The sequence below is a fragment of the Oryzicola mucosus genome, assembly GCF_014534685.1.
Lineage (GTDB): Bacteria > Pseudomonadota > Alphaproteobacteria > Rhizobiales > Rhizobiaceae > Oryzicola > Oryzicola mucosus.
Map to the genome: position 1 here is coordinate 1 of NZ_JACVVX010000004.1, position 57,671 is coordinate 57,671.

Annotated in this window: 49 protein-coding genes, 2 tRNA genes and 2 pseudogenes (1 of these 53 running past the window's edge); 25 read left to right on the forward strand and 28 right to left on the reverse strand. The window is 61.6% G+C overall.

The window, feature by feature from the left end; all coding sequences use genetic code 11:
- A pseudogene (locus ICI42_RS13305) lies at positions 1-174 on the forward strand (IS630 family transposase); the annotation flags it as partial.
- A gap of 12 nt (positions 175-186) precedes the next feature.
- Here the strand turns inward: ICI42_RS13305 and ICI42_RS13310 are convergent.
- The 3 genes from ICI42_RS13310 to guaB all read right to left on the reverse strand — a co-directional run bounded on the left by ICI42_RS13310 (position 187) and on the right by guaB (position 2,890).
- A complete protein-coding gene (locus ICI42_RS13310) occupies positions 187-606 on the reverse strand; it encodes an MAPEG family protein (RefSeq protein ID WP_188165091.1) in 420 nt (139 codons plus the stop codon).
- Between the two features lie 56 nt (positions 607-662).
- Complete coding sequence (locus tag ICI42_RS13315; RefSeq protein ID WP_188165092.1) at positions 663-1,202, reverse strand: hypothetical protein; 540 nt, start codon at positions 1,200-1,202, stop codon at positions 663-665.
- Positions 1,203-1,387: 185 nt separating this feature from the next.
- The gene (gene guaB / locus ICI42_RS13320; RefSeq protein ID WP_188165093.1) at positions 1,388-2,890 is read right to left on the reverse strand and encodes an IMP dehydrogenase; all 1,503 of its coding nucleotides are present in this window, start codon (positions 2,888-2,890) and stop codon (positions 1,388-1,390) included.
- 221 nt (positions 2,891-3,111) lie between these two features.
- Between guaB and ICI42_RS13325 the strand changes: the two genes are divergently transcribed.
- Together ICI42_RS13325 and ICI42_RS13330 are read left to right on the forward strand one after the other, a co-directional pair.
- On the forward strand, positions 3,112-4,242 hold the full coding sequence (locus ICI42_RS13325; RefSeq protein ID WP_230980347.1) for a YjgN family protein: 1,131 nt from the start codon (positions 3,112-3,114) through the stop codon (positions 4,240-4,242).
- Positions 4,232-5,311: a M48 family metallopeptidase gene (locus tag ICI42_RS13330; RefSeq protein WP_230980348.1), complete on the forward strand. Its 1,080-nt coding sequence runs from the start codon at positions 4,232-4,234 to the stop codon at positions 5,309-5,311. The genes ICI42_RS13325 and ICI42_RS13330 overlap by 11 nt, the downstream gene beginning before the upstream one ends.
- Before the next feature lie 111 nt (positions 5,312-5,422).
- Here the strand turns inward: ICI42_RS13330 and ICI42_RS13335 are convergent, their stop codons facing one another.
- Positions 5,423-6,400 (reverse strand): MBL fold metallo-hydrolase, encoded by a 978-nt coding sequence (locus ICI42_RS13335; protein WP_188165095.1) that lies wholly within the window; start codon positions 6,398-6,400, stop codon positions 5,423-5,425.
- Between the two features lie 214 nt (positions 6,401-6,614).
- Between ICI42_RS13335 and ICI42_RS13340 the strand changes: the two genes are divergently transcribed.
- Entirely contained in the window at positions 6,615-8,021 is a 1,407-nt protein-coding gene (locus ICI42_RS13340; RefSeq protein WP_188165096.1) for an MFS transporter, read from the forward strand.
- Here the strand turns inward: ICI42_RS13340 and ICI42_RS13345 are convergent, their stop codons facing one another.
- Both ICI42_RS13345 and ICI42_RS13350 read right to left on the reverse strand, forming a co-directional pair.
- Positions 8,022-8,774: an RlmE family RNA methyltransferase gene (locus tag ICI42_RS13345; protein WP_188165097.1), complete on the reverse strand. Its 753-nt coding sequence runs from the start codon at positions 8,772-8,774 to the stop codon at positions 8,022-8,024.
- Positions 8,771-10,156: a Ppx/GppA phosphatase family protein gene (locus ICI42_RS13350; protein WP_230980349.1), complete on the reverse strand. Its 1,386-nt coding sequence runs from the start codon at positions 10,154-10,156 to the stop codon at positions 8,771-8,773. The genes ICI42_RS13345 and ICI42_RS13350 overlap by 4 nt, the downstream gene beginning before the upstream one ends.
- A 224-nt stretch (positions 10,157-10,380) precedes the next feature.
- Between ICI42_RS13350 and ICI42_RS13355 the strand changes: the two genes are divergently transcribed.
- The 3 genes from ICI42_RS13355 (at position 10,381) to ICI42_RS13365 (ending at position 12,193) form a co-directional block, all read left to right on the forward strand.
- A complete protein-coding gene (locus ICI42_RS13355; RefSeq protein WP_188165099.1) occupies positions 10,381-11,346 on the forward strand; it encodes a lysylphosphatidylglycerol synthase domain-containing protein in 966 nt (321 codons plus the stop codon).
- A 117-nt stretch (positions 11,347-11,463) separates the two neighbouring features.
- On the forward strand, positions 11,464-11,967 hold the full coding sequence (locus ICI42_RS13360) for a superoxide dismutase family protein (RefSeq protein WP_188165100.1): 504 nt from the start codon (positions 11,464-11,466) through the stop codon (positions 11,965-11,967).
- Positions 11,968-11,980: 13 nt separating this feature from the next.
- Positions 11,981-12,193, forward strand: a complete 213-nt coding sequence (locus tag ICI42_RS13365) for a hypervirulence associated TUDOR domain-containing protein (RefSeq protein WP_188165101.1) — start codon at positions 11,981-11,983, stop codon at positions 12,191-12,193.
- 21 nt (positions 12,194-12,214) lie between these two features.
- On the opposite strand, the gene ICI42_RS13370 is transcribed toward ICI42_RS13365, so the two are convergent.
- Positions 12,215-12,288, reverse strand: a tRNA-Gln gene (locus ICI42_RS13370).
- A gap of 297 nt (positions 12,289-12,585) precedes the next feature.
- Positions 12,586-13,077: a helix-turn-helix transcriptional regulator gene (locus tag ICI42_RS23680; RefSeq protein WP_230980350.1), complete on the reverse strand. Its 492-nt coding sequence runs from the start codon at positions 13,075-13,077 to the stop codon at positions 12,586-12,588.
- Between the two features lie 762 nt (positions 13,078-13,839).
- Between ICI42_RS23680 and ICI42_RS13380 the strand changes: the two genes are divergently transcribed.
- Complete coding sequence (locus ICI42_RS13380) at positions 13,840-15,159, forward strand: polysaccharide biosynthesis/export family protein (RefSeq protein WP_188165102.1); 1,320 nt, start codon at positions 13,840-13,842, stop codon at positions 15,157-15,159.
- A 31-nt stretch (positions 15,160-15,190) separates the two neighbouring features.
- On the forward strand, positions 15,191-16,729 hold the full coding sequence (locus ICI42_RS13385; RefSeq protein WP_188165103.1) for an O-antigen translocase: 1,539 nt from the start codon (positions 15,191-15,193) through the stop codon (positions 16,727-16,729).
- A 192-nt stretch (positions 16,730-16,921) separates the two neighbouring features.
- On the opposite strand, the gene ICI42_RS13390 is transcribed toward ICI42_RS13385, so the two are convergent.
- From ICI42_RS13390 to ICI42_RS13415, 6 genes are read right to left on the reverse strand one after another with little or no spacing between them, the layout of a single operon-like run.
- Positions 16,922-18,115: a DegT/DnrJ/EryC1/StrS family aminotransferase gene (locus ICI42_RS13390; RefSeq protein WP_188165104.1), complete on the reverse strand. Its 1,194-nt coding sequence runs from the start codon at positions 18,113-18,115 to the stop codon at positions 16,922-16,924.
- A complete protein-coding gene (locus ICI42_RS13395) occupies positions 18,112-19,086 on the reverse strand; it encodes an NAD-dependent epimerase/dehydratase family protein (protein ID WP_188165105.1) in 975 nt (324 codons plus the stop codon). The genes ICI42_RS13390 and ICI42_RS13395 overlap by 4 nt, the downstream gene beginning before the upstream one ends.
- Before the next feature lie 13 nt (positions 19,087-19,099).
- Positions 19,100-19,807, reverse strand: coding sequence for an acyltransferase (locus tag ICI42_RS13400; RefSeq protein WP_188165106.1), 708 nt, complete (start codon positions 19,805-19,807; stop codon positions 19,100-19,102).
- On the reverse strand, positions 19,800-20,903 hold the full coding sequence (locus ICI42_RS13405) for a DegT/DnrJ/EryC1/StrS family aminotransferase (protein ID WP_188165107.1): 1,104 nt from the start codon (positions 20,901-20,903) through the stop codon (positions 19,800-19,802). The genes ICI42_RS13400 and ICI42_RS13405 overlap by 8 nt, the downstream gene beginning before the upstream one ends.
- Positions 20,900-21,937, reverse strand: a complete 1,038-nt coding sequence (locus ICI42_RS13410; RefSeq protein WP_188165108.1) for a Gfo/Idh/MocA family protein — start codon at positions 21,935-21,937, stop codon at positions 20,900-20,902. The genes ICI42_RS13405 and ICI42_RS13410 overlap by 4 nt, the downstream gene beginning before the upstream one ends.
- Positions 21,934-22,440 carry an acyltransferase gene (locus ICI42_RS13415; protein ID WP_188165109.1) on the reverse strand — a complete coding sequence of 169 codons (507 nt, stop codon included), beginning with the start codon at positions 22,438-22,440 and terminating at the stop codon, positions 21,934-21,936. The genes ICI42_RS13410 and ICI42_RS13415 overlap by 4 nt, the downstream gene beginning before the upstream one ends.
- Positions 22,441-22,812: 372 nt before the next feature.
- On the opposite strand from ICI42_RS13415, the gene ICI42_RS13420 reads away from it, so the two are divergent.
- Both ICI42_RS13420 and ICI42_RS13425 read left to right on the forward strand, forming a co-directional pair.
- Positions 22,813-24,003 carry a glycosyltransferase family 4 protein gene (locus ICI42_RS13420; RefSeq protein WP_188165110.1) on the forward strand — a complete coding sequence of 397 codons (1,191 nt, stop codon included), beginning with the start codon at positions 22,813-22,815 and terminating at the stop codon, positions 24,001-24,003.
- On the forward strand, positions 24,000-25,040 hold the full coding sequence (locus ICI42_RS13425; protein ID WP_188165111.1) for a glycosyltransferase: 1,041 nt from the start codon (positions 24,000-24,002) through the stop codon (positions 25,038-25,040). The genes ICI42_RS13420 and ICI42_RS13425 overlap by 4 nt, the downstream gene beginning before the upstream one ends.
- 20 nt (positions 25,041-25,060) lie before the next feature.
- Here ICI42_RS13425 and ICI42_RS13430 read toward each other — a convergent pair whose 3' ends face one another.
- Positions 25,061-26,194 carry a glycosyltransferase gene (locus ICI42_RS13430; protein ID WP_230980351.1) on the reverse strand — a complete coding sequence of 378 codons (1,134 nt, stop codon included), beginning with the start codon at positions 26,192-26,194 and terminating at the stop codon, positions 25,061-25,063.
- 192 nt (positions 26,195-26,386) lie between these two features.
- Between ICI42_RS13430 and ICI42_RS13435 the strand changes: the two genes are divergently transcribed.
- From ICI42_RS13435 to ICI42_RS13445, 3 genes are all read left to right on the forward strand, one after another.
- Positions 26,387-27,844 carry an O-antigen ligase family protein gene (locus tag ICI42_RS13435; protein ID WP_188165112.1) on the forward strand — a complete coding sequence of 486 codons (1,458 nt, stop codon included), beginning with the start codon at positions 26,387-26,389 and terminating at the stop codon, positions 27,842-27,844.
- Between the two features lie 95 nt (positions 27,845-27,939).
- A complete protein-coding gene (locus tag ICI42_RS13440) occupies positions 27,940-29,154 on the forward strand; it encodes a GNAT family N-acetyltransferase (RefSeq protein ID WP_188165113.1) in 1,215 nt (404 codons plus the stop codon).
- Complete coding sequence (locus ICI42_RS13445) at positions 29,151-30,347, forward strand: glycosyltransferase family 4 protein (RefSeq protein WP_210317233.1); 1,197 nt, start codon at positions 29,151-29,153, stop codon at positions 30,345-30,347. Before ICI42_RS13440 ends, ICI42_RS13445 begins: the two co-directional genes overlap by 4 nt.
- Here the strand turns inward: ICI42_RS13445 and ICI42_RS13450 are convergent.
- On the reverse strand, positions 30,324-31,325 hold the full coding sequence (locus tag ICI42_RS13450; protein ID WP_330999168.1) for a glycosyltransferase family 2 protein: 1,002 nt from the start codon (positions 31,323-31,325) through the stop codon (positions 30,324-30,326). The two genes, ICI42_RS13445 and ICI42_RS13450, sit on opposite strands and share 24 nt — an antisense overlap.
- A 280-nt stretch (positions 31,326-31,605) precedes the next feature.
- Between ICI42_RS13450 and ICI42_RS13455 the strand changes: the two genes are divergently transcribed.
- The 3 genes from ICI42_RS13455 to wecC are packed head-to-tail and all read left to right on the forward strand — an operon-like array spanning position 31,606 to position 34,942.
- The gene (locus ICI42_RS13455) at positions 31,606-32,829 is read left to right on the forward strand and encodes a hypothetical protein (protein WP_230980352.1); all 1,224 of its coding nucleotides are present in this window, start codon (positions 31,606-31,608) and stop codon (positions 32,827-32,829) included.
- Between the two features lie 19 nt (positions 32,830-32,848).
- Positions 32,849-33,652: a WecB/TagA/CpsF family glycosyltransferase gene (locus ICI42_RS13460; RefSeq protein WP_188165115.1), complete on the forward strand. Its 804-nt coding sequence runs from the start codon at positions 32,849-32,851 to the stop codon at positions 33,650-33,652.
- A gap of 33 nt (positions 33,653-33,685) precedes the next feature.
- Entirely contained in the window at positions 33,686-34,942 is a 1,257-nt protein-coding gene (wecC, locus tag ICI42_RS13465; RefSeq protein WP_188165116.1) for a UDP-N-acetyl-D-mannosamine dehydrogenase, read from the forward strand.
- On the opposite strand, the gene wecB is transcribed toward wecC, so the two are convergent.
- The 5 genes from wecB to ICI42_RS13490 form a co-directional block, all read right to left on the reverse strand.
- Positions 34,898-36,100 carry a non-hydrolyzing UDP-N-acetylglucosamine 2-epimerase gene (gene wecB, locus ICI42_RS13470; RefSeq protein ID WP_188165117.1) on the reverse strand — a complete coding sequence of 401 codons (1,203 nt, stop codon included), beginning with the start codon at positions 36,098-36,100 and terminating at the stop codon, positions 34,898-34,900. The two genes, wecC and wecB, sit on opposite strands and share 45 nt — an antisense overlap.
- Before the next feature lie 93 nt (positions 36,101-36,193).
- Entirely contained in the window at positions 36,194-37,153 is a 960-nt protein-coding gene (locus tag ICI42_RS13475; RefSeq protein WP_210317235.1) for an ExeA family protein, read from the reverse strand.
- Positions 37,150-37,998, reverse strand: a complete 849-nt coding sequence (locus ICI42_RS13480; RefSeq protein ID WP_230980353.1) for a CpsD/CapB family tyrosine-protein kinase — start codon at positions 37,996-37,998, stop codon at positions 37,150-37,152. The genes ICI42_RS13475 and ICI42_RS13480 overlap by 4 nt, the downstream gene beginning before the upstream one ends.
- Positions 37,995-39,542: a GumC family protein gene (locus tag ICI42_RS13485; protein ID WP_188165118.1), complete on the reverse strand. Its 1,548-nt coding sequence runs from the start codon at positions 39,540-39,542 to the stop codon at positions 37,995-37,997. Before ICI42_RS13485 ends, ICI42_RS13480 begins: the two co-directional genes overlap by 4 nt.
- A gap of 189 nt (positions 39,543-39,731) precedes the next feature.
- Complete coding sequence (locus ICI42_RS13490) at positions 39,732-41,378, reverse strand: GMC oxidoreductase (RefSeq protein WP_188165119.1); 1,647 nt, start codon at positions 41,376-41,378, stop codon at positions 39,732-39,734.
- 124 nt (positions 41,379-41,502) lie between these two features.
- Here ICI42_RS13490 and ICI42_RS13495 point away from each other — a divergent pair, with 124 nt between their 5' ends.
- Both ICI42_RS13495 and ICI42_RS13500 read left to right on the forward strand, forming a co-directional pair.
- Positions 41,503-42,423, forward strand: a complete 921-nt coding sequence (locus tag ICI42_RS13495) for a glycosyltransferase (protein ID WP_188165120.1) — start codon at positions 41,503-41,505, stop codon at positions 42,421-42,423.
- Positions 42,424-42,865: 442 nt separating this feature from the next.
- Positions 42,866-43,549 carry a sugar transferase gene (locus ICI42_RS13500; RefSeq protein WP_188165121.1) on the forward strand — a complete coding sequence of 228 codons (684 nt, stop codon included), beginning with the start codon at positions 42,866-42,868 and terminating at the stop codon, positions 43,547-43,549.
- 168 nt (positions 43,550-43,717) lie between these two features.
- Here the strand turns inward: ICI42_RS13500 and ICI42_RS13505 are convergent, their stop codons facing one another.
- Entirely contained in the window at positions 43,718-44,515 is a 798-nt protein-coding gene (locus ICI42_RS13505; protein ID WP_188165122.1) for a response regulator transcription factor, read from the reverse strand.
- A 644-nt stretch (positions 44,516-45,159) separates the two neighbouring features.
- Between ICI42_RS13505 and ICI42_RS13510 the strand changes: the two genes are divergently transcribed.
- Entirely contained in the window at positions 45,160-45,420 is a 261-nt protein-coding gene (locus ICI42_RS13510; protein ID WP_188165123.1) for a hypothetical protein, read from the forward strand.
- 150 nt (positions 45,421-45,570) lie between these two features.
- Positions 45,571-46,257: a Crp/Fnr family transcriptional regulator gene (locus ICI42_RS13515; RefSeq protein WP_210317237.1), complete on the forward strand. Its 687-nt coding sequence runs from the start codon at positions 45,571-45,573 to the stop codon at positions 46,255-46,257.
- Between the two features lie 92 nt (positions 46,258-46,349).
- Here the strand turns inward: ICI42_RS13515 and ICI42_RS13520 are convergent.
- The 5 genes and pseudogenes from ICI42_RS13520 to ICI42_RS13540 form a co-directional block, all read right to left on the reverse strand.
- Positions 46,350-46,426: transfer RNA gene (locus tag ICI42_RS13520), tRNA-Met, on the reverse strand.
- Positions 46,427-46,546: 120 nt separating this feature from the next.
- Positions 46,547-46,937 (reverse strand): annotated as a pseudogene (locus tag ICI42_RS13525) (carboxymuconolactone decarboxylase family protein).
- 12 nt (positions 46,938-46,949) lie between these two features.
- Positions 46,950-48,095, reverse strand: a complete 1,146-nt coding sequence (locus ICI42_RS13530; protein ID WP_188165125.1) for an alpha-hydroxy acid oxidase — start codon at positions 48,093-48,095, stop codon at positions 46,950-46,952.
- Between the two features lie 342 nt (positions 48,096-48,437).
- Complete coding sequence (locus ICI42_RS13535; protein WP_188165126.1) at positions 48,438-49,781, reverse strand: ATP-binding response regulator; 1,344 nt, start codon at positions 49,779-49,781, stop codon at positions 48,438-48,440.
- Positions 49,782-49,785: 4 nt separating this feature from the next.
- Positions 49,786-50,835, reverse strand: coding sequence for an FIST N-terminal domain-containing protein (locus ICI42_RS13540; RefSeq protein WP_330999171.1), 1,050 nt, complete (start codon positions 50,833-50,835; stop codon positions 49,786-49,788).
- A gap of 319 nt (positions 50,836-51,154) precedes the next feature.
- Here ICI42_RS13540 and ICI42_RS13545 point away from each other — a divergent pair, with 319 nt between their 5' ends.
- The 3 genes from ICI42_RS13545 to ICI42_RS13555 all read left to right on the forward strand — a co-directional run bounded on the left by ICI42_RS13545 (position 51,155) and on the right by ICI42_RS13555 (position 55,056).
- Positions 51,155-51,649 (forward strand): (2Fe-2S)-binding protein, encoded by a 495-nt coding sequence (locus tag ICI42_RS13545; protein ID WP_188165127.1) that lies wholly within the window; start codon positions 51,155-51,157, stop codon positions 51,647-51,649.
- A gap of 155 nt (positions 51,650-51,804) precedes the next feature.
- On the forward strand, positions 51,805-54,150 hold the full coding sequence (locus ICI42_RS13550; protein ID WP_188165128.1) for a xanthine dehydrogenase family protein molybdopterin-binding subunit: 2,346 nt from the start codon (positions 51,805-51,807) through the stop codon (positions 54,148-54,150).
- A gap of 108 nt (positions 54,151-54,258) precedes the next feature.
- On the forward strand, positions 54,259-55,056 hold the full coding sequence (locus ICI42_RS13555) for an FAD binding domain-containing protein (RefSeq protein ID WP_188165129.1): 798 nt from the start codon (positions 54,259-54,261) through the stop codon (positions 55,054-55,056).
- Positions 55,057-55,120: 64 nt separating this feature from the next.
- Here the strand turns inward: ICI42_RS13555 and ICI42_RS13560 are convergent, their stop codons facing one another.
- Complete coding sequence (locus tag ICI42_RS13560; protein ID WP_188165130.1) at positions 55,121-55,390, reverse strand: hypothetical protein; 270 nt, start codon at positions 55,388-55,390, stop codon at positions 55,121-55,123.
- 35 nt (positions 55,391-55,425) lie between these two features.
- Between ICI42_RS13560 and ICI42_RS13565 the strand changes: the two genes are divergently transcribed.
- Positions 55,426-57,671, forward strand: the 5' portion of a protein-coding gene (locus ICI42_RS13565) for a putative bifunctional diguanylate cyclase/phosphodiesterase (RefSeq protein WP_230980355.1). 103 nt of this gene lie beyond the right edge of the window; the window shows 2,246 of its 2,349 coding nt (coding positions 1-2,246); the start codon lies at positions 55,426-55,428; its stop codon lies off the right edge, out of view.

A 57,671-nucleotide genomic window follows, 5' to 3' on the forward strand; every position in this document is an offset into this window, starting at 1 on the left:
TCGCCCGACCTGAACCCGATCGAGATGGCGTTCTCGAAGCTCAAGGCGTTGCTGCGCAAGAGGGCCGCGCGAACGTTCGACGCCCTATGCCATGCAATCGGCGATATCTGTGACCTCTTCGACACAACACAATGCCGAAACTTTTTCAAGGCTGCCGGATATGAGGCCGATTAAGTGCGACACGCTTTAGACAACGGCCAGAAGGTGCAGCGCGAACCACAGCCACATCAGTATAACCGCGACGAAGCCGATGATGAAGATTGGCCGCCGGTAAAGCAGGCGATTGCTGGTCATGTGGACGTATGCATGCACATAGCGCGATGCGACGAACAGCCAGGCCAGAAGCAGCGCGACGTAGGATGCGCCGTTCGTGACATAGAGCGACAGGCAGACGACGTAGAACAGCACCGGCAGCTCGAACTGGCTCAAAATGTTGTTGGCAGCCGTCTCGCTGGCCTCCGGCTCGGCGTTTCGACGTTTGAACGTCCGCAAATCAGCCGCTCCGGATTTCACCGCCTGCATGCGGCGGGAATACATGACAAAATAGGCGATGAAGGTCAGCACGGCCTGTGCGATGACCGGCCAAAAGATCGCAGTCTGATTCAAGCGCCCTCTCCTGTGTGAAGCCTACTGCTCATACGCGGAAGACGCGTTCACGGACTTCAACGCTTCGGACGTCGCACTGCTACAAGGCAGCCCAGCACCAATAAGGGCACGGCCAGCAGCGCGTATTTGAGCATTCCCAGCATCGAAGCCAAAGCCAGCGTATCGGCATTGGCGCTGAGCGGATCGGACAGCACGCGGACAACAGCCGCGTTCTGGGCATAGTTGGCAACCGTATAGGGAAGAACCAGCGCAAGAGCCACGGTGGCGCGGCGGTTCGGCGATATCGCTTTGAAGGCTGCGACGTCATGGGCCGCATGCAGCAGAAGGCTGATCAGCGTCAACGACAAGAGCGCCGGAAACAACAGGTCGATGCTGAGATAGTGCCATACGAGAATGGCTTCCGCGCCGCGTGGGCCAAGGGCTGTGAGCCACTCGATACCCTGCTGCGGCGCAAAGCCGAAAGGCCGCCATGCAAGCGACGCGAGACCGCCGCTCAACGATTGAAAATAGAAGAACTCCAACAGGACCATAATGGCCAGGACGGCCAAAGTCGCCACGGTCAAAGGGCCGGCATGGCGCCAAAGCCGCGCAATCATGCCGGTTTGCCCTTGTCGAGGCCGTGCGAACGCACAATGCTCATCTTCTACTCAGCTATCCGAAACCAGCATTTGCCGGCACGGCACGCTGTGCCGTTGCACAGGGTTTACCACCCATCGCTTCCCAAATCCTAAACAGGACGGGCTGGCTGCTTAGCCGCCAACGGCAGCGGTTCTGAGGCGGCTTACATGCCGCCGGGATAATTGGGGCTTTCGCGGGTGATCGTCACGTCGTGCGCATGGCTTTCGCGCAGACCGGCATTGGAGATGCGCACGAAGGTAGCACGCTCGCGGAAATCAGCGAGGTCGCGGCCGCCGACATAGCCCATCGCGGCTTTCAGACCGCCGGCGAGTTGGTGCAGCACGCCCGAGACCGGCCCCTTGTAGGGTACCTGGCCTTCGATGCCCTCGGGCACGAGCTTGAGCGTGTCGCGCACCTCCGCCTGGAAGTAGCGGTCGGCTGAACCCCGCGCCATGGCGCCCACCGAGCCCATGCCGCGATAGGCCTTGAACGAGCGCCCCTGGTGCAAATAGACCTCGCCGGGGCTTTCCTCGGTGCCTGCCAGCAGCGAGCCGATCATCGCCGCACCCGCGCCTGCGGCGAGCGCCTTGGCCAGATCGCCGGAATATTTGATGCCGCCATCGGCAATAACGGTGACATCGGATTTCTGCGCGGCTTCCACCGCCGACATGATGGCGGAAAGCTGCGGCACGCCGACACCGGCGACGATGCGCGTGGTGCAGATCGAGCCCGGTCCGATGCCGACCTTGATGGCGTCCGCCCCCGCATCGATCAGCGCCTGGGCGCCCGCGGCAGTGGCGACGTTGCCGGCCATGATGCGCAGGGAGTTGGACAGCTTCTTCGCCCGGGTTACCGCGTCGAGGACACGCTGCGAATGGCCGTGGGCTGTGTCGATGACCAAAAGATCGACGCCGGCATCGATCAGACGCTCGGCGCGCTCGAACCCGTCATCGCCCACGCTGGTGGCGGCCGCGGCACGCAACCGGCCCTGCGCGTCCTTGGCGGCGTTGGGGTTGAGCTGCGACTTCTCCATGTCCTTGACGGTGATCAGCCCGACGCAGTTGCCGGCATTGTCGACGACCAGCAGCTTTTCGATGCGATGCTTGTGCAGAAGGCGCTTGGCCTCGTTCTGATCGACGTTTTCCTTCACCGTGATCAGGTTTTCCCTGGTCATCAGTTCGTAGACCTTCTGGGACGGATCGGAGGCGAAGCGCACGTCGCGGTTGGTCAGGATGCCGACAAGCTTGCCGTTGCGCTGTCCGCCCTTGCCACCGTTCTCGACGACCGGAATGCCGGAAATGCCATGCGAGCGCATCAAGGCATGCGCATCGGCCAGCGTCGCCTCCGGTCCGATGGTCACCGGATTGACGACCATGCCCGATTCGAACTTCTTGACCTGGCGGACCTGCTCGGCCTGCTCGGCAGGGGTGAAATTGCGGTGGATGACACCGATACCGCCGGCCTGCGCCATCGCAATGGCAAGCCGTGCTTCGGTCACTGTGTCCATAGCAGCCGAGATGATGGGCACGTTGAGTTCGATATCACCGGCGATGCGGGTTCGGATATCGACTTCGCCAGGCATCACTTCGGAATGACCGGGCTGCAAGAGCACGTCGTCAAAGGTGAGCGCCAATGCGCCGGTTACAGTTTCAATGATTTTCGCCATGGCCAGCCTCGAAATGCAAAAAGGGCGCTGCACTTGGGTCACAGCGCCGACTCTTCTTTTCCCTTTCAGGATTGGCGCTGGCTGGTAACACGTCTGACGCCCGTTGAAAAGCGCGGCATGACAGAGAAACTTCAGGTTTCGACTCAGCTTTGCCTCTTGTCAGCGCCTGATTTCTCGGCAAGGTTGCAGCGCAAAGAACCTTCGCCTTTCCGCCGGATTCCATGAACGCAACCTTCCAAGATCAGATGGCGCTCAGCCCAGCCGCGGCGCCCTCGTCGGTCACACGCGAGCCCTTCGCCTTTACCGGCACCGCCAGGGAATATTTCGGTATCTGGATCGTCAACGTGCTTCTGACGATCGTCACGCTCGGCATTTATTCGGCCTGGGCCAAGGTGCGGCGACAGCGCTATTTCTATGGCAATACACATCTGGCCGGCGGCACCTTTGAATATCACGCCAAGCCAATGCGCATCCTTGTCGGGCGTATCATCGTGCTGGTCCTGCTGGTGGCCTATAATGTGATCCTGACCGTCGCCTCGGTCTATGGCATCATCATCATCATCGTCGCGATCTTCGCAGTGCCATGGCTGATTATGCGCGGCCTGCGTTTCAGCGTCAGGGTAACGACCTACCGCAATGTGCGTTTCGACTTCACCGGCGGCTATTGGGGTGCCTTCCGTGCCTACATCCTCGGCGGCGCGCTGATTTATGGTACGCTCGGCTTCCTTGCCCCGCTCGCCTCGCAGTGGATCTGGAACTACATGCTGGGCAATCTGCGCTATGGCGACCGACCGATCAGCTGCGATCCCAGGCTCGAAAAGCTCTACGGGCAATGGTGGCTCCCGGCTATCGTCTTCGTGCTGGGCTCAATTGCCATGGTCGCCCTCGCCATCGCGGCCGCCTATCTTGCCGGCGCCTTCCTGCCCGAAGGAGTGTTGGACCGGCTCGATCCTGACAACGAGAATGGCTTCCCGATCTATGTTCTCGTCGGTCTGATCTATCTCGGCTTCATCCCACTCGCTTTGATGTACATGCTGAGCGCCCTGCTCTACCGCGCCGGCACACGAAACGTCGCCCTCAGCGAGACGGTGATCGACGGTCGCCATGCGCTTTCCTCACAGATCCATCGCGGGCGATTTGCGTGGATCTGGTTCTCCAACCTGTTCGTCACTGTAATGACACTGGGTCTTGCACGGCCATGGGCGGCGATCCGTATGGCGCGCTATCTTTCCGTCGTCACCTGGCTCGACACCACAGGCTCGCTCGACAGCTATGTCAGCGGCCTGCGCGCGGAAGGTGGGGCGACCGGTTCGGAGTTCCTCGACGTCGAAGGGTTCGACCTTGGCTTCTGAGACGCCGGCGCTGACCGGCCTGTGGCGCGAGGCCGGCCAGGCTCGGGCCAAGGAAGCGAGGCTGGAGGTCGACGAAGCCTTCATCGCAGCCGTACTCGACGCCGAAGCTCATACGCTTGCAACCGCTCCCTTGCGTGACGCGGATGTCTCGGCCCGCATCGGGTCGATTGCCCGCCGCGTCACCTTTCCCGACGGCTCGGTATTCGAAACCAAGGACAATGATGGCATCGACAGGCTGCTTCGAGGCGCAGGCAGCCGCACCGCCGGCGTAGTCAGTGGGCTCGAGCAGTTCCGACCCCGGCTCATTGCGTTCGTGCTATTAACCATCGTCTTCTGCGTGGCGATCTACCGCTACGCCGTGCCGGCACTGGTCGAGGTTGCGATTTGGGCGACGCCGCCGGCGGTGACAACAGCGATCAGCCAGAGCGTGATGGTCTCTCTCGACAATTCGGTCTTTGCCGAAAGCACCCTGCCGGAGGCGCGGCGGAAGGCTTTGTCCGACGGCTTTTCCCAGCTGAGCGCTCTGACGCCGCGTGGGGAGACGCAAACACCCGGGAGTCCCGCCTATACGCTCAATTTTCGACGTGGCGGTTCGATCGGCCCGAATGCCTTCGCCCTACCTGACGGCACGGTGGTACTGACCGACGAACTGGTCGAACTTGCCGGCAGCGACGACGAGATAGTGCTGGGCGTGCTCGCCCATGAAATCGGACATGTCGACCACGAGCACAGCCTTCGCCAACTCTACGAGGCCGCAGGCACCGCCGGGCTGATCATGCTGATCGGCGGCGACATCGGCGCTGGCACCGAGGATCTGCTGACGCAAGGCGCCGCCCTTGTGGCGCTGTCCCATTCGCGCGGCGCGGAGCGCGAAGCCGACCGCTTTAGTGTCGAATTGATGCACAAGGCCGGGCGCGACCCGGCGGCGGTGGCGCGGTTCTTCGAATTGCTGCAGAAAAAACTCGGCGATACCGGCAGCGATGACTTTCTGTCGACTCATCCCGCGACGCCGGAACGCATCGCTGAAACGCGGCGCTATGCAAAGGAAATTGAAGCGGCGGGGAAGTAGAAGACGGCTCCCTCAGCGGTTTCTAAAGGTTAGGCTTTGCTGTGGCGCGCCTGGGATGTGAAACGGCCATCTCCCCGGAGAGGGAAAATGGCCGCATCTTGTCCAGTTGTCTCAAATATCGAACTGGTAGCTCGCCGGCGTGTAGAAAAAGCCACCGTCGCGTTCGGTTACAAAGCCAACCGAAGGGAACGGCATGTGGTAGCCGATGAAGGGCACTTTGTCGGCGGCGATCATGCCAAAAACCTTGCGGCGCGTGGCGGCCGCAGCTTCCTTGTCCATGTCGAACCGCACCTGCCAATCGGGCTTCTGCAGCGAGACGACATAGTGGTTGGCGGTGTCGGCCGTGAGCACGAGCCGCTTGCCTGCCGACTCGACGTTGAAGACCATATGTCCGGGCGTATGGCCGGGTGCTGCGATGCCGGTGATGCCGCTGACGACGCTGCCATTGTCGCCGATGAAGGTGGCTTTCTCTGCCAGCGGCTTGATGTTGGCCGCAACCGCCTTGGCATTGCCTTCGGTCGGACCGGAGAGGCGGTCCGGGGCGGTCCAGAAATCATATTCGGTCTGGCCCATGACATAGCGGGCATTGGCGAAGGCCGGCGCACCATTCTCCATCAGGCCACCGATATGATCGCCATGCATGTGGGTGATGACGACGATGCTGACGTCCTCGGGCTTGTAGCCCGCCGCCTGCATGCGGCTCTTGAGCTTGCCAAGGCCATTGGCCTGGCCGGCGGCGCCGAAGCCTGTATCGAACAGCACGAGGTCATCGCCCGCCTTGATGAGAACGGGGGTGAACCCGTTGGCAAATTTGTCGGACGGCAGCATATTGGCTTCGAGCAGAGCCGCCACTTCAGCCGCCTCTTGATCCGAGCCGAAAGTAGGGTGCGGACCGTCGGCGACGCGAATACCGTCCTGAATGCTGATGACCTCGAAATCTCCGAGCTTGAACCGGTAAAAGCCCGGGTTCTCCTCAGTCGACGCTGCTGCCTGCGCATGAGATGTGCCGATTTTGATCTGTGACATCGCCACGCCCGCGGCACCCGCGAGCCCAAGCTTGAACGCACTGCGCCTATCCACCGTAACCATCGCCAATCCTTCTTGTTTTCCCAACTCGCAACTAATGTCGGGCAGCACAGCGAAAGGGCAAACACCAGCCGGTTCAAATATTGTTGAACGGGTGGAACCCGGTCCTCCTCGACACCTTAGTCGGCATCAACGATGTCTTGCGCACCATAGGACCGCCGGTGATTCCGTGATAACAAACGGCGCGCCTTGCCGTAGACTCATCAGCCGAAGTTTCGTGAACCGCACTATCCCTCTCATCCTCGCCGTCGCCCTGTTCATGGAGAACATGGATTCGACCGTGATCGCGACGTCGCTGCCGGCGATTGCTGCCGATATCGGCACGAGCCCGATTGCGCTTAAGCTGGCGCTGACCGCCTATCTCGTGTCGCTGGCAATCTTCATTCCGATCAGCGCCTGGATGGCCGACCGCTTCGGCGCCAAACGGGTGTTTCGCGGCGCGATCCTGGTCTTCATGGTCGGCTCGGTGCTGTGCGCGCTATCGGACTCGCTGCTGCAGTTCGTCGGAAGTCGATTCCTGCAGGGCGTCGGCGGCTCGATGATGACACCGATTGCTCGGCTGGTGCTGGTCCGCGCGACGGAACGGAGCCAGCTCGTTTCGGCGCTGGCCTGGCTGACGATCCCCGGCCTGATCGGTCCTTTGGCCGGCCCGCCGGTCGGCGGTTTCATCACCACCTATTTCTCCTGGCACTGGATCTTTCTCATCAATGTGCCCATTGGCTTTGCCGGCATCGTCCTGTCCGGCATCTTCCTGCCCCACATTCCCTCGGAGGGCGCCAACAAGCTCGACGTCAAGGGCCTGTTCCTGTCGGGCATCGCGGCGTCTGGCATCGTCTTCGGCCTCTCAGTGATCAGTCTGCCGGCCCTGCCGCCCATTGTCGGCATCCTCACGCTGGCATTGGGCGTCACAAGCGCAGCACTCTACGTCCGGCATGCCAAACGCACGCAATACCCGCTTCTGGAGCTAAAGCTGCTGCGCCGGCAAGTGTTTCGCGCTGCGATCGTCGGCGGCAATGTCTACCGGATCGGCGCAGGGGCCATTCCCTTCCTTCTGCCACTGATGCTGCAGCTTGGATTCGGCATGACACCGTTCCAGTCTGGCATGATCACCTTCGCGTCGGCAGGCGGCGCGCTCGCCATGAAGTTCATCGCACCACAGTTGCTGCGGTGGTTCGGTTTCCGCACCGTGCTGGCGAGCGCATCGGTGGTCAGCGCGTTCCTGATCGCGTTGAACGGGTTCTTTACCCCCGAAACACCCTATACGGTGATGATCGGCATCCTGTTTTGCGCCGGATTCCTGCGCTCGCTGTTCTTCACCTCCACCAATGCGCTGGTGTTTTCCGACATCGACACCAAGGAGACCGGCCAAGCGACCGCCATGGCTGCGGTGGCGCAGCAAACCTCGGTGGCTATCGGTGTCGCAGTGGGCGGCGGCGCGCTGGAGATGTTCGGGCTTTTGACCGGCCAAGGCATCAGCATGATCGCCTTCACCTATTCGTTCCTGACAATCGCGGCCATCACCGGGCTCTCGGTGTTCTGGTTCCTGTTTTTGCCGTCGGATGCCGGCAATACGATTTCCGGACACCGGTTGGCCGACCGCGCCGAGGAAGCGCCGGCGGAGTAACTACTCCCCGTCCTGTTCCCGATCCGTCTCGGGCTCGACATCGGCGTCTTCGATGCCCGGCTGCCTGCCCTTGAAATGTTTCGCCAGGAGATAGAGCTCGACCGATTCGTCGCGTGAGGCCGGCGGCTTGACGTGCTGCACGGTGCGGAAATGGCGCTTGAGCTGGCCCAAAAGCTCGTTTTCGGTTCCGCCCTGGAAGGTCTTGGTGAGGAAATGCCCACCCGGTTTGAGCACCGAAATTGCGAAATCGACCGCGACTTCGCACAAATGCATGGTGCGCAGATGGTCGGTGCGGCGGTGGCCGGTGGTTGGTGCGGCCATGTCCGACATGACGAAATCGGGCGGGCCGCCGAGCGCTTCGGCCAGTTTCGCGGGCGCCTCGTCGTCGAGAAAATCCATCGTCAGAATGACTGCGCCTGGCACGGCATCCATTTCGAGATAGTCGATGCCGACGACACGCGGCGCTTCCGCCGTCGACTTCACGCGAGCGACGGCGACCTGGCACCAGCCGCCGGGCGCGGCACCCAGATCGATGATCTTCATGCCGGGCTTGAGCAGCTTGTGCTTGTCGTCGATCTCGGTGAGCTTGTAGGCCGCGCGCGAGCGGTAGCCGTCGGCCTTGGACCGCTGGACATAGGGGTCGTTCATATGGCGTTCGAGCCAGCGGCGCGAGGATTCCTTGAGACCGCTCTTCTTCTTGATCTTGGTGCGCAGTACACGCGCCCCGCTGGTTGGCTTTTCCGGCTTCTTCATGTCTGAACCCTTTGACGGTCACGCCGCCAGACGCCGTCATCGGCCATCAATTCGCTCAAAATGCCCTCGCGCAAGCCACGGTCGGCCACGCGCAGCCGCGTTGACGGCCAGGTGACGCGAATGGCCTCGAGAATGGCGCAGCCCGCAAGCACCAGGTCGGCGCGGTCGGCGCCGATGCAGGGGCTTGCGACGCGCTCGTCGAAATTCCAGCCGCACAGCTTTGCCACCATCTTGTCGACATTGTCGCGGTCCATCCACAAACCGTCGACACGTCGACGGTCGTAGCGCTCAAGATCGAGATGCACGCCCGCCAGCGTCGTCACCGTTCCGGAGGTGCCGAGCAGGTGGAAATCCGGACCCGACACGAGATGCGAAAGCTTATCACGCCCCTCGAAAGCCTGCAGCCTTTGGGCGACATCGTCCACCATGGCGGCGAAAACTTCCGGCGTGACATCGCGGCCGCCATAGCGCTCGGCGAGCGAGACGACGCCGACCGGCAGGGAGGTCCACGAAACGATGTGATTGGCCAGACGCGGCGAACGCTGCAACGAGACGTCTATCAGCGCGATTTCGGAAGAACCGCCGCCAATGTCGAACAGCACGACCCCTTTGGTGCCGCGATCGACCAGCGAGCCGCAGCCGGAGACAGCCAAGCGGGCTTCGGTGCGGCGGTCGATGATTTCCAGGCGCAGGCCGGCTTCGCGCTCGACGCGGTCGATGAACTCGGCGCCGTTTTCAGCCGAGCGGCAAGCCTCGGTGGCGACCAGTCGGGCCTTGCGGATCTTGCGATTGCGCAGTTTTTCGCCGCATATCTTGAGCGCCTCGACGGCACGGTCCATCGCCGGCTGGCTGAGCCGGCCGCTGGCCGAAAGCCCTTCGCCCAGCCGGACGATTCGCGAGAAAGCATCGATGACGCGAAACTGGCCAGGCCGGCTCGGTACCGCTACCAACAGCCGGCAATTGTTGGTGCCAAGGTCGAGCGCAGCGAAAACCGGCAGTTCGAAACGGTCATCAGAATAAGCGGGCTTGATTTCCGGCCTTGCATCTCGCGACACCGCCGAGCGTTCAACCGCCGCGACAGGCGCGGCAGCAGCGGAGGGGGACAGGCGCTCGGATGCTGCACCATTGGCGAAGACCTTTCGGCCGCGCCTACGCTTGCGCCGCTTCTTCTGCTTCAGCGGGTCTGTGACGGCTTGAGCCGGTGCCGGAGCACCGGGCTGAGACGCGGACTTTCTTCTGCGGCGCTGGCGAGAGCCGACGCGCGGCGGCGCCTGCTCTGCAGCCGTAACGCCCGCACCCGGCGCGCTGGCGCCGGACTTGCGGTGTCTCACCTTCTTATTCCTTCCGACGCCGCGCGAACCTTTCGGACGCCGCAGGCGCATTATCGTTCCATGTTGAGGACAGAGTAGCAGCGGCAGCGGAAATCACCAAGACCCGAGTCGGACCCAATCGAAATTCCTGCGGGTCTATGCGCACGGAAGTTTTCACATTGTAACAGGCCGGGTTGAACCGAACGCCGCGATGGGGCATTTCTACTGCGGGGACAATGCGTCGGGAGATGAACTCCCGCCGGAAACAGGTTTGGGAACGGACACTTCACGAGCGCATGAAGATAAAGGATTATATCTGGCCGGTGATCGGCCTGGGAGCAGTCGCACTTTCGGTCTGGCTGCTCTATCACGAGTGGCGCGGGCTTTCGCTCGATGACGTCTGGGACAGCTTAACCTCCATTCCGCTGCACGCCTGGCTGCTTTCGGCCCTCGCCTCCATTGCCGCCTATGCAGCCCTGGCCGGCTACGACCACATCGCGCTGCTGCATCTGGGCCGGCGAATCTCCTGGGTCTTCGTTACGATCTGCTCATTCACGACCTACGCGCTGGCTCACAATATCGGCGGCTCGGTCCTGTCCGGGGCCGTGATCCGCTATCGCGCCTATGGCAGCAAGGGCCTGACCGGACAGGAAGTCGGCGTTCTGGTAGCGTTGTGCTCGCTGACTTTCCTGATTTCGACGATCCTCGTCTCGGCGGTGGTGCTGCTGCTGGTCCCCGACATGCTCAGCCGCTTCATCGAAGGCACGCATGCGATGATGTCGGTCGGGCTCGGCCTTCTGGGTTTGACCCTTGTCGGACTCTACGTCCTGGGCAGCTGGATCGGCCTGAGACCGCTCAACATAGGCAGCTTCCGCCTGCAATACCCTGCCCTGCCGATCGTTGCGCGCCAGTTGATCGTCGGGCCGCTGGAGCTTCTGGCGGCAGGCGCGATCATCTATTTCGCGCTGCCGGCGGAAAACAACCCCGGCTACATCATGGTGCTCGGCATCTTCCTGGTTTCGTTTTCGGCAGCATTGATATCGCATGCACCGGGCGGTCTCGGCGTCTTGGAAATCGTGTTTCTGCTCGGCCTTTCCGACATGGATCCCAATGCCGTGATCGCCGCGCTGCTCGTCTTCCGGCTGTTTTATCTGATCGTGCCGTTCATTCTGGGACTCATCGCCGTGATCGGCTTCGAGCGGTCGCAATGGTGGCGGCGCGGCAAATCGCCTGAACCGGTGCCGTTGGACAAGGCACTCTGAAATCGCGAAAATCTCTTTCCGGCACGCGTGGATAGCGATCACATAACCGTGCCTGGAACTATACGCCGTGTCGCTGGTTCGGATGAGAGTATCAATCGTCCGAATCGGAGAAACCTCATGTCCTTCAAGAGCCTGACTGCTTGCCTGCTGCTCGCCCTGCCCGCGCCCGCGCTTGCGCAGGAAACCGCCAAGGCCAATTTCATCAACATGTCGGGCGAGAAAAACGGTGAGGCGACGCTGACGCAAACGCCGGGCGGTGTCCTGATCGAATTGTCCATAAGTGGTCTCCCTGCGGGACAGTGGGTTGCTTTCCACGTCCATCAAACCGGGGTCTGCGACCACACGACTGCCCATGATTCGGCGGGCGGGCACTTCAACCCGACCAATGCCGAGCACGGCTATCTCGCCGCCAACGGTCCACATGCTGGCGATATGCCCAACCAGCACGTCGGAGCGGACGGCAAGCTTGAGGCGCAGGTGTTCAACCCCATGGTGACGCTGGACGACGGCGACAACGCCATTCGCGGCAAGGCGCTGATGATCCATGGCGGCAAGGACGACTACAAGACCCAGCCGACCGGCGACGCCGGCAACCGGCAGGCCTGCGCGGTGATCGAATAAGAGGAAGGACGCCGTGCCGAAATCATTCGACAAGGGCGACAAGGTGGCCTGGGACACGAGCCAGGGCGAGACGAAGGGCAAGGTTGTGCGCAAGCAGACCTCGCGCACCAGCATCAAGGGTCATACGGTCGCGGCATCGACAGACGATCCGCAATATATTGTGGAGAGTGAGAAGTCCGGAAAGCGCGCGGCGCACAAGCCGGACGAGCTGCGCAAAGCAAAATAGAAAAAGCTCAATGAAATCAAGTGGCTGGGGAACCTGGATTCGAACCAGGACTAACGGAGTCAGAGTCCGTGGGTCTACCGTTAACCTATTCCCCAAAAGCCTTTAAGAACAAGACTTTGACGGTAGTGCAAAAGTGCTTACGCGTCTTCTGCCAATGGAGCCAAAGCCCCGTCTCGTTTCGGAGGCCGTCATACCAGATTGCCCGACAGGCGCAAGACCAATCGTGGCGGGTTTTGCATTTTCCTGTCTGAGAGAGCCGGACAAAGGTGCCGGCTTCGCATCTCCGGTTCGAAACCGCATACTGTGCCCAGCCTTCTTCGAGCTCATCCACGGAGCGGCGCAGCCGGCCAAAGCGCCGCGTTGCGCGGTGAGAGAATACAGTGACCGTCCGCTCAATCGGCGGCGGCCTTATAGTCGCGGAAGCGCGCGGCTGCCTCCGTCCGGTTGCTGGTCCCGAGTTTGCTGATGATGTTATGGAGATGGATCTTTACGGTGTGTTCGGACAGGCTGAACTGCGTTGCGATCATCTTGTTCTGCATGCCGCGCGAAACGAGTTCGAGGATTTCGAGCTCCCGTCGCGTGAGGTCGCTGACCTGCATGGGCCGCGAGAAGGCGCTCTCCCCAAACTGGCGATCCTGCATGCCCTCGGAACTGCCCAACGCCGCCTTTTTGACGTAGTAGCGCAGGAGCTTCGAGGAGAAATACTCCCCGCCCGACAGCATGAAGCGAACGATGGAAATCATGATCCCTGCCTTGAGATTGGCGGGAAGCACGCTGCGCACCAAGCGCGATGCGAACACTTTCGGCACGAAGCTGTCAGGCGACTGATCCCTCGGTTCCAGCAGCGCGACCATCGCATCGGGATGAAAGCTGGACAACCTCAAGGAGGCCGTCTCGGCTGCCCTGAGCAACTTGAAATCTATAATGATCAGTCCGACGGGAAACTCGAATGCCCGGCAAGCCGCCCCAAGGTCGTTGATCTTGAGAACGACTACCCCTGGGATGGAGGCTGCGAGCAAGGATGCTATGCCATCTATATCTGTCCCCGAACTGGTTAATATGAGTATCGTGCGAACAAGCTGTTGCGGTATGCTCTCGTCGCCGACCGGTCTCGATCTAGTCTCTGCCAAGGTCAAATCAACCTCCGTGATTTGGCGCACGGACGACTGGTACAGCACTCGCCGAAGCATGCGCATCATAGGTGCCGCCGCGCCGCGCTTGCGACTGCGCAATGGTGGTATCGACGACTCTTTAGGGCGAATTTTCTGCACACCGGGGAGCGAGGTGCCTATCCAAACGGCGTGCCAGCCTATTCCATAGACTGAATGCGCCCGCTTGCGACTGCTGCACACGGATTCCGGAAGCCCGGCGCAGGCATTGGCTGCGATTCTTTGAACCTGCGTCAGACGTGCGGTGCGTAAGCTGCGAGGCACGGAGGCACACAATCGCTGCCCATTTCGGCGGTGGGGATGGTGGCCGCATACATCGTTTGAATGAAGCATTCTGCCAGGTCGTCATCTTATCAAGCATCCGGCAAAGCGGCACATTGCAATCGGGCGGCTATCTAGCTCTTGCCGGTTCTCGCCCACGCGATCACCACTGCCGGCGGTGCAACCGCCCATGCAACAGCTCGAACGGAGCCATCGATGACACGGTATCGCCTCACCACGACGGAAAGACTCGCGCGGCTGCTTCTCGTGGGCGCTGTCGTTGCAGGCAGTGTCTGTATGGCAGGTCCGGCACTGAGCGCCTCTGACCGGATAGCGCCACAGACACGGTTGCGCGTGACCGTGCTGCAATGGATGCCGATCAAGGGCGCCTATGAACAGTGGGCCGCATTGGGCGGAGAGTTCACCGTGTCGGACGCCGGCACGCTGGTGCTGCCCGTGGTCGGGCCTATCGACGTCGGTACGTTCGACAGCAGCGGACTCGCAAACGAGATCGCCGCACGCCTGCAGAAAAAGACGGGACTCGTCACCAGGCCGGATACAACGGTGGAAATCGTCGAGTATCCGCCGATCTACATCGTCGGCGACGTTACGGCACCCGGCGAATACCGCTACCGCACCGGGCTGACCGTCCTGAAGGCGGTGGCGCTGGGCGGTGGCGAACTGCGCGGCTCCGAACAGCGCTCGAAGGACGAAATCCAGCTCGTAGGCGAGCTCCAGGGCATCGAGATCGACCTGCTCCGAACCAAGGTGCGCCTCGCGCGTCTCGAAGCGGAGCGCAGTGGCGCGCAACAGATCGACTTTCCCCCTTCGCTGACCGGCACGGCGCCGGCCGACAAGGTCAACCAGATCACGGCGCAGGAACGGATCATCTTTTCGTCGCGAGCCAATGAGATCGAGCGCCAGACCAAGTCGCTCGCCGAGCTGCGCGACCTGTTAAACGCCGAGATCGGCGTGCTGGAAGAAAAGATCAAGGCCGCGGAAGTCAGCATCAAGACGGCGGAGGCCGACCTCGGCAACATCAAGACCTTGGTCGAAAAAGGTATCGCGCTGGCTTCGCGGCAGTCCGATCTGGAACGCAGCCTGGCGAGCTACCGCGCCGAACGGCTCGACCAGATCACGGCCATCATGCGGGCGCGGCAGAACATCAGCGAAGCGACCCGTAATCTCGAGGGTCTGCGCGATCGGCAGCAAACCGAGATCGCCGCACAGATGCAGGCCGAACAAGCCAACCTGGAAAAGCTGAACCTGAACAGGGAGGTCACGCAGAAGCTCCTGCTCGACCTTTTGGCCTCCAGCCGCAAAACGGCGGCAAATGACGAAGAGGCCCAGACCACCTATACGATCACACGCCCGCAGGGCCCGGCGCAAAGCGTGTTCGACGCCTCCGATTCCACGGTTTTGCTGCCCGGCGACGTGGTCAAGGTGGTGTCGAGCCTGCCGCCGGAAGCGCTGATGTCGTCAGGTGCGGCGAAGCCGGAGCAGCGGCCGGCGTCTGCGAATACCGTCACGCAATGACCGGCAACGGCAAGAACGGGGCTTTCGCGTCATGACGGTCCAGCCGGTGGATGATGGTCGCGATATTCCGGCAAGGGCCTCGCGCGGCAGCCAGTCCTACACGCAGATCCTGAAATCCACCGCCGTGATCGGCGGGTCGTCGGTCATCACCATCGGCTTCGCCATTCTGCGCAACAAAGCTATGGCGCTGCTCCTGGGGCCGGAAGGCGTCGGCCTGATCGGGCTTTACACCTCGATCGCCGATTTCGCGCAGACGCTTGCAAGCATGGGCATCCAGGCAAGCGGCGTACGCCAGATCGCCGAAGCCGCCGGCACTGAGGACGAAGCGCGTATCGCGAAGACCGCAACCACCTTGCGGCGCGTGTCCTTCATCCTCGGCTTGGTAGGCGCACTCCTGCTCGCGCTGTTCGCGTTTCCCATTGCCACTCTCACCTTTGGCAACCACACGCACGCCGCAGGCGTCGTGCTGTTGTCGGCGGCCGTTTTCTTTCGCGTGGTCTCTGCCGGCCAGACGGCGCTGATCCAGGGGATGCGGCGCATTTCAGACCTCGCGTCACTGAACATATTGGCTGCGCTGTTCAGCACCGTCGTGGGGATTCCGCTGATCTATCTTTTCGGGGCGGAAGGCATCGTGCCATCGCTGGTGCTGATGGCGGTGATTTCGACCGGTACGAGTTGGTGGTATGCCCGGAAGGTCAGGCTTGCCCCCTCCCCGGTCGGCGCACGAGAAACGGTCTCCGAAGCCAACGCGCTTCTGAAGATGGGCGTCGTCTTCATGGCGAGCGGTCTGCTGACGGTGGGAGCCGCCTATGCGATCCGGATCATCGTTTTGCAGCAGGAGGGATTTGCCGCGGCAGGTCTCTATCAAGCCGCCTGGGCGCTGGGCGGGCTTTACGCCGGCTTCATCCTGCAGGCGATGGGTACGGATTTCTATCCGAGGCTGACGGCGGCGGCCCATGACGATGCCGAGTGCAACCGCCTGGTCAACGAGCAGATCCAGGTCAGCATCCTTCTCGCCGGGCCTGGCGTGGTCGGTACGTTGACTTTGGCGCCACTGGTGATGACGGCTTTCTACTCCTCCGCGTTCCAACCTGCGGTCGACCTTCTGCGCTGGATCTGCCTTGGCATGATGCTGCGCGCCGTGGCCTGGCCGATGGGCTTCATCGTGCTCGCCAAGGGCGCGCGGCAGATCTTCTTCTGGACGGAGGTTGCGGCGGCGGCCGTTCATGTCGGCCTGGTTTGGCTGCTCATTGGCCCCTTCGGCCTTCCGGGGGCGGCAATGGCCTTTTTCGGCCTCTATATCTGGCACGGCACGGTGATCTATCTTCTAGTACGCAGGCTGAGCGGCTTCCGCTGGTCTCGGTTCAACCTGCGCCTCGCACTCATCTTCGTGCCGGCCGCAAGCATGGTGTTCGGCGGATTCATGGTCTTGCCATTCTGGAGCGCGACCGCCCTGGGTCTCGCCCTGAGCACGGCGACGGGATTGTATGCTCTGAGGGAACTTGCGCGGTTGCTTCCGCCCGATACGTTTCCCGCGGCAATCAGGCCATGGATGGCGCGATTGATGTGAGGCTGGCTGAGCGGATCGCCTCGGAAGGCTGCGCTTTCGACGATTGACCCCCACCCCTGATCCCTCCCCACAGGGGGGGGGGAAACGCCTGCACCAACGTTTGTTTTAAGGTTCTGCCGTTGCGCGTCATGCTGCGCAAAAGTCCCCCTCCCACTTGTGGGGAGGAGGTAGGAGTGGGGTATATTCGATGTGCTACTGCGCGGCGGCGTGCATGACCGGGGTGCTGCCGAGGCATGCGTGCAGCGCGTCGACGACCTGGGAAATATCGTCCTCGGCCATCTGGGTAAAAAGAGGCAGGATGATCGAGCCGCACTGGGCGTGCTCACTGCGTACGAGGCTTGACCCCTGCCTGAAGGATGTCGGGTCGCCATAGGCGGCTTCGAGATGGCTGTTCATAATGCCGCGCCGGGTGGAAACGCCCCGGTCGAGCAAATCCTGCATGACCTGGCGCTGGTCGCAATCGGCCGGAAGCGTGAGGCAGTAGCTCTGCCAGTTGCTGCGCGCCCAGTCCGGCTCGGCCGGGGTTTCGACACCAGGGATTTCCTGGAGCCTTGCGGTGTATTCGGCTGCGATCTGCCGTCGGCGGGCGATGATGGCGGGCAGCTTCTGCAACTGCTCTCGGCCGATGGCGGCCTGGAGATCGGTCAGGCGATAGTTGTAGCCGATTTCCGGATAGCTTTCGTAGATGACCTTGGCGGAGCTGTGGCGCACTGTGTCGGCCACGCTCATGCCATGCTGGCGCCAGAGCCTGAACTCGCGGTCGTATTCAGGATTTGCGGTGGTCAGCATGCCGCCATCGCCGGTGGTGACCACCTTACGCGGGTGAAAGGAGAAGCATGCAATGTCGCCATGCGGCTTGCCGATCTTTTCCCAGCGTCCATCCCAGAGGATTTCACTGCCGATAGCGCAGGCCGCGTCCTCGATGACCGGAATTGAATGGCGCCTGCCGATTTCGACGATGGTCTTGAGATCGCAGGGCATGCCGAGTTGGTGGACGCAGAGGATGGCCTTGGTCTTCGTCGTGATCGCTTGCTCGACCAAGGCCGGATCGATGTTGAAACCCTGGGCTTCGATGTCGACGAAGACAGGCGTAGCGGCGCAATAGCGGATGGCGTTGGCCGTGGCGATAAAGGAATGGCTGGCGGTGATGACCTCGTCGCCGGGGCTGACGCCCAGCGCCAACAGCGCCAGGTGCAGCGCCGTGGTACAGTTCGAAACCGCGCAGGCGTAGGGCGCGCCGACAAGGTCGGCGAACTCGGACTCGAAGGCGGCTACCTCCGGCCCTTGCGTGACCCAGCCTGACAGGACGACGCGGCTGACGGCGGAGACCTCGCGTCCATCGAGGACGGGCCTGGCGACGGGTACGGTTTTCAACGAAGTGCTCATTCTGCCGCCGCCTGAACCGGCGCGCGTTCGCGGCGCCACCAGTTGACGAGATCGCGAAGGCCATCCTCTAGCCGGATCCTGGCCTCGAAGCCCAGCATCACTCTGGCTTTGCGCGTGTCGGCCAGGCGTCGCGTGACGCCATTGACGGCCCGCGCCGGTAGGAAGACGGGCTCCATGGGTGTGCCCATGACCTTGCCCAGCATGAAAGCAAGATCGCGCAGGCTGGTTTCGGTTCCGCTGGCGACATTGAAGACCTCGTCGGTAACGTCCGATTTGGCCGCCAGGACATTGGCGCGGGCGATGTCGTGGACATGGACGAAATCCATCGTCTGCAGTCCGTCGCCATAGATGATCGGCGCTTCGCCGACGGCAAGACGCTCCATCCAACGGATCAGCACTTCCGTGTAGACGCCATGGATATCCATGCGTGGGCCGTAGACATTGAAATAGCGCAGCGCGACATAGTTCAGGCCGTACATATCGGCGAAGGAGCGCAACAGCCCTTCGTTGAAGGTCTTGGCCGCACCATAGATGGTGCGGTTGTGATAGGGATGGTGCTCTTCGGTCGTGGGGAAGGTGTCGGCCAACCCGAGTACCGAGGCCGACGAAGCGGCCACGACCTTGGAGACCTTGGCGTTCACCGCCGCCTCAAGAACGTCGAATGTGCCGCCGACCAGCACGTCGAAAGCCAGGCGGGGGTCTTCCGCGCATTGGGTGATGCGAATGGCGGCCTGATGGAAAACGGTGTCAACGCCGGCAAACAGGCGCGCCAGCAAGGCCCGGTCACGGATGTCTCCCTCGACGACCGTCAGCGGGAACTTGTCCATGGCGTCACGCAGGTTTTCGCGGCGGCCACGGACGAAATTGTCGAGAATGATGATCTGACGCGGCCGCTCCCCGGCGACCAGTTCGGCGATTTGCGATCCGATGAGGCCCGCGCCGCCAGTGATCAGAATGCGCTTGTCTTGCATGAAATTGCCCTCCTCATGACGGGGTCATCCGCGTCACATCAGCATCCGTTCGCCAGCGCAGGAATCTTGCTGGCACACCCGCCACGATCGAAAACGGCGCGACATCTTCCGTGACCACCGCACCTGCGCCAATAATGGCGCCCTTGCCGACCGTGACTCCGGGAAGAATGGTGGCGTTGGTGCCGATGTCAGCCCATGCCTCGATCCGCACCGGCTTGATTTCGAGATCCGTGCGCACGATCGGCACGTCGACGGGACTGCCGCTGTGGGCCGACCCAAGGATCTTGGCGCCCGGGCCCCAGCCGACGAAGTCCTCCATGACCAGGTCGCGGGCATCGAGAAATGCCTGCGGTCCGATCCAGACATTGTTGCCGATGACGCAGGTGCCGTCGTACCGGCCCTGGATGTAGGCCTGCGCGCCGATGAAGACGCGGTTGCCGATATCGAACGTTTCGGGATGCTTGAACCCGGCAGCACCTGCCACCTGAAGCCCCGCGCCGCAGCGTCTCGCAAGCGCGCGCCAGATAGCCCGGCGCATCATGGTATCGAGCGGCCCGTCGCCGGCAGCGAAACGTGCGTGCAACTCGACAAGCCCGCCGATGCCATAGGTGGCTCTGAGCATTTCGGATAGCCCGAGCTCATAGTCGGGATCCTCAGCCAACCCGGCGCGCCCGTGGACGGCGGCGACGATGCGGGTTTTGCCGTTGGTGCTGCTAAGCATAGGCTTTTTGCTCCACAGCGGCGGCAACGCTCTCGACCTGGCGCGGCGTCATTTCCGGGTAGATCGGCAGCGACAGCACCTCGCTGGCGGCCGCTTCCGAAACCGGGAAATCGCCCCGCTTGTAGCCAAGGTCGATATGTGCTGCCTGGAGATGCACCGGAATGGGGTAATGCAGGTTGGTCTGCACGCCGCCTTCCTGCAACGTCCGCTGCAGGCTGTCGCGGTCCGGCGTTCGAACCGCATAGACGTGATAGACGTGCCTGCGCCCTGTGACTTCAGCCGGCACGGTGACGCGGCGCGAGTGGCCAAGAAGCCGCGTATAGTGCCCGCCATGTTCGCGCCGGGCTTCCGTCCAGCTTTCGAGATGGCGCAGCTTCACCCGCAACACCGCGCCCTGGATGGCATCCATGCGGTAGTTGAAGCCTTTCAGGAGATGGTGGTAACGCCGTTCCTGGCCCCAATCGCGCAGCATGCGGATTTTTTCCATCTGGCGGTCGTCATTGGTGACGGCGATGCCGCCCTCCCCGCAGGCGCCGAGATTCTTGCCCGGATAAAAGCTGAAACAGCCGCTGGCGCCCATGCTGCCGGCGCGTTTGCCGCGATACTCAGCGCCATGTGCCTGGCAAGCATCTTCGATGACACGAATGCCGTGCCGCGCGGCTATTTCGAGAATCGGATCCATGTCGGCCATCTGGCCATAGAGGTGAACGGGCATGATCGCCCGCGTCCTGGGCGTGATCGCCGCTTCGAGCTGGGCGGGGTCCATGGTCATGGTGACCGGCTCGATATCGACGAAAACCGGCGTCGCACCGGTATAGCAGATGGCGGACACGGTGGCGACGAAGGTGAAGGGCACGGTGATGACCTCGTCGCCTGGGCCGACGCCTGCGGCAAGCAGGGCGAGATGCAGGGCGCTGGTGCCGGTGTTGAGGGCTATCGCATGCTTGACGCCGCAATAGGCCGCGAATTCGCGCTCGAAGGCTTCGACCTCCGGTCCCAGCACGTAATGCGCCGAGGCAAGCACGTTCAGCACCGCCGCGTCGACCTCGGCCTTGATGCCGGCATATTGCGCCTTGAGATCGAGAAAGGGGATCATGCCACGCGCCTCATCTGTTCGAGTTCGACCAGCCGCCCGCGCTGGGACAGCGACAGGCTGGCGGCTTCCAGAATGCGAACGACACGCAAGCCGGCCTGGCCGTCGGCGATCGGCGTCTCGTTGTGTTCGATGCATTTGACGAATTCGCGCAATTCCAGCCCGAGGGCTTCGGCAACATCGAGATGCGGCGCCCACATGTCGCCTGTGCGGTAGCCGACAAGCGCCTGATAGACCTTGTCGCCCTTGGCGGTTGCAGAGTCTCCGAGGGTGATGCCCTTGTCGTAGACCTTGATCTTTTCGCTGGGCTCGAGATCGTCATAGACGATCATCTTCCGGCTGCCGCCGATCAATGTTCGCCGCACCTTGACCGGCGCGAGCCAGTTGACGTGGATGTGGGCGATCATGTTGTTGTCGAAGAGCAGGTTGAGATAGGCGATGTTTTCGGGCTCGCCCGGCACATGGCTCATGCCGGTGGCCGACACTGCGACGGGGCGCGACGGCAGCACGAAATCCATGATCGACAGGTCGTGCACCGCCAGATCCCAGATGACGCTGATGTCGTGCTGGAACAGGCCGAGATTCACCCGCACCGAGTCGTAGTAGTAGATTTCGCCGAGCCCGCCAGTGACGAGTTCGCGCATCTTCCGCACGGCGCCGGTGTGAACGAAAGTATGGTCGACGGCCAGCACCAAACGGCGCTTGGCCGCCTCGTCAACCAGGCGCTCAGCTTCCTCGGCGGAGGCTGCTATCGGCTTTTCGACAAAGACATGCTTGCCGGCCATGAGGGCGCTCATCGCGATGCGGAAATGGCTGCTGACCGGGGTGGCGATGGCGATGGCGTCAATGGCTGGATTGCGCAGCACCTCGTCGAGGTCGTCGGTGATCGACACGCCGGGATAACGCGCCTGCACGGTCTTGAGTTTGTCGCGGTCGAGGTCGCAGACAGTGACAAGGCGCGCGCCGGGCACCTCGGCGAAGTTGCGGACGAGGTTGGGGCCCCAATAACCATAGCCGACAACGGCGATTCCGATCATCGTACGCTCTCCAGGACGTGGATTTTGTGAGGTGCGTCTTTTGCCCGGCCGACGATGACGGCAGGTACGCCGCTGACCACTGCGTAATCCGGGACGCTCCGGGTGACCACCGCCCCGGCGCCGACGAGGGCGCCCTCGCCGATGGTGATGCCCGGCATGATGGTGGCATTGCTGCCAATGGAGGCGCGGTCGCCGACGATCGTCGGGATAACCGCCCAGTCGTCGTCGGTCTGCAACTGCCCATCGGCGGTGACTGCGCGCGGGTGGCGGTCGTTGGTGAACATGACGCCATGGCCGACGAACACGCCGTCGCCCAGCGTCACGCCCTCGCAAATGAAGGAATGGCTGGACACCTTGCAGTTCCTGCCGATGAAGGCATTCTTCTGGACCTCAACGAAGGTGCCGATCCGGGTGCCCGGGCCGATGCTGCATCCGTAGAGGTTGACCAGATCCGGATGGTGGACGACCACGCCCTCACCCAGGACGACATTCGAGGCAATCATTCCGCAAACCCCCAATCGGCCCCGGCATTGCCTTCTACACGTCGGCGCTGACGCCGTTGCATGGTGGACTTGAAGCCGGGAGTTGACGGCAAGCTGAGAGCTTTTCCCGTGCCGAGTAAAGCAAAGCAAACGCGGTAAGCCGCCCGCCGAAAGGCTTAGACATGGGAGGCCTTAGGGATAGATCGGACGATATAGATCGTGCCCCTGCGGAGGCGGCATCACCCAAAAAATACGGTCTGCCTGCTGCCCCTACCCCGGGCCAACCTCTTAAGCCTAAAGTTCGGAGCGCGGCGCATTGGTCTATGACTTTCTCGAACACAATCGATGCACTGCCGGAGCCCGAGCCCGGCGAAGTCCCGGAGCAGGCCGACGATGAACGTGATGCCGCGCGCCGTAAGGCAGCCCAAACTGATGATTGCGACCCGTGTCTTCGGCGCGGCCGGCCAACCCTGGATGTGGCGGCAGGTCGTGGGCTTTCAGGGCTTTCGCAAGGAGATCGTCTATTGGGAACGACAGAACGCCGACACCCAGCCGACACCCGACGTGCGCGAGCATCTCATACCGGGAAAGCTTGCGCCCTATCACAATGACGGCCGCTGGCTTTACCGCTCACGCGCGATCTTCAACGGCAGCTTCTATGCCGCCATCGGCGACGAGCGGATGCGGCTGCGGGAGCTGTTCCGGCGTGACCGGCCGGATGTGATGCTGTGCAATTTCGGCGACATCGCCATGCGGCTTCTGCCCACCGCTGGTGAAGCCGGCATTCCTGTGGTTGCCTATTTCCACGGCGATTTTTCCTTCATCGCGAATCGCTGGTATCGCTGGAGCCTTTACCGCTGCATCGACGACTTCGCCGCCGTGGTGGTGGTCACTCATGCGGAGAGGGACTGGCTCATTCAGCACGGCATGCCAGCCGACAAAATCCATTACATTCCCTGCGGCGCGCCGACCGATATCTTTCAGCCCATCCCCGAAAAACCCGACGACCTCCTGCGTTTCGTGATGGTTTCGCGGCTTTCGGAGGAGAAGGGCTGCGACGTTTCCATCACTGCCTTTGCGCGGGTCGCAGCAAAGCACCCAAAGGCGCGGCTGAGCATCTTCGGCGACGGGGTGGAACGCGACGCCCTGAAGGCCTTGGTCGACAAGCTCGGCATAAGGGGCAGAGTGACCTTCCACGGCTTCATCGACGAAGCCAGGCTTGCCGAACAGCTTCCCAAACACGACGTGTTCATCCAGCACTCGCGGATCAAAGAGGGATCGCCCGTGTCGATCATCGAGGCGATGGCTTGCGGCCTGCCAGTCGTGGCGACGCGGATCGGCGGCATAGCCGATCAGGTCGTTCCCGGCGAAACAGGCTTCCTGCTTAGCCCCGGCGACCTGGACGGCATGGCAACCTCGATGCAACGGCTGGCCTCGGATGCTTCGTTGCGCCGGTCGATGGGTGGCGCAGCCAGAAACCGCGCCGTCACCCATCACGATGCAGCCACCCAGACGCAAAAGCTCGGACGCCTTTTGATGGAGGTCGCCCTTGCCGAAAAGGCCCGGCCCGGAGTGCCGGCATGAAGAGCACCGTTCAGGTCGTCATTCCCTGCTACAATTACGGCCGGTATCTGCGCCAATGTGTTGGCAGCGCTCTATCGCAGGAGGGCGTTGACGTGCGCGTGCTGGTGATTGACGACCAGTCGTCGGACGATACGCCCGAGGTTTGCCGCGAGCTGGCGGAACGGGATGCGCGAGTCACATTCATCCGCCATATCCAGAACAAGGGGCATATCGCTACCTACAATGAGGGTATCGAGCAGGCCGAAGGCGACTATTTCGTGCTGCTCTCGGCAGACGACCTGCTGACGCCCGGCTGCCTTTCGCGCGCCACGGCGCTGATGAACTTCCATCCCTCGGTCGGCCTGACCTATGGCTATGCGATGCCGGTCTATGGCGACGATCTTCCCCCTGCCCGCACCGAGGATACCGGCTGGAGCCTCTGGCGAGGCCAGGACTGGATCGCAAGCACATGCAGCGCGGGGCGAAATTTCATCCTCTGCCCCGAGGTGGTGATGCGCATGGGCATCCAGCAACGGCTTGGCGGCTACAAGGCGTCTCTGCCGCATTCCGCCGATATGGAACTGTGGCTGCGGGTAGCCGCCATTTCCGACATCGGGCGCGTCAATGGCTCCGACCAGGCCTATTACCGGGTCCATGCCCAGAACATGCACCGAACCGTTTATTCCGGTTTCCTGTTCGACCTGAAGGCGCGGCGTGACGCGTTTGTCTCCGCCTTTTCAGCCGAGGCCGGCGAGGTTCCCGGCGCAGCCTATCTTCTCGAAACCGCGCAGCGAAGCCTGGCAATGACGGCGCTGCGCCACGCCTGCCAGTTGATCGACACCGGCAAGGCTACCCCCGACGGGGTAGGCGAGTACGGTGACTTTGCCCGCGAGCTCTATCCCGATATTGTATCGAGCCGGGCATGGCGTCGGCTGGATAGCCTCGCCGGCGAGAAACGCGGCGCGCTTTCCACCCTGCTCGGGCATGGCCATGCCCAGATCCGGCGCCAGCAGGATCGGTTGGCCTGGCGCAAATGGTGTCGCACCGGGGTCTGCTGAGACCATGATACTGCTTAAAATCAGGAAGCCGAAGCGTAGACCGCCTGCTCATGTGCGGTCGTCAGACCGAGCATTTCGGCATAGAGGCCGGTGACATCCTCGCGCTCACGCTTAGGTGCATATTCGGCATGGATAAACTCTGACGCCTTGCGTCCACGATCCCTGCACCACATCGCATCTTCGTGGTCGTGCACGACCGCCGCCTCGATCTCGTGGACGAAACCGAGCACGTCTCCGGCCGCCACGGTGGCGCTGAAGTCAGGCTTGAAGAACTCCCGCCCGCCAAAGCCATGGTGACCGATAACGTAATTGCCGCAAGCCATCGCTTCGGCGGCGGGCAGGCCGAACCCCTCCTGATAGGTGAAGGCCAGGAAGATGCGCGTTTCGCGCAGTCTTTCGGCGACGGCGGCATGGCTGAGCCGGTCGAGCGCGCAAAGCTCCCAACCGTCGAGCGCGCCGCGCCCGTTCAGCATCTCAAACACCTGCCGGGCATCGTCGCGGCCGCGACGCGGCATATAGGCGATGCGCCGAGGCGCAGGATCTATTCCACGCCTGAAAACAAGCGGATCGATGCTCAAGTGAATGCGATGAATCAAGCAGCCCGGAAACAGGCAACGCAGCATGTCGCGGTTGTGATCGGAGACGGTGACGACGCCGACCAAATCAGGATTGTAACCGTGCGAAGACGGAAACGGCGTGGTTGCCCGCTGCCAGGTGAGATGGCTGTTCTGGTTGAAAATGACATGCCGCGTGCCGGAAGGCAGCCGCTTCAGCAGCTCCGCTTCGAGTTCGGAGACGACCAACAGGTCGCCTTCCGAAATTGTGGCATGGCCCACATCGACGATCTTGGTTTCATGCTCGAACCAGGTACAGCGGAAGCCGGGCTTCTGGTGCAGCACCCGGGCGTTTATGCCTGCTGCGTTGAGAATGTCGACATGCCGGTAAATCACACGAATGCCGCCGGCGGGACTGTCGAAGTCCGGCGTCAGGAAATAGACGGTTGGCGTCGAGCTCCGCGAACCATGAACGATACTGGCGACAAGCCTGCCGCGCTGGCGATGTTCGGCATTGTCCGACAGCTTTCGATACAGCGCGCGCATGCGCCGGGCGGCGGCAGCGAGACTGATGGGTTCATGCCCTGAGATGGAAGCCATAGCGGTGCCGAGCGTTCGAGGTGCCGGAGTCCCAAGTCGTTGTCGGCAAGAGCGTCCCATGACCACCGGGGGGGTCGCAAGGGGTAGGAACCTCCCACAAAATGAGGACAGGCATGGCCCAACGGTCAGGTTCATTCGTGCGGCCCGAGCGATGATGGTCGGCTGCGGCAGAACCGCCAAGGAGATCAGAGAATGCGCGCGCGGGCGATACAGCCGGCAGGGACGGCAGGCTTCAACGAACGCGCGATGCGCCGCGCGCGGCTGGTCGACCAACGCCCGTCCGACGCCGACGCGACCGCTCAGTCCGGAGGCCCCATCCGCCGCATGGCGGGGCGGACCGCGGCGACCGTCACCAACGCCCGGCATCTGCACTGGGCGGCGGTGTTGTTTATCATATCGCTACCGGTGCCTTGGATCATCGCAATCGGCCCAGTGCGCATGTCGGTCTACCGCTTCGTGCTTCTCGCCACGCTTGTGCCCTCGCTGGTCGGCTGGTTGCGGGGCAAGGCCGGGCCGATCCGGTTGGCAGACCTGCTGCTCGTTTGCTACTGCCTATGGTGTTTCATCGCCATCATCGCCATTCACGGCTTCGCCTTCGCGATCCAACCCGCCGGCATCATCTTCATGGAGACGATGGGCGCCTATCTTTTGGCGCGTTGCTGCATCCGCAGCGCCGACGATTTCGAAGCCATGGTGCGCCTGCTGTTCAAGGTCGTGCTCGTCCTGCTGCCCTTCGCCATTCTGGAGAGCGTTTCGGGCCAAAACAGCTTGATGGAGGTGCTGTCGAAGATCTTGCCGACACCACCGCCGGTGGACATGGAACCGCGCTGGGGCTTGCGGCGCGTGCAGAGCGTCTTCGAGCATCCTATCCTGTTCGGCGTCGGCTGCGGCTGCATCCTGGCGATGACCCATATCGTGCTGGGCTATCAGAAAAGCCTCCTGCGCCGCTGGACGCCCACCGGTCTTGTCGGTCTCGCGGCATTTCTGTCGTTGTCGGCAGGACCGATTACCGCGCTTGCGGCGCAGATCATGCTGATGGGCTGGAACTGGGTGATGCGCAGCATCGCAGCGCGCTGGAAGATCCTGATTTTCTTCGTCGCTCTGGCCGCTGTTTCGGCCGAACTGCTGTCGAACCGGTCGGTGCCGGTCATCTTCATCTCCTACTTCTCCTTCGACGAATCGTCGGCCTGGCTTCGCGTCGCGATCTGGCGGTTCGGGTCCGAGTCGGTGATGAACAACCCGCTCTTCGGCGTCGGCTTCAACGAATGGGAGCGGCCGGACTGGATGTCGTTCAGCATCGACATGTTCTGGATCGTCGATGCGGTCCGACATGGCTTTCTGGCAGGCTTTTTCATGATGTCGGGCTTCTTCGCCATGTTTATCACGGTAGCGATGAAGAAGGGGCTGGACGATCGGGCATCCGCCTATCGGATGGCGTTTTTGATCTCGATGACCGGCTTCTTCATGGTCGGCTGGACGGTCTATTTCTGGAACTCCGCCTATGTGCTGTTCCTGTTTCTGCTTGGCAGCGGCGGCTGGATCCTCGACGTCAAGGACAGTGTTCCGGCGGCGCTTAAAACGCGCAAGGCGATGCGCGCGGGCGACAGCGTCGAAGCGGATTTAAGCGGCGGGAGACGGGCGTACCGCTAATTGCCGATCCGGCTACGTCCGCGACCACCATTCGCAGCGGTGTTCGCCCGCTCGCCGCTAGCGTAGTTTTCAGGGAAGCCTCGCGGGGAAACCAGATGCTCGAGCGTGTTCCAAGTCATGGGGAGTTCAACACCGCGCGGCCCGTGCGGCAGCAGTTGATCGTCGCTAAGACAGTTGAAGACGTGGAAGCGCTGCGCGACATATGGGAGGCGACGGGCGCCACCGAAGTCGACTCCCAGCTCGACTATTTCCTCACCGTCGTCCGATATGCCGATCAGGTCATCCGTCCGCATGTGGTGTGCTTGAAGCGCGAGGGCTTGCCCAGCCTCATGGCCATAACGCGGCTGGAGAACCTGCCCGTCCCCTTCCGCCTGGGCTATCGCACGCTGTGGCGGCCTCGTCTGCGCGCCCTTGTGGCAACGTTCGGGGGTATTCTCGGTGCCGAAAACCGCGCCGACGAAGAGCTGATTCTGTCGCATCTGTTTCAGTCGCTCGACCGTGGCGACGCCGACCTTCTTCTGATGCGCAACGTCGATTCCCATGGGACGCTGCACCGTGCCGCGCTTGTGGCGGTACCGTGGATGCGAAAGGCGCACCATTTGCCGAAGTCGGTGCACTGGACATCCAACATCCCCGAGTCCTTGGAGATCTTTCTTGAAGGCCGTTCCAACAAGACGCGCGCGACCTGGCGAAAGCAGGACAGGCTGCTCACGGAGAAATATGGCGACGCCGTTCGCATTCGACATTTTCGCGAGCCGGCAGAGGCCGAAGAGCTCTTTCGGGACATGGAGACGGTCGCGTCCAAGTCCTATCAGCGGCGGCTCGGCGTCGGCTTCATGAACACGCCGATGAACCGCGCCTTGATAGAACTCGGCCTTCGTAAGGGGTGGCATCATTGCTGGATGCTCTATATCGGTGACAGGCCCATCTCGTTCTGGAACGGCACCGCTTATGCCGGCACGTTCTTCATCGGCACGCCAGGTTTCGATCCAGACTTCGGCAAAGACTCCGTCGGCCGCATCACCATGTTCCGGATGCTGCAGGATATCTGCGCCGACCCGGCGATTTTCTGCCTGGATTACGGACAAGGCGACGCCGAATACAAATCGTCCTTCGGCCATCGGACCCGCACCGAACAGGAAATTCTCATCGCAGCCCCGCGCCCATGGCCGGTCTGCGTCGTCATGGCCGCGTCGGCACTCTCCTACATCAACATCAAGGCGAAGCATTTCCTCGAAAAATCCGACTGGGGGCAGCGGCTCAAGGCAAGCTGGCGTCGCGGCAAATCCAAGGCTTCGACCGTATCATGAAACTCCTGCTGATCGCGCCGACCTGCAATGGCGAGGATGTCGGCGAGGCCTGGGTCGCCCACCAATGGGCTGAGCGCCTGTCAGCGAGGCACGATGTCACCTTGCTGACCTATCACAAGCGCGGCGCCCGTCCGGCCCGAGAGCAGCTCGACGGGATGCGGATCATCGAATGGACCGAACCGCGGCTGCTTGGCCGCGCCGAACGCTTCAACAGCATGCTCAAGCCCGGCTATGTGCCGTTTTATTTCCGCGCCCGAAAATGGATCAAGCAAGCGCTTGCGCGCGGCGAACGCTTCGATCTGGTGCATCAGCCTGTGCCTGTCGCCATGCGCTACCCCTCGCCCGCAAGCGGCCTGGGCATACCCTTTTTGATGGGGCCTGTCGGCGGCGGGCTGTCGTCTCCGGCCGGTTTTACCGGCGAGGATACGAGCCGGCGCTGGTATGTGGCGCTGCGCGGACTGGACGGCTATCGTCTGCGTTGGGACCCGATGCTGCGCTCTACCTACAGCAACGCCGCCTGTGTTCTGGGCATCGCCGACTATGTGCAACGTCAGCTCGCGGAGGTGCCGCTGCGCCGCTTCGAGATCATGAGCGAGACGGGTCTCGACGACATTCCGCCGCCCATCGACAGATCGGGCCGAACCGGGCCGGTTCGCCTGCTTTATGTCGGACGGCTGGTCCGCACCAAGGGCGTGCGCGATCTCGTCCGCGCCATGGGCCTGATCAAGGACGTCGATGTCGTACTCGATGTCGTCGGCGAAGGTCCGGAACGAGGCGAATGCGAAAATCTCGCTAGGTCTCTGGGCATTTCCGACCGCGTCTTCTTCCATGGCTGGAAATCGAAGCCGGAAGTGCGCGACTTCTATCGTCAGGCCGACATCTTTACCTTCCCGAGTTATCGCGAGCCCGGCGGCAATGTGGCGCTGGAAGCCATGGGATTTTCCTTGCCGCTGATCGTCGTCGACCGCGGCGGCCCTGGAAGCGCGACCTCGGACCGGTGCGCGATCAAACTTGCGGTGTCGACGCCGGAGGCGCTTGCGAGCGATCTGGCCAGTGCCATCCGCAGGCTGGCGGCTGACCGCAAGTTGCGCTGCGACATGGGCAAGGCAGCCCATGCGCATGTGACGGACACGGCCCTCTGGACGGCCAAGCTGGACCGGATGGATTCGTTATACGGCCAGATCGCGCGTTGAGGCCGGGCCTTCGACCCCAGACCACTCGATAGGACCGATGGCTGCCCGCAACGCCGCGCGATGGCCTGGGCCGAGGGTGAAGCGCATCGTTTCGCCGACTATGATGCTCAGCCTGAACAATGCCGTCGCGAGCGCTCCATGGTGGCGGCGGTGGTAGCGGATCCTGTTGCGGGTCATCAGCGCCGAGAGAAACGCATTGTCCTGATAGTCTCCGCCGATATGGACCGCCTTGGCGCGCGGCTCGTAGAAAACCGATAGGCCGCTGTGGCGGATGCGTTCGAGGTAGTCGACCTCTTCGCTGTACAGGAAGAACGATTCGTCCCAGTCGCCCACCAGCTGCCGGGCGTGGCCGGCAATCATCAGGATTGCGCCGGTCGCCCATTCGGCGGCACCGCCCCGATCATAGACGGCCGCATCCGCGACGACCTCACCCAGGTTGAACCGCGCGGCGACTTTCGAGCCGAAAAGCGCGTCCGACCAGGCGGTAACGACGGAAGGCTGGCGGCGAAGCGAACGGTTCAGACTGCCGTCATCGTTCATGATCTTCGGAACAACAACGCCAATCGCGCGATCTTGAAGCCGGCAGCGAAGCTCCCTGCCCACCCCTGGATGCAGCCGGATATCGGGGTTCAGGATCAGCACATCGGCCAACGGGTCAAGCCGCGCCAAAGCGGCATTGATCCCTGCGGCATAGCCGGCGTTTCGCCCCATGCGGATGACCACCGGCCGTACCGAATGCGCCTCTGCGATCCTGACGGACTCGTCATGCGAATCGTTGTCGACGATGTAGACGGTGAAATCGCCAGCGCCAGCCAGCCCGGAGGGCAGCGAATCCAGCAGCCCCTCAAGCACCGCCGCGCTGTTGTAGGTCACGACGACAACCGCGAAGGGCGAGAAACTGGCCGGCACCCGCTCGGACAGAGAGATGACCTTCGCATCGTGCAAAAGCAGCGCCGCACTGGCTTCGGAGGTGTTCACGATCATCTCTCCCCTGGACCGGCAAGTATTTGCCGCAGCGTTTGCGAGGATAGTCGCCGACCGCCATACGGCCCGCAACGATGATCGCGGCGTAGGCGATACGCTCCTTAAGTCAGTACAGGGACGTCATTTGGTGGCGGATTAGTCCCAACGGAGTAGATCGAACCGTTATCCTCCCTTGGCCTGCAACCTCGGTCATCCTTTCAGGGAAATGGCTTATTCGGGCAGATTTCCTAGCATCTGACCATGGCCCAAACTCGAAGGGACAAGGAGATTCCCCTTGGAAAGCATCGCTCAAGAAAGTCCCGGCATCTTCCAGCCTCCTGAGGTGGCGCCGCTCTGCCGGCGCGAGGCGCTCGGCGCCGTATCGCCCGCCATGCGGGTGCGGCTCGACCAGTTGCTCGACCTGTCAAAACGCGGACTTCCGCAAATGCACAGGCACGGCTCGTTCGCCCACACGGTGCGGGCGGTCAAGATCATCGACGGCATGGAGGTGAGGCCCGAAGGCGACAGCCTGCGCTATGCCATCAATGTGGCACTCGGGCTGTCCTGCCTCGATGTCGAGGAGCAACGTGCCATCCTGAGCGGACGCACCGCGCTGGACCTCGTCAACGGAACGGTGGCGCGCGCTGAAACCTCGGAAGACCCAGGCGCCATCGCCTTGGCCGCCTGGACGGCGGCGGAAGCGGCCGACATCTATGCCGGCACGCTGATCAGCCGCCTGACGGCATTGCTGCGGTCGGGCCAGCCCATAGCCACGGTCGACTGCGCCTGGACGCTTCTGGCTGCGGTGGGAGCGCGGAATCTGGGCGATACGGCCGAACTGACGCGGCTCGCGCGCGACAGGCTTCTGCAGGCGCAGGCGGAATCGGGTCTGTTCCCGCATCGCCTGCCCGCGTCCTCGCTCGGCCGCCTTCGGGCGCATATCGGCTGCTTCGCCGATCAGGTCTATGCCATTCAGGGCCTTTCGCGGTTGTTCGTGGCCGAGAACGACCGTGCCGCGCTGGGCGCGGCGGAAGCGTGTGCTGCGCGTATCTGCGAGTTGCAGGGCGATGCCGGGCAATGGTGGTGGCACTACGATATTCGCGACGGCAGCGTCGTCGAAGGCTATCCCGTCTATAGCGTCCATCAGCATGCCATGGGTCCCATGGCTCTGCTCGACCTGCGGGAAGCGGGCGGGAGCGACTACATGGATGCGATGATCAAGGGCCTGTCCTGGCTCGACCGGCACCCGGAAGTCTCCGAAACGATGGTCGACGAGACCCACAACGTCATCTGGCGCAAGGTCGCACGTCGGGAATCGAAGAAGGCGGTACGGGCGATTTCGGCGGCCACCACTGCGCTGCGGCGTGGTCTGCGTGCGCCGGGCCTCGATACAATGTTTCCGCCAAACCAGATCGACTATGAGTGCCGGCCCTATGAACTCGGCTGGATGCTCTATGGCTGGCTGGGCGGCGGCGCCGTCGAACAGCTTCGAAACAGGCCGGCCGTCGGCGCTTCATGACCGAAACCTGGGGGGCGTTATGAAGACGGAGCGACATCTGCTGTTCGGCATCCATCTCGATGCCATGCGCATGGAAGACGTGATCGACCGGTGCCGAACGGCACTGGTCACGCGCAGCAGGATTCTGTTCGGCGTGCTCAACGCGGCCAAGGTGGTGAACCTGCACAAGGACCCGTTGTTGCGCAATTCATTGATGGATTGCGACATCATGCTGGCGGACGGCCAATCGGTCGTCTGGGCCAGCAAGCTGCTGCGCCGGCCACTGCCGCAACGCATTACCGGCATCGACCTATTCGAGCAGCTTCTGGCGCTCGCCCATCAGGATGGGCGCTCGGTATATCTGCTCGGCGCCAAGCCGGATGTGCTGGCGGAAATGGAGCGACGGCTGCAGCAACGCTTCCCGGGGCTCAGGATCGCCGGCAGCCACCACGGCTATTTCAGCACAGCCGAAAGCCACGACATCGCCGACGAGATCAAAGCCTCTCGCGCCGACATGCTGTTTTTGGGCATCACCTCGCCCAAGAAGGAAATCTTCCTCGGCACCCATGGCCCTTCGCTTGGAGTTCCAATCCTTCACGGGGTCGGCGGATCGTTCGACATCATGGCCGGCATCACGGCCCGCGCGCCGGAGCGCTGGCAGCGGCTGGGCATGGAATGGGCCTATCGCGTTCTGCAGGAGCCGCGGCGGCTGTGGTGGCGCTATCTCTCCACCAACACGGCCTTCCTCTACATGACGGCGCGCGAGCTGGTGTTTCCAACGCGAGCCTTCAAGACGACAAGCCGGACAGCTTTTCCAAGCGGCAGGCGCGGCCTGCTGCACTAGGCTCAAGACCTATCCATACAACGGAGCAATGCGATGAATACTGCTTTCAACGGGCGGTTGGCGATCCTCGGCATGGGCTATATCGGCCTGCCGACGGCAGTCGTGCTGGCAACCCGAGGGGTCGAGGTGATCGGCGTCGACATCAATCCACGGATCGTCGAGGCGGTGTCGCGCGGCGAAGTGCCGTTCGTGGAACCGGATCTGGCAATCGCCGTCAGCGGCGCGGTGGCGATGGGCAGGCTCAAGGCCACCAGCGAAACGCCGGAAGCCGACGCCTACATCATTGCCGTGCCCACGCCGTTCAACGGCGACCACACGGCCGACCTGTCCTATGTGCAGGCAGCGGCCGAGCAGATCGCGCCACGCCTGCGGCAGGGCAACATCGTGGTGCTGGAATCCACCTCCCCGCCCGGAACGACGGCACGGATCGCCGAATGGATCGGCGCACTTCGTCCCGACCTGAAGATGCCGCATGACGGCGAACCCAATGCCGATGTCTTCATCGCCCATTGCCCGGAGCGGGTGCTGCCCGGGCGCATCATGATCGAGATGATCACCAACGATCGTGTCGTCGGCGGCCTGACCCGGCGCTGTGCCGAGCGCGCGGCGTCCATCTACCGCGTCTTCGCCCAGGGCGAGATCCTGCTGACCGATGCGGCAAGTGCTGAAATGGCCAAGCTGGTCGAAAACGCCTATCGCGACGTCAACATCGCCTTCGCCAACGAGCTCTCGATGATCAGCGAGGCGTTGCATATCGATGTCTGGGAAGTGATCAAGCTCGCCAACAGGCATCCGCGCGTCAACATACTGACGCCAGGCCCCGGCGTCGGCGGTCACTGCATTCCCGTCGATCCATGGTTCATCATTTCGGCCGCGCCGCATATCTCGCCGCTTATCCGGGCTGCGCGCAACGTCAACGACAGCATCCCGCACCACATCGCCGATCAGGTGGCGGCCAAGGCGCAGCGCTTCCGCTCACCGACGATTGCCTGCCTCGGCCTGACCTACAAGGCCAATGTCGACGACATCAGAGAAAGCCCTGCTATCGAAGTGGTGCAACTCATCGCCAAGGCCCTGCCCGAGGTCGACATCCTGGTCTGCGACCCGTTCGTCGATACGGTGCCGAAGACGCTGGCTGATCTGGCCAATGTGAAGCTGGAAGGTGTGCATCAGGCGGTCGACCGCGCCGATATCGTCGTGCTCCTGGTGGAGCACGAGCCCTTCAAGGCAATCCGCCATACCCGTCTAGGCGGCAAAGTCGCTTATGACACGCGCGGCGTCTGGCGCTGAGCGCTCGCGGCGGAGCGTGACATCTGGGGCGAACTCGTCGGCCAGTTCGCCCAAGCCGAAGAAGTGTTCGATGGCTTTCACCGACCGGTACGACGCATAACCGTCGCCATAGGGATTGGCCGCCAGCGCCATGCTGCGATAGGCCTCCGCGTCGGACAGAAGCAGGCTGACTTCCCGCACAATACGCTCCTCATCGGTGCCCACGAGCCTGACCGTGCCGGCGACCACGGCCTCCGGCCGCTCCGTCGTTTCACGCAGCACCAGAACCGGCTTGCCGAATGTAGGCGCTTCTTCTTGCACGCCGCCGCTGTCGGTGAGCACGATCGCGCAATCATGCATGACGCGGATGAAATCGCTGTAGTCCAGCGGCGCGGTGATCAGCACATTCTCATGACCGGCCAGCGGCGGCAGGAGAATGTCGCGGACAACCGGATTGAGATGCGCCGGCAGCAGGAAGACCGTCTCCGGAAACGCCTTCGCCAGACGCGCGATGGCGCGCGCGGTGCGGGCCATCGGCTCCCCCCAGGATTCGCGCCTGTGAGCTGTGATGAGAACGCTGCGCCGGTTGCCAATAGCGGCGAGATCGGAGTTGGCGGCCGGGATATTGCGGCTCGCGACTTCCAGCAGCGCGTCGATCACCGTGTTTCCAGTGACCACGATATCGTCATCGGCGATGCCATCATGCACAAGATTGGCCTTGGAATTGGCGGTCGGCGCCAGATGCACGGCACTCAGTTGCGTGGTCAGGCGCCGGTTGAGTTCCTCCGGGAACGGGTCGTACAGATTGCGCGTGCGCAAACCTGCCTCGAGATGGACGACCGGCACCTTGTGATAGAAGGCGGCAAGTGCAGCGGCGAAACAGGTCGTGGTGTCGCCCTGCACGAGCACGGCATCGGGACGCTCCTTGGCGATGACCGTGGACACGCCGTCGAGCACGCGGATGGTGATGTCCTCGAGCCGCTGGCGTTGCGTGATGATGTCGAGATCGTAGGACGGGACGATGCCGAACAGTGTGTTGACCTGATCGAGCATGGCGCGGTGCTGGCCGGTGACGGCGACTACCGCCTGCAAATGCGGTGACCTGTCGATTTCCATGACGAGCGGCGCCATCTTGATGGCTTCGGGACGTGTTCCATAAACGACGAGAACCTTGCGCATGCCGGAATCCCTTACGTTGGTTGACATGGATAGTAGCGGTCGCGCGCGTCGTGAGCTTCGGTCGGCGCGCTTCGGCCGGGGCCCTGCCCAGAGCTAGCGGTCGGGCGTGGGCGAAGAAGTCAGCGACTGGATCTTGCGGTCGGCTATGACCTGCCGTACCAGATCGGGACCGACCACGGTCGAATCCTCTGCGAAGGCATAGACCAGGGCGTAGTCGCAAATCTGATTGATGACCCGCGGAACGCCACGGCTCGCCGCGAACACCAGTTCGCAGGCTTCCGGACTGAAGATTTCACGGGTCGTCCCGGCAACCTTGAGACGATGGGCGATGTAATCGGCAACCGCATCAGACGAGGTCATGCCGGACAGATGAAACTGGGCGGAGACGCGTTGGGCGAACTGCAGCATGCGCGGGCGGGTGATGATCTGGTTCAGTTCGGGCTGACCGACCAACATGATCTGCAGCAGTTCGTCATTCTCGCAATTGATGTTGGACAGGCAGCGCAGTTCCTCCAGCATGATCTCCGACAGGTTCTGGGCTTCGTCGAAAATCAGAAGCGTGTGGCGGCCCGCCGCCTTTTCCGAGCGCAGGAACGCCTCGAACTGACGGAAGCGGTGCACATAGGGGTGCCATCCCTCAACGTCCTGATTGAGCGATGAAAGCACCCAGTGCATCAGTTGGCCGCGCGCACCATGGGCGTTGGACACCAAGCCGATCCGCAGGTCGGGCGGGCTCGCGCGCAGCAGGTGCCGGATCAGCGTGGTCTTGCCGGCGCCGATCTCGCCGGTGATGACGGTGATCGGCGCGAAGGTGGCCAGGCCGTATTCGAGCATCGCATAGGCCCGGCTGTGGACGGCCGACCAGAACATGAAATTCGGGTCCGGCACCAGGCTGAACGGCCTGCCCGTCAGTCCGAAATGCTTCGAATAGATCAGGAAGCGGCTTGCCATCGGCTCATACCCGCCATCGCCGGCCGGTTGGCGCGGTGCGAAAATCGCGTGTTGCGGCATCATGCCTTGCCAGTTGTGCAACGTCGTACCTCCGTCGTTCAATATCCATACTCGTCCGGCATGTACCGGCACTTGTTCAGGACCACGCCAAGCACATGGCCCTGGGACGCCAACTCGCTTTCGCAAAGATCGACCTCGGCCAGCGTGGTGGCCTCGGCCGCGGCGACGAGGATTACGCAGTCGACATTGGGCAGGAATGCCATGACGTCGTCGTTGGACAGCATCGGCGGCAGGTCGAACACCATGACGTCGGGCGCCAAGGCCTGTTTCACCGCCTTCAGCGTCTTCGGCATCTCCGGGCTTTGCAGCAGCTCGGCCGAGAGCCGCTCCGGTCGCGAATTCGACGCTATCGCCAGATTGTCGTCGTAGCGCAGGAAGGCGTCCTCGATGCCATGCTGGCCGCGGATGAAATCGACGATCCTGGGCGGGTTCTTCTGACGCAGTGCTGAGGCGATGCTCGGTCTGCGAAGGTCAAAATCAAACAGCACAGTGCGGCAGTCCTTCTGCCGTGCGAGACTGAAAGCCAGGTTCAGCGCGACGGTTGTCTTGCCGCAGGCGGCGGTCGGCGACGTAATCGCCACGGACGTCCAGTTGTTCTGGCGCAATTGGTGCAGCACGTTTGTGCGCAGAATATCGAAGGCGGCCAGCGCAGGCGCGGAAGGGCCAAGCGAGACGAGCCGGTTCTTGCCCAGCGCAGCTATGGGGTCGATGCTGGGGATTTTCTCCCATATGCCGGGCTTGGTCTGCGGCACTGCCGACGCAGGCGCGGCGTGATCCTTTGCGACCGCCGGCTCGCGTTGCTCCCTCGCCTTTTGCAACGCGGTACGGATGCGTTCCTGATTGTCGTTCTGCAGAAAATTCCGGACCATCTCTTGCTCTATCGTCATAGCAGCACAATCCCGTCTCTGGAGGCTTCGATGGCGGTTGGGGATTTGTGCGCACCCAGCGGTGTGTTCGAAAGGCCGAGCATCATGGCAGTCATGCATCCGGCGAGCGCGAACCCACGCCGCCAACGCGTCCAGCCCGAGCCGTTGCGATCGGAGCTCTCGACATAGGGGATCGTGGCAAGTGGACGCGATTGCAGCAGTTGCGTCAGTTCGGATGGACGCCGTACCGTCCTGTTCAGCAGTTCGAGCAGGACGATGAGCCCGAAGCCGAGGCACACCCCCGCCGCGAGACCGACGCCGGCGATGCGGCGCCTGTTGGGGCTGAAAGCGGCACGCGGCGCCTTTGCCGCCTCGACCACCGAAATTTTCCCGCCCTTTGAGCCTATTTCGATCTGCTCGCCGGTCGAGGCTTGCGCCAGCATCGCGGTTGCCGTGGTGTATTGGGACTGGATGCTGGCGCGATTGCGTTCCATCGCATTGAGCACCGTGTCGTTGCCGGGGGTCGCGGCAATTGATTTGGCCAGATTGTTCAGATCCTGGTCGATGCGGACCTTTTCCTGACCGATGAAGCGCAGGCGCTCGTCAATGTCGGAGAGCTGGAAATCAAGCTCCGTCGAGCCTGTCTTGTCGCCGCCATTGGCCTCGCTCGCCGCGCGCAGCCGGGTTTGCAGGGCCGCGATCTGCCCACGCAGGGCGACCACGTTCGGACTGTCCTCTGAGAACAAAGTCATCTGCTCCGCCAGGGCGCGATTCATGTCGCGCAGCATCTGCTGCTCGGGTGTGACGGGCACGGCGCTGGCAACGCCGCCGGTGGTCTCGAACATCTCGATCAGCTTGTTGCGTCGGCTCTGCAGCTGCGCTTCCTCGCGCTCGAGCTGGGACAGCCGCTCCTGTTGACTGCTCAGCCGGTTCCTGCGGAAGTCGAGGCTGTCGGGCAATGCGTCCTTGTTGGCGTTCTTGAATTTCAGAATCTCGGCCTCCAGACGGCTCAGTTCCGAGCCAAGCCGGGCGACCTCACCGTTAAAGAACTTGGCGGTGTCTTCCGCCTTGTCGGTCCGCGCCAGCATGTTCCGACTGAGGATCGACGCGACAATATCGTTGGCGACCTTGGCAGCCAGGACGGGATCGCGCGAATCGAAGGAGACGTCGAAAACCGTCGCTACCGGTCCGTCCCGAACGCCTTCGGGACGCACCTGATCGATGTGGATACGCTCGCGCATGTCATCGGCTATGTCCTCGTCAGACAGTTTCGACGCGCCATAGATTTCGAGCCGGTTGGCCAGGGCCAGAAGATTGTCCTCGGTGAGAATATCCTGCTCGATGATCTGGAATTGCTCGACAGCGCTTGTCGGCACCGTGGACTTCGCCATGTCGAGCGGAATCTGCGGCGCTTCCACCAGAAGCCGGGCGGTGGCACGGTACGTCTTCGGCAAGACGAGCGCCACGACCACACCGCCCAGGGTGAAGATGGCGATGATGGCGACAAGATATGGAAGCCTTCTCACCAGTATAGATAAATAGAAGCGAAGGTCGAAGTCGCCCATTGCAAACCCGCCCGTATCAAGGAGCCGCCAGTCTTTTGCCGGCCCGAACATTCTCGGATTTCCGCAATGCGGTTGATAGACAACCGATGGGAGCGTTGACCGTCAGTCGGTCTAAGCCCGGCTAGTCCATTTGGTCTGCATCATTCACCCTATAGATCAGGGTATGTAGATCGTGGCTGCGGCGATGGCTCAAACGCCCATCGCCGCAGCCTTGGTCATGCGCGCCGGCACGACCACCCGCTCGCTCTGTTTCACAGTTCCGAGATAGGAATCGGCAAGCCAACAGGCCAGCTTCATGATGGTGAAGGTCGGGTTGGCGCTGCCCGCCGTTGGAAAGACGGAGGCGCTGAGCACAGATAGGTTCGGCACATCATGGCAGGACAGGTCTGGGCCGACGACGGATTCCGCCGGATTCGTGCCCATCCGTGTCGATCCGGAGGGGTGGGCACAGGCTTCGGAGCGGTCGATGATCGCGCTCGACGCGTCCCTGATACCATTCATCCAGATCAGCGGGCATGTCCGGTCGAAGCCGGCATGGCGCCAATAAGCATCGAGATGGGAGACCGCCGCGCGAAACGTGCGCTCGTCCGTCTCGGTCGGCGCCCATTCGAGCAGCGCCTTGGGCAAGCCGAAACGGTCGCGGCCGTTGCCGAGCGTAATCCGATTGCTCCATTGCGGCAGTTGTTCGACACAGATGAGCATCCGCAGGTCGATGTCACCCGGAACGAAGAGCTGGTTGTTCAGAACGCGCCAATAGGCCGAACGGGCAAGCAAGCCGATGTTCCGGGATACGCGCCAGAGATCGGCGGCGGCGACCTGCCGCTTCTGCAGGCCGTGGGCGATGTTCTTGATGTCCTGTAGCGGGCTGCCCGCGAGATCCATCGACACATAGGCAAAAGCGCTGGAGACTCCTTCCCGCGTCTGCGCGGCCTTCGACAATTCGAGATGCAGATCGCGCCGCACGGACTTGATGAAACGGTGCGCGAAAAGCCGGTTGGTGGTCGTAGCATCGGCGCGGTCGATCTTTGCCACCTCCGCCTTGAGGTGATCCTGGAAATAGCGGCCGAGCACGTTGCTGCGCCGGAAGGCGTAGCCATCGGTGCGCTCCTTCAACAAAAGCAGAAGACGCGTGCTTTCGATGGTGCCGGCCGCGACGACAAAGCGTTCGGCACGTACGGTGAGATTCCGACCGTTGACGCTTTGCGCGACAAGTCCGGTCAGCCGACCGCTCGCGCTGTCGACTTCGAAATCGCACACGGTGGCGCCGAGCCAGATCTCAAGCGAGCTCATCGATTTAAGATCGGTCATGAGCACGGTCGCGATGTTGCATTTCTTGAAGGTCGGGCATTTGGCCCAGCGTGGCGTCATGGACGCTTTCAGATCGGGAAAGGCAGCAGCGATCCGAGGCGCGGACTTGCTTATGTCCTCATAAGAATCCGAGCCGGTTTCGAACAGCCGCTCGATATCTGACTCATATTTCGCGAGTTGTTCGACGGGGAACGGCCATTTCGCCTGAGAAATATAGCTGCGGTCTCCGGATTCATGCGCACTGACGGGAATCATGCGCCCGCCCCATCGGCTGGATGACCCGCCCAGTCCCCTGTAGCGCCCGGTCAGCGCGCGGGAATAGCGGGGTGCAGCCTCCTCGATCTGGTTGAGCTTGTGAATTTCGGCATCGAACAATTCCTCGCCGCTTTCAATAACGACCACCTTGCGACCGGATCGCGCGATGCGGTGCGCCATGAGAAGTCCGGCAACGCCGGCACCTACGATGCAGATCGGCGACAAAACATCTGCCTTGCCGCCAAGGACGGCGGGCAGCCTTTTGATAGTCATTTTTTGTTCTCCCTCAAAAACAAGCTCAAAATACAGTGAAATATAAAATCGTTCACTTAATCCTTTTTGATGTGTTTATGTTTCCTTGGATAATCAATAAATTGCGTTTTACGGGAGATAAACGATGGAATTACCAAGGCTTAGTGTCATCATTCCTCATTTGAACGAGCCAGGCGATCTCATCCGATGCCTGAGATCTCTGGACGCGCAACGCACCGACATCTCTCTGTTCGAGATCATCGTCGTCGACAATGGTTCGAAGGTGCTGCCGACGGATGCCTGCAAGGCTATTCCGAACGTGCGGCTGGAGCGTGAGTTGACGCCCGGCCCCGGGCCCGCGCGAAACCGGGGCGCCAGTGTTGCCCGCGCCGACCTGCTTGCCTTCATCGATGCGGATTGCCTTGCCGAACCCGGCTGGGCGCGTTCGATCATCGATTTCATGGACGCGCATCCCGATGTCGCGTTCCTGGGCGGCGCTATCGGCATCATCCCCAGCGACCCCGGCCGGTTGAGCGGGATCGAAGCCTATGAGCGCGTCTACAGCTATCGCGCGAAGCTTTATGTCGAACGGCACGGCTTTGCCGCGACGGGCAACATGGCGGTGCGCGCGGATGTGTTCCGCGCGGTTGGGCCGTTCGGCGGCATCGCAGCCATGGAAGATACCGAATGGGGCCAGAAGGCCACTGCGGCGGGGTGGCGCGCCGCCTATCTCGGGGAAGCCAAGGTGCTGACCCCCTCGTGCAAATCCTTTTCGGAATTGGCGCGGCGCTGGGATCGCCACGTCGCGCATGAGTTTCGCAAGATCGGCGGCGGTCATGCCGCCCTTGCCCGTTGGATAGTCACGAGCATACTTGTCGCCGCATCGCCACTGGCGGCACCTCTCCAGATCATGCGGACTGAACATCTATCGGGACCTCGATCACGGTGGCTTGCGCTGGTCTGCCTGACCAAGGTGCGCCTCTATCGAGCGCGCCGCATGCTGGACCTCGCACTGCATCACGATACGGCAAAGTTCGTGGGGGCATGGAATAGGGAGAAATCCTGATACGGCTTCACCCTGCGCCCATGCAGTTCAGCAAAAAGGATGATGAGGGATAAACACTGAAAACACATCGGCTTTCTGATGTGCTTTGGGCCAGGGTCGGTTGGTTTGACGGCATAGTAAGATGCGTGGCCGCATCCCGGCCTCCAGCTACCGCGAAAGAGTGGGGCCAGTTTCCCCCTTCATGCCAAGAATAATCTTCCAGAAGTATTTACATCCAAAGGCGGTAGCATCTGTCAGCGACTAGGTATTTTTATCATGCATTACATGGTAAACTTTTGATTTAGATATAAATATCTAAAATATATCTATTTCTTAAATTCTCGATTGTTTTATATTTTTCAAGTAATTTCAAAACCTAAAAGCCGAAAAATAGAACAACAGTAAATCGCTTCGTAGAAATACGGAATGCGACCGGCTTTTTGCATCTCGCGGGGAGGTGTCGATGTTCGAAGAGCTTTCTCATGCCCACATTCCAGGCCTGGCAGTTCCATCGTCTGGAGTGGGTTTCCGCCCGCACCGTCTCGCGCTGTATCGAAGCGCCAAGCGAGCTTTCGACATTGTTGCGACCTTGAGCGCGGCACCTGTAGCGGTAGCCATGGTTGGAGCTCTCGCGCTGCTGATCAAGCTGGATGGCGGCCCGGCATTCTACGCGCAGCCGCGTCTGGGAAAGAACGGCAAGCCTTTCAAGCTGTGGAAGCTCAGGACCATGGTGCCGAACGCCAGCCGGATGCTGGAGGCGTATCTGCAGCAAAATCCGGAAGCCAGGCAGGAATGGAACCGGACGCAGAAGCTGCGGAACGATCCTCGCATCACCTGGATAGGCCGCTATCTGCGCAAATACTCGGTCGACGAGTTGCCGCAACTCTGGAATGTCTTTCTCGGACAGATGAGCCTGGTTGGGCCTCGGCCCATGCTGCCGGAGCAGTGGTCGCAATATCCGGGCAACACCTATTTCGAGATGCGTCCGGGTCTCACCGGTCTATGGCAGGTGAGCGAACGCAACAGTTGCTCCTTCGCCGAGCGCGCCATGCACGACACCCGCTACTCAAAGCTGATTTCCTTCTCCACCGATCTGCAGATCATGGTCCAGACCGTCGTTGTCGTCGTTCGCGGCACCGGCTTGTAACGACTGGATTTCTGGGCGGGGCGGAGACCTTGTGCGAGGGTCCACAAGGCACCTCGTTGACTGGATCTTGGTTGGAAGACTTGTCATCCGAAATCAAAGAGCGTAGCGGCCAACACCGCTACGCTTTTTACCGATCGGTCCGCTGAAAAAGAGGTGTCGTCCAGCCTTTTAGCCGTGACGGCCCTTGTATCCGGAAGAACCGTGCATCTCGCCAGGGAAAAGGTCGTTGATCTTGAAGGCAACTTCCGTACGATTGGTCGCCTTCAGTTTTTTCATGATATTGCGGATATGAACCTTCACGGTGCTTTCGCGGAGGTTGAGTTCATAGGCGATGATCTTGTTCGCCTTACCGCGCCTGAGCGCTTCGACCACCTCGGCCTGGCGCAAGGTGAACATAGACGACATCGGGCTTGCGACCTCGCCGCCGGACTCGATCATCTGCCGCATCGCCATGACGCTGCCGGCCGGAACGAAGATGCCGCCGACAAGCGCCAGCTTGATCGCTTCGATACAGACCTGGATACCCACGCTGGAGGGGATGAATCCGCGAGCGCCGCACTCCAGCGCTCTCAAAATCTGCTGAATCTCGTCATTATCCGCCAAAAGGATGACGGGAACCGGGCTCAGTTCGGCGACGATGCCGCTGATTTCCTGCGCGACAGCTGCGTCAGTAATCCGTCGTCCCCCGACGTTCAACAATACGGCGGACACGGTCGACAAGATATCCTTCTTCATGCGCAGCTCGCCGATCGAGCCGAGCGGCATGATTTCCATTCCCGGCTTCTGCGCCGCCACGCACTCCGCAAAACACTCCCTATCGAGGGCTCTGGAGTCGATCACCACCACCAACCGGGACGACTTCGAGAAATTTTCCGCCAAACTTATATCAAGAGACGGACCTTCCTCGGAAACAGACATCAACTGGACTGGAAGAGTCTTCACGTTTGATTCTAGACTTAGATTCATGATTGTTCACCCTAATCTTGAATTTTATTGTATTTGCCCCATTCCTTTAGGAATTCTTTTTATTTTGGATCACCTGTTCTTTGCATGAGCGAGCCTGAACTCCCCCTGACGACCATTATTGATCCAAATTGCTGATCGTTAACAAATACATAAATATTTTTGTCTACATATTGATCTAGATTAGCGCGACGAAAAATTCTTCTGCAGGTAGAGCTTTAGGCCAATTGGCACCCATTCCGGTTGTAGACCATCTGGATTTCGCAGGAGCAAAATCATCCCTTTGCATGAGATATGCAGGGTTGACGTATAGCCGCTCGGCCAAAACCGCTTCCATTGCCGGCATTCAGGCCAAACTGACGTGGGTAGCGGACAAAACTTGACACACAGGCTCCACACCAATCCATCCGGGCCGCCGACGCGCATTTGTGCGCGACTGAGTTGGACCAAGATCGTGGTGCAGATCGCTGATTGCAGAGTCGCCATCAAACGCGAGTTGAGCCATGAAGCCTAGGGTGAGGCGAGAGGAAAATCGAAATGCGCCGTACTCCCGACATGGGATCTATGCCGCTCACCCTTGCCAGTCACCACGGTCCTATGGAGTTTCCGCGCTTCGGTATCGACGTGATCAGCACGGATACCGCCGCATGCATGTCACCATCGGACCTTCACGCGCCGCACTTGCATGCGCATCGGCGGCATCCTGCATAACACCCATTGCATCCGCCTCGGTGATAAGTTTCAAATCCTCGAGGCAAATCAGTAACGACTCGCATATCGAAAGTGCGGGATTGCCTTTTATTTCCATTTTTGCAGGCATCGAAAAAACCGTTCAAGCCAGACATTATTTCGGCTGCGTCGCAATAAAAAAACTGGCTAAGCCCAAAATGCATCGCAATATAAACTAACCTAATGCTTTTGGGTAAACCTGGATTAGTTGCTATATTAGGGCTTTTATATAATTTAATGTTTTGAATTTGCTCGACGGCGTTGAACCCAGGCCCCCTCTCAACATGCAACAATCCCTCGACCCGCTTGCCCGAAAACTTGGAGCCTTCGTGACGTTGGGCGAACGGGAAACAAAAGCGCTCGAAGCGCTGCAAGGCCCGCGCACTCTCATCGCGGCTGGCAAGGAGATCGTCTATGAGGGGCAGCAGCAACATGCAGCCTATGTCGTCGCCGACGGGTGGGCCTGTTCTTACAAGGAACTGCAGGACGGCGCCCGCCAGGTCATCGACATCCAGATACCGGGCGATTTCCTCGGCCTCCGCAGTTTCCTGCTCAGACGCTCGGATCAAAGCTTCACCACCTTGACCGATGTCGTCGTCACCAAGATCGCCACCGATCGCTTGGTCGATACATTTCATGCCGTGCCGCGCCTTGCTGTGGCCCTCCTCTGGGCCGCGTCGAGGGACGAAGCCATGGTGGTCGAACATCTGGTCAGTGTCGGGCGGCGCGACGCCGTAGCCCGGACGGTTCATTTTCTGCTCGAACTGGGTGCAAAGCTCAAACTGGTCGGGCACGGATCGGCAACAGAGTTCCCATGCCCGCTTTCCCAAAGCGTCCTGGCCGACGCCTTGGGAATAACCTCGATCCACCTCAATCGCGTGCTTCGCCAACTCCGAGAATCGGAGTTGCTGATCTTTCGCGACGGATGGGTGACGTTTCTCGATCGGGAGAGACTGGCTGCCCTGACCGGCTTCGACTACTCCTATCTCGACCTTGAAACGACGGCATTGAGATAGGTGATCGTTATCGTCTTGTCGAAGACTGGCGACGCCGCCAGTTCGACAATTGCACCCGACAAGCTTGAATGGACCTGCTTGATAATGCCTGATGGTAGCGGAGGAGGGATTTGAACCCCCGACCTAAGGATTATGATTCCCTCGCTCTAACCAACTGAGCTACTCCGCCACACCGAGGAAACAGGCTGCCAGGCAGCGATTGCGTCGTTTCCTCATGATGTGGCGCGGATATAGAGTTGCGGCGGTGGGCCTGTCAAGCAGAGATCGGACAGGAGCTGTGCATTCCATATTATTCGAAAGCCGGGTCTATCGGCACACGGTAGCCGTTGACGAGACGGTTGTCTCGTTGGCCATGCCGACCACCGCCATCAGTTCGGAAAACTGTTCCGGCGTCATCCCGGCCTTGGCAGCGGCGGCACTGTGGCTGGCGATGCAATAGCCGCAACCGTTGGTCACGCTGACGGCGAGTAGAGCATTTCCTTGACGACCGGATCGAGCGCGCCCGGCGCCATCACCTCTTTCAGACTCTGCCAGGTTCGGCTGAGCGTCTTGGGATCGTTGGCGAGATACTTCCAGAAATTGTTGACGTCGGGCACATTGCGCGAGGACTTGATGTCGTCATAGACCGCCCTCACCTCGCCACTAGCGTCCACATAGTCGATGGGCTTCGGCTTGCTCATTGCACTCTCCTCTTAACTCTGACGCGCGATGATGCGACGGTCGACCTGCTTGATATCGCGCAGGCCGCACAGCGCCATGGTGATGTCGAGTTCCTTGCGGATGATCTCAAGCGCCGCTGTCACGCCACGCTCGCCGTCGGCGCCGAGTCCGTAGAGAAAAGCGCGGCCGATGAAGACGCCCTTGGCGCCCAGGGCCAGCGCCTTGATGACATCCTGGCCCGAACGAATGCCGCCATCCATGAACACCTCCATTCGATCGCCGACGGTTTCGACGACCGGCGGGAGGGCAGAGATGGACGACAGCGCACCGTCGAGCTGTCGTCCGCCATGGTTGGAGACGATCAGGGCGTCTGCGCCGCTGCGGGCAGCCATATCCGCGTCCTCCGGGTCGAGAATCCCCTTGAGGATCAGCTTGCCGCCCCACAGATCCCTGATCCATTTGATGTCGTCCCAGCTCAAGGCAGGGTCGAACTGCTGCGCCGTCCAAGTCGACAGCGAGCGCATGTCCTCCACACCAGCGACATGGCCGGCAATATTGCCGAAACCGCGACGCTTCGTCCGAAGCATGTTCATGCACCACAGCGGTTTGGTGGCCAGATTGATCATGTTGGGAATCGTCATGCGCGGCGGCGTCGACAGGCCGTTGACGATATCCTTATGGCGTTGGCCGAGAACCTGCAGGTCGAGCGTCAGCACGAGCGCGGAGCACCCCGCCGCCTTGGCGCGGGCGATAAGCCGCGCAACGAAGTCGCGGTCGCGCATGACATAGAGTTGGAACCAGAAGGGTTCGGGCGAGTGCTCGGCGACGTCTTCGATGGAACAGATGCTCATCGTCGACAGCGTGAACGGCACACCGGCCTTGGCCGCCGCGCGCGCGGCCAAGATTTCGCCGTCGGCGAATTGCATCCCTGTAAGCCCAGTCGGCGCAAGGGCCAAAGGCATCGACACTTTCTGCCCGACCATGGTGGTCTCGAGCGTGCGGTCGCGCATGTCGACAGCAACGCGCTGGCGCAGCTTGATCGGCACGAAATCGCTTTCGTTCTGGCGGTAGGTGCTCTCGGTCCAGGATCCCGAATCGCAATAGTCATAAAACATGCGCGGTACGCGCCGCTTCGCCAATTGCCGCAAATCCGCAATCGTCATGATTGGCCGCGCCATTTTCCACTCCAGCAAGCGTCACCTGAGAGTGCCTGCGGCACATCTCCCAAATCCTGCGGCATCTAATCGCCCAGAGCGGCAAATGCAAAGTGTCAGGCAGGCTCGCCCGAGTTGGGTCAGCCGCCGATCTGCCGGTCCTGCTCGACGGTCAGTGGCGTAACCCCCGCAGGCACCGGCTCCTGTAGCACCAACGGTCGACCTACCGTCGCCTGGGGGACGGGCGCTCTCGCAGCACAGGCGACAAGCGTCAGAATCAAAAGCAGGGGGGCGAGACGGCGCACGGTCATGAGCGGGAGTTATAGGGCAGCGCTTGTGGCGGCAACAGGGCGGCGGGCTGTTCCTTCAGGCCAGCAAATGGGCGATCAGCGCTCTCAATTGCGCGGGTTTGACCGGCTTGCGCATCAGCTCGACACCCGCAGCCCGGGCCAAGGCGGCGACCTCACCGGACAGATCGGCCGTGATCATCACCGCCGGCACCGGCGTGCCGATGCAGTCTCGCAGTTGCTCGATGACTTGCGTTCCCAAGTCGCCGTTGTCGAGATGCTGGTCGGCGAGGATGAGGTTCGGCAACCAGCCAGTGCCGGACACCGACCCGAGCGCTTCGCGCGCAGTCGAAGCCGCAGCAACGCTGCAGTTCCAACCGGACAACAAGTCGCTCATGGCCTGGCGCACGCGGACATCGTTTTCGAGCAGAAGCACCTTCGCGCCCGACAGACGCGGCTTGCGTCCGTCTTCGGCGGATGGGGCGATGGGCAGAGCGGGTGCATCCGCCTTCGCAGCCACCAGGGGCAGTTCGACATGGAACACCGTCCCTTTTCCGACGCGCGACCGGAACCAGACGGGATGGGCAAGGGCGGACGCCATGCTGCGGACAATGGCCAGCCCCAAGCCAAGCCCGCCCTCCGCCCCCTCGCCTGCGGCGCCGACGGGGCCGCGGTGAAACTCCTCGAAAATGGCCTCGCTCTGGTCGTCGGCGATGCCCTGGCCGGTATCGGCGATGTCGACGCGCAGTGTCGAACCCATTGGACGCGCGCCGACCAGCACGCCGCCCCGCGCCGTGTAGCGCAACGCGTTGGAGACGATGTTCTGCAAAATCCGCCGCAGCATGGTGCGGTCCGAACGAACCACGGCTTGGGTTGGCCGGAAGACGAGACGCAGGCCGAGGCGTTCGGCTAACGGCTGAAAGTCGGAGCGCAGGGAAAAGAACAGCGGCGCAAGCGCCACATCCGACAGGTCCGGGCGCATGACGCCCGCCTCGAGACGCGAGATGTCGAGCAAGGTCTTGAGCAGGGCTTCCATCGTCTCCAACGAGCGCTCGACCTGCCCGACGAGCTTTTTGCCCTCCTCGCTGGTCTGCAGTTCGGCAAGCGCGGAGATCGACAGGTTGGCGGCGTTGAGCGGTTGGAGGATGTCGTGGCTGGCCGCGGCCAGGAACCGGGTTTTGGACTGGTTGGCGCGCTCGGCACTGTCCTTGGCCGCGACCAGATCGATATTGGACTCTTCCAGCCGACGGAGTGTCGCGCGCAGTTCCTCTGTCCTGAGCCGGATCCGGTTTTCCAGGTTGATCGCGGTCTGGAACAGCGAGAACGCATTGCCCTGCTGATCCATCGAGCGCTCGACCCGGCTCATCAGCACCGTATTGATCTTTTTCAGACGTTCGACATCGGTGATATCGGAGATGCCCATCGCGCTATTCGGCGGCCTGGCGGCTCGGCCCAAAGGCAATGCCGGTAAACGTCTGGTTCAAGTGCATGGAGCGATATTGTTCGCCATAGGTGCCAAAGCCAATGACGCGATTTGTCCGGTAAAGCTCCGAAACGTCGCGCTGGACCTGCCGGCTGCGCGCGTCGAGCCGACGCAGCACGCAGTCGAAGCCGAGCACGACGTCGATGCCGCCGAGACGCTCGCCCGCATTTTCGAGCGCGTGGCGGGCCGTGTCGACGATGCTGAGCGGCTGCGCCACCGACAAGACGATGCCATCGTCTATCGCACAGAAGAAGGAGAGCGAGCCGTCGGGATTCATTTTCTGGATCGACCGGCAGTAATGCTCGCCGCCGACGCGGACGACGACGGGATGGGACGCAAAACTCATCGGCGTGAGCTCGGCGGCGGTGAGCCCGACGGCTGCGGCATATTCGTCTGCGGCGGGAGCAGCATTAAATTCGTGCACGATACGGCGCTCGGGATCGGAGGCGGTAACGACCAGCTTTGTGTCGGTTGCCTCGAAGTTCTCGCTTTTGAAGACGTGGAACGGCACATCGGTGGCGATCAGCACCACCACGGCGCAGCCGGAGGCCACGTCGCCATCGGATATCAGCGTGGTCGTTTCGAATTTCAGGTCGTCGCCGGCCGAGCCGCCGATGAGCGGGATGTCGTCGAGCACCCAGTGTATGGCGGATGTTACGGCCTCTTCCGCGTAAGACAGGCCATCGATGAAACACAGGGCAAAGACGTTCTTGCCGTCATAGCCTGCCCGCGCCCGCAGGTTCAGCTTGAGTTCCTCCACACGTCCGGCAATGCCGTCTATGCCCGACACCGACAGGTCGCGGATCATGGTCGCGACAGCTGAGAACCTCTCGGCCGGCATCAGGATCGCGATTGCATGCCCTTCTTCAAGCCCCGCCGGCGTAATCTCTCCGGCCGTCGAGCAACCGGCATGCCGAAGTCCGGGCGCATGACGGACAAGCGATTCGGTGATGGATTGCGCATCGATCAAGGCGTGTGAGTAGAAGATCAGCACAAAACCAGCGTCGCAGATGGCGGCTTCCTCGGCAATAGCGCGGGCGAACGCCTCGGCATCCGCCTCGTCGGTCGTGATGGCCGAAAGGCCGCAGCCGTAACTCGTATGCGAACAGCCCAGCGGAAACTCCTCCTGCTTCCCGGCGCATGGTCTTAGTATCTTCAGAAAGTGTGAGACGGGACAAGCGCTATTGCAATCGCGAATGGCGCGACCGAAAGTATAATATACGTCGGAAGGCGGCAGCGGGCATTCTTTTCACACACGGATTCCGCAAAAGGGTGCCGTGCTGCCTGGGAGCGAGGCAATCAAGGGAGGTTTCATGTCTGAGGTATCGTTGGCCGTGAACGGCCGCACCGTCACCGGCACTGTGGAAGACCGCACGCTGCTGGTGCATTTCCTGCGGGAAAATCTGGGGCTCACCGGCACCCATGTCGGCTGCGACACGTCGCAATGCGGCGCCTGCGTCGTCCATGTTGACGGCAAGGCGGTCAAATCCTGCACCATGCTGGCCGTTCAGGCGTCGGGCTCGACGATCACCACCATCGAGGGGCTCGCAGACGGTGCTGATCTGCATCCGATGCAGGCTGCGTTCCGCGAGCATCACGGGCTGCAATGCGGCTTCTGCACGCCGGGCATGATCATGACCGCAACCGACATGGTCCGCCGCCACCCGGAAGGGCTGGACGAAGCGACCGTGCGGGCGGAACTCGAAGGCAACATCTGCCGCTGCACCGGCTATCACAACATCGTCAAGGCCATCCTTGCGGCATCTCAGACGATGCAGAAGGCGGACGGCGCGGCGCAAGCAGCATGAGGATGAAGCGAGTAGGGAATAGCGAATAGGGAGCAGGAGGTAAGGGGTAGCGGACGAGAACCGGCTGAACTCGATCATCCCTACTCTCTACTCTCTACTCGCTATTCCTATTCGCCAGTAACTTTCGCTTAGGCAGTTTCGGGAGGAAACGACCCATGGGAATCGAAGGCATTGGCGCACGCGTTGTGCGCAAGGAAGACAAACGCTTCATCACTGGCGGCGGACGCTATGTGGACGACATGGTCGTTCCCGGCATGAAACATGCGGCCTTCGTCCGCAGCCCTTATGCGCACGCCGAAATCGAAAACATCGACCTGACCAAGGCCAAGGGGATGCCCGGCGTCATTGGCATCCTGACCGGCAAGGAGTTGAAGGCCGACGGCATCGGCAATCTGATCTGCGGCTGGATGATCCATTCCAAAGACGGCACGCCGATGAAGATGGGCGCCTGGTCGCCGCTGGCGATCGACAAGGTGCGCTACGTCGGCGACGCCGTGCTGATCGTGGTGGCAGACACCAAAGGCCAGGCGCGCGATGCCGCCGAGGCGGTCGAGATCACCTATAAGGAGTTGGATGCCGTCACCGAAGCCGTCGACGCGCTCAAGCCCGGTGCGCCGCAGGTTCATGCGGAGTCCGACGACAATCTGATCTTTGACTGGGAGATCGGCGACGGTCCCGCCACCGACGCCGCCATCGCCAAGGCAGCGCATGTCACTAAGGTGAAGATTCACAACAACCGGCTTGTGCCCAACGCCATGGAGCCGCGCGCGGCACTTGGCCAATACGACAAGGCCGAAGACCACTACACCTGCTGGACGACCTCGCAAAACCCGCACGTCGCCCGGCTGGTGATGAGCGCGTTCTACAACGTCGCGCCGGAGAACAAGCTGCGCGTCATCGCGCCGGATGTCGGCGGCGGCTTCGGCTCCAAGATCTATATCTACCCAGAAGAAATCGTCTGCCTGTGGGCCTCGAAAAAGACCGGCGTTCCGGTCAAATGGGTGGCCGACCGGACGGAAAGCTTCCTGACCGACGCGCATGGCCGCGACCATGTGTCGGAGGTGCAGATGGCCTTCGACGCGGACAACCGCATCATCGGGCTCAAGGTCGACACCATAGCCAATCTCGGCGCCTATATGTCGCTGTTCTCGTCGGCGGTGCCAACCTATCTCTATGCCACGCTGCTGTCGGGCCAGTACGCGATCCCCGCCATCCACGGCAATGTGCGGACGGTTTACACCAACACCGCCCCTGTCGACGCCTATCGCGGCGCAGGTCGCCCCGAAGCCACCTATCTGCTCGAGCGCACGATGGAAATCGCCGCGCGTGAACTGGGCGTTTCGCCTGCCGAGCTCAGGCGCAAGAACTTCGTCACCAGCTTCCCGCATCAGACACCGGTGATCATGTGCTACGATGCCGGCGACTATGGCGCTTCGCTGGATGCGGCGATGGCTGCCTCGGACTATGCAGGCTTCGAAAGGCGTCGGGCCGAGGCCAAGGCGCGCGGCAAACTGCGCGGCATCGGCATGAGCTGCTATATCGAGGCCTGCGGCATCGCTCCCTCGCAGGCCGTTGGCAGCCTGGGCGCAGGCGTCGGTCTTTGGGAGTCGGCTGAGGTGCGCGTCAACGCGGTGGGCACCATCGAAGTGCTGACCGGTTCGCACAGCCACGGCCAGGGCCACGAGACCACCTTCGCCCAGCTGGTATCTGACCGCTTCGGCCTGCCGATGGAGCAGGTTTCCATCATCCACGGCGACACCGACAAGGTGCAGATGGGCATGGGCACTTACGGCTCGCGCTCGGGCGCGGTCGGCATGTCCGCCATCGTCAAGGCGCTCGACAAGGTCGAGGCGAAGGCCAAGAAGATAGCAGCCCATATGCTGGAGGCCGACGAAAGCGACATCGTCATCGAAGACGGCGCGCTGAAGGTGGCGGGCACGGACAAGACCATTCCCTGGTTCCAGCTTGCCTTGGCTGCCTACACCGCCCACAACCTGCCGCAGGGCATGGAGCCGGGTCTGAAGGAAGGCGCGTTCTACGATCCGTCGAACTTTACCTTCCCGGCCGGCTGTTACATCTGCGAAGTCGAAATCGATCCGGATACCGGCAAAACAGCGATCGTGCAGTTCGTCGCCGCAGACGACTTCGGCAACATCATCAACCCTATGATCGTCGAGGGCCAGGTTCATGGCGGACTCGCGCAAGGCATCGGCCAGGCGCTCCTGGAAGGCACCTCCTACGACGCGGCCAGCGGCCAACTCGTGACGGCGAGCTACATGGACTACACCATGCCGCGCGCCGACGACCTGCCATCCTTCGTGGTTTCGACCACCGTCACCCCCTGCCCCGGCAATCCGCTGGGCATCAAGGGTTGCGGCGAAGCTGGCGCCATCGGCTCGCCGCCGGCAGTGATGAACGCCATCACCGATGCGCTCGGCCATGAGGACATCACCATGCCCGCCACGCCGCACAAGGTTTGGGCGGCGGCGATGAAGCACTGAAGTTGAGCGAATAGCGAATGGGGAGTAGCGAGTAGAGAACGACCTTGGCGGACCACTATTCGCTACTGGCTACTCTCTGTTCGCTCTTTCACCCGAAGGGAGAAAACCATGTACTCAGTCAACTACCACCGCGCCAACTCCGTAGACGATGCCGCCAAGATGGCGGAGGCGGGAGACGCGAAGTTCCTGTCGGGCGGCATGACGCTGATCCCGGCAATGAAGACCCGGCTTGCCGCACCATCCGATCTGATCGACCTGACACACATCTCCGAGCTTAAGGGCATCACGATCAGCGGCAGGACGGTGACCATCGGCGCAGGTACGATCCACTACGACGTGGCGACGCATACCGACCTCAAGGCGCTCTGCCCGGCGCTGTGTCATCTCGCCAGCCATATCGGCGATCCGGCGGTGCGCCACCGCGGCACCATAGGCGGCTCCGTCGCAAACAACGATCCGGCAGCCGACTATCCCTCGGCCCTGTTGGCGATGGGAGCAACCATTATCACCAACCAGCGCGAGATCGCGGCCGAGGATTTCTTCACCGGACTGTTCGAAACGGCGCTTGAGGAGGGAGAAATCGTCACCGCCGTGACCTTCGAGGTGCCCGAGAAATCCGGCTATGCGAAATTCCCCAACCCGGCTTCGCGCTATGCAATGACGGGCGTGTTCGTGGCCAAGGGCAAGGACGGCGTGCGCGTCGCCGTCACGGGTGCAGGCGATAATGGTGTCTTCCGGTCCGAGCCGCTGGAAACCGCCTTGGCGACATCGTTCGACGCCAAGGCTCTGGAAGGCCTTTCGGTACCATCTGACAACCTGATGGGCGACCTGCATGCCTCGCCGGAATATCGCGCCAACCTCATCGTGGTGATGGCCAAGCGCGCCGTTCTTGCCGCCAACGGCTGACGGTCGGACGAACAAGCCCGCCACGACATTACCGTCGCGGCGGGCTTTTTTAGAACGACAGATGCTACCAAATCCGTATGTTGACGGTCAGGCCGTCCGTTGCCTCGACCTTGTCTTCCGAACCGGTCTTGCTTGGTTCATTCTGCCGATAAGCACTCCATGAGATTACGGCCTCATTCGAGCCGTTCAAGTTCACGGTAATTGGAATCGTCTCGTTATCCGCAATGAACTGCTTGTTGAGAACGGTCTCGCCGCTCGCAGTATTATTGTCCACGACCGTCAGAATGAGATCGTTGCCGTCCTCATTGTAGATATAGATCGTTGCCTTGGGCATCGTGCACGGCTCCAGCTGCGTTTCAGCAAGGTCTGTTGTCTGACGATCCGCCCTGCCGGCGGCTCGCGGCTCCGACAAATATGTGGTCGATCCGCGATGCGAAGCATCTCATCCAGGATTTGCTCAAGCCTTGCAACCGCAACAGTAAACAACTTTTGGTAGTTTTATCAAGATCAATTGCATCTTTTGGTAGCATCCGTCGCCGGCGAATATTCTCGGCGCAATCTCACCGCTTTTTCCCCGCGTTAACCTGTTCGGTGCAACAACACCATAAGGCCATCGGTAGCACACGGCGAAACGAACCATCGACAATGAACAAGACGTTGGTCACCTCTGGATCGGACAGGCTTATCCTGCTGATCAAGAGCGCATACTGGATCGCGCTGCTGCTTCTAGCGGCAATGGCGACGGCTTCTTACATTCTGCTGCAGCAGGTTATTTCCGCCCATCAGCGAGATCAGGAAGTGATCCAGGTGATATCGGCGCAGAAAGCTCTGTCACAGCGCGTCATCTTTCTCGCCAATGCCATGTCCGGCGCCACCCAGCGGGAGCGGCCAGTCCTCGTCATTGCCCTAAGGGATTCGGCTGGTCAATTCGAACGCAATTACGACCAGTTGCTGAACCTTACCCGCACCACACCGAATGACACTAAGGTTGATGTCGCAAACACTCCAGGCAACATTTTCTTTGGTTCACCGCATCATCTCGATTATTTTTCTGTCGGCTTGATAGCAAACGGCAAGCGCTTTGTTTCGCATTATGAAACAGAACTTGGGCTGAGCCCGCCCGGACAGGGTTATCTGGCCGGCATGGAAAAGGCCAATCTCGACGAGACCATCGCGCGAGCGACCCTGGAAGGTTACAATGCGCTTGGTGAGGCCGTAAGCGCGGTCAATGTACAGCGTATGAACAATCTCCTCGACCTGCATCGCACGCTTTTTTTCGCAACACTCTTGCTGATCGTCCTGGTCGCCATTTTCATTTTCCGCCCTATGGCCGAGCTCATGCGCAGAAAGACGCGAGAGCTTGTAGAGGCGCGCAACTCCATGGCCTTCATCGCGACGCATGACGGTCTGACGGGTCTGCAAAATCGATCTTTCCTCAAGGATCATTTCGACACGCTCGTCGTCTCCGCCGAAAAGCGGGGGCAGCGGCTTGCTGTGATCCAGTTCGACCTGGACCGTTTCAAGCAGATCAACGACACGCTCGGCCACGCCGCCGGCGATCACGTGCTGGCTGAAACGGCGCGCCGCATAAATGAGAGCAGTCGTGCCTCGGACATTTGCATTCGCCTTGGCGGCGATGAATTTGTGGTGATCCTCAACGGCATCGGTTCGGACGAAGACATCGGCAACGTGGTCCGGCGCACGCTCGACCATATCAACAAGCCGATCTCGTTCCAGCGCGGCATCATCATGCCGGGGGCAAGCGCGGGCATCGCGGTTTTCCCCGAGGATGGCCGAAGCAGCGCCGAGCTTCTGGTTCATGCGGACCTCGCGCTCTACTCGACCAAGAAGCGGGGCGGCGGCGGGTACTCTTTCTTTTCAGAAAGGCTCCGGCGCGAACTGGAACACCGCAAGCAGATCGAGAACGATCTTCGCGTCGCCATCGCCGAGCACAACTTCGAAGTATATTTTCAGCCGCAAATCTCCATGAGCAGCGGCGATGTCACCGGCATTGAGGCCTTGCTGCGCTGGAACCACCCGGAGCTCGGGCGCATATTGCCCGGCTGCTTTGTTTCCGTCGCAGAACAGTCGGGCCTCATGGCGGCGATCGGGCGGATTATCGTAGCCCAGGCGGTGGAAACCGCAGCCGTCTGGCACAAAGACGGGATCGCGTTCGGGCGGCTGGCCGTGAATGTTTCGGGGGCGGAACTGAGGGAGGACGATTTCAACGACTTCCTGTTCGCCACACTCGACCATTATGGCTTTCCGCGAGAAAAACTCTCTCTGGAGATCGTGGAATCGGTCATCTTGGACGACGAAAAGACCGGTATCGCAGCCAAACTGCGCAACATCCGCGCCAGCGGCATTCATCTCGAACTGGATGATTTCGGCACCGGCTATGCGTCGCTGACCCATATCAGCCCCAGTGAAATCGACCGCCTTAAGATCGACCGCCGCTTCGTCCATAACATCGACAGCCGCGACGAGAACCGCAAGATCGTGCGCGCCATCTGCGATCTGGCCAACAGCCTCGGTTTGTCGATCGTGGCTGAAGGGGCGGAAACACCCGCCGAACTCAGGGCACTGGCGTCCGTCGGTTGTGATGAGGTGCAGGG

Excerpts from the sequence above, each read along its gene's own strand:
- ICI42_RS13315 (WP_188165092.1), bottom strand. The coding sequence starts at position 1,202 with ATGATTGCGCGGCTTTGGCGCCATGCCGGCCCTTTGACCGTGGCGACT.
- guaB (WP_188165093.1), bottom strand. The coding sequence starts at position 2,890 with ATGGCGAAAATCATTGAAACTGTAACCGGCGCATTGGCGCTCACCTTT.
- ICI42_RS13325 (WP_230980347.1), top strand. The coding sequence starts at position 3,112 with ATGAACGCAACCTTCCAAGATCAGATGGCGCTCAGCCCAGCCGCGGCG.
- ICI42_RS13335 (WP_188165095.1), bottom strand. The coding sequence starts at position 6,400 with ATGGTTACGGTGGATAGGCGCAGTGCGTTCAAGCTTGGGCTCGCGGGT.
- ICI42_RS13345 (WP_188165097.1), bottom strand. The coding sequence starts at position 8,774 with ATGAAGAAGCCGGAAAAGCCAACCAGCGGGGCGCGTGTACTGCGCACC.
- ICI42_RS13350 (WP_230980349.1), bottom strand. The coding sequence starts at position 10,156 with ATGCGCCTGCGGCGTCCGAAAGGTTCGCGCGGCGTCGGAAGGAATAAG.
- ICI42_RS13355 (WP_188165099.1), top strand. The coding sequence starts at position 10,381 with ATGAAGATAAAGGATTATATCTGGCCGGTGATCGGCCTGGGAGCAGTC.
- ICI42_RS13360 (WP_188165100.1), top strand. The coding sequence starts at position 11,464 with ATGTCCTTCAAGAGCCTGACTGCTTGCCTGCTGCTCGCCCTGCCCGCG.
- ICI42_RS13380 (WP_188165102.1), top strand. The coding sequence starts at position 13,840 with ATGACACGGTATCGCCTCACCACGACGGAAAGACTCGCGCGGCTGCTT.
- ICI42_RS13385 (WP_188165103.1), top strand. The coding sequence starts at position 15,191 with ATGACGGTCCAGCCGGTGGATGATGGTCGCGATATTCCGGCAAGGGCC.
- ICI42_RS13390 (WP_188165104.1), bottom strand. The coding sequence starts at position 18,115 with ATGAGCACTTCGTTGAAAACCGTACCCGTCGCCAGGCCCGTCCTCGAT.
- ICI42_RS13395 (WP_188165105.1), bottom strand. The coding sequence starts at position 19,086 with ATGCAAGACAAGCGCATTCTGATCACTGGCGGCGCGGGCCTCATCGGA.
- ICI42_RS13400 (WP_188165106.1), bottom strand. The coding sequence starts at position 19,807 with ATGCTTAGCAGCACCAACGGCAAAACCCGCATCGTCGCCGCCGTCCAC.
- ICI42_RS13405 (WP_188165107.1), bottom strand. The coding sequence starts at position 20,903 with ATGATCCCCTTTCTCGATCTCAAGGCGCAATATGCCGGCATCAAGGCC.
- ICI42_RS13410 (WP_188165108.1), bottom strand. The coding sequence starts at position 21,937 with ATGATCGGAATCGCCGTTGTCGGCTATGGTTATTGGGGCCCCAACCTC.
- ICI42_RS13415 (WP_188165109.1), bottom strand. The coding sequence starts at position 22,440 with ATGATTGCCTCGAATGTCGTCCTGGGTGAGGGCGTGGTCGTCCACCAT.
- ICI42_RS13420 (WP_188165110.1), top strand. The coding sequence starts at position 22,813 with ATGAACGTGATGCCGCGCGCCGTAAGGCAGCCCAAACTGATGATTGCG.
- ICI42_RS13425 (WP_188165111.1), top strand. The coding sequence starts at position 24,000 with ATGAAGAGCACCGTTCAGGTCGTCATTCCCTGCTACAATTACGGCCGG.
- ICI42_RS13430 (WP_230980351.1), bottom strand. The coding sequence starts at position 26,194 with ATGGCTTCCATCTCAGGGCATGAACCCATCAGTCTCGCTGCCGCCGCC.
- ICI42_RS13435 (WP_188165112.1), top strand. The coding sequence starts at position 26,387 with ATGCGCGCGCGGGCGATACAGCCGGCAGGGACGGCAGGCTTCAACGAA.
- ICI42_RS13440 (WP_188165113.1), top strand. The coding sequence starts at position 27,940 with ATGCTCGAGCGTGTTCCAAGTCATGGGGAGTTCAACACCGCGCGGCCC.
- ICI42_RS13445 (WP_210317233.1), top strand. The coding sequence starts at position 29,151 with ATGAAACTCCTGCTGATCGCGCCGACCTGCAATGGCGAGGATGTCGGC.
- ICI42_RS13460 (WP_188165115.1), top strand. The coding sequence starts at position 32,849 with ATGAAGACGGAGCGACATCTGCTGTTCGGCATCCATCTCGATGCCATG.
- wecC (WP_188165116.1), top strand. The coding sequence starts at position 33,686 with ATGAATACTGCTTTCAACGGGCGGTTGGCGATCCTCGGCATGGGCTAT.
- wecB (WP_188165117.1), bottom strand. The coding sequence starts at position 36,100 with ATGCGCAAGGTTCTCGTCGTTTATGGAACACGTCCCGAAGCCATCAAG.
- ICI42_RS13480 (WP_230980353.1), bottom strand. The coding sequence starts at position 37,998 with ATGACGATAGAGCAAGAGATGGTCCGGAATTTTCTGCAGAACGACAAT.
- ICI42_RS13485 (WP_188165118.1), bottom strand. The coding sequence starts at position 39,542 with ATGGGCGACTTCGACCTTCGCTTCTATTTATCTATACTGGTGAGAAGG.
- ICI42_RS13490 (WP_188165119.1), bottom strand. The coding sequence starts at position 41,378 with ATGACTATCAAAAGGCTGCCCGCCGTCCTTGGCGGCAAGGCAGATGTT.
- ICI42_RS13495 (WP_188165120.1), top strand. The coding sequence starts at position 41,503 with ATGGAATTACCAAGGCTTAGTGTCATCATTCCTCATTTGAACGAGCCA.
- ICI42_RS13500 (WP_188165121.1), top strand. The coding sequence starts at position 42,866 with ATGTTCGAAGAGCTTTCTCATGCCCACATTCCAGGCCTGGCAGTTCCA.
- ICI42_RS13505 (WP_188165122.1), bottom strand. The coding sequence starts at position 44,515 with ATGAATCTAAGTCTAGAATCAAACGTGAAGACTCTTCCAGTCCAGTTG.
- ICI42_RS13510 (WP_188165123.1), top strand. The coding sequence starts at position 45,160 with ATGCATGTCACCATCGGACCTTCACGCGCCGCACTTGCATGCGCATCG.
- ICI42_RS13530 (WP_188165125.1), bottom strand. The coding sequence starts at position 48,095 with ATGGCGCGGCCAATCATGACGATTGCGGATTTGCGGCAATTGGCGAAG.
- ICI42_RS13535 (WP_188165126.1), bottom strand. The coding sequence starts at position 49,781 with ATGGGCATCTCCGATATCACCGATGTCGAACGTCTGAAAAAGATCAAT.
- ICI42_RS13545 (WP_188165127.1), top strand. The coding sequence starts at position 51,155 with ATGTCTGAGGTATCGTTGGCCGTGAACGGCCGCACCGTCACCGGCACT.
- ICI42_RS13550 (WP_188165128.1), top strand. The coding sequence starts at position 51,805 with ATGGGAATCGAAGGCATTGGCGCACGCGTTGTGCGCAAGGAAGACAAA.
- ICI42_RS13555 (WP_188165129.1), top strand. The coding sequence starts at position 54,259 with ATGTACTCAGTCAACTACCACCGCGCCAACTCCGTAGACGATGCCGCC.
- ICI42_RS13560 (WP_188165130.1), bottom strand. The coding sequence starts at position 55,390 with ATGCCCAAGGCAACGATCTATATCTACAATGAGGACGGCAACGATCTC.